Origin of the sequence: Streptomyces seoulensis (assembly GCF_004328625.1) — a bacterium.
Taxonomy (GTDB): domain Bacteria; phylum Actinomycetota; class Actinomycetes; order Streptomycetales; family Streptomycetaceae; genus Streptomyces; species Streptomyces seoulensis.
Window position 1 is genome coordinate 1692687 of sequence record NZ_CP032229.1, and the last position, 56005, is coordinate 1748691.

Annotated in this window: 50 protein-coding genes, 1 other RNA gene and 1 pseudogene (1 of these 52 running past the window's edge); 26 read left to right on the plus strand and 26 right to left on the minus strand. The window is 71.7% G+C overall.

All coding sequences use genetic code 11. The annotated features are described in order from the left end of the window. From pulA to D0Z67_RS07960, 6 genes are all read right to left on the minus strand, one after another. Positions 1-1280, minus strand: the beginning of a protein-coding gene (gene pulA / locus D0Z67_RS07935; protein ID WP_031179828.1) for a pullulanase-type alpha-1,6-glucosidase. 4117 nt of this gene lie to the left of the window's left edge; only the first 1280 of its 5397 coding nucleotides appear in the window; it begins with the start codon at positions 1278-1280; its stop codon lies beyond the left edge, outside the window. A 201-nt stretch (positions 1281-1481) separates the two neighbouring features. Then, complete coding sequence (locus D0Z67_RS07940) at positions 1482-2858, minus strand: alpha-amylase (protein WP_031179827.1); 1377 nt, start codon at positions 2856-2858, stop codon at positions 1482-1484. A gap of 158 nt (positions 2859-3016) precedes the next feature. Next, positions 3017-4750: a glycoside hydrolase family 13 protein gene (locus tag D0Z67_RS07945; protein ID WP_031179826.1), complete on the minus strand. Its 1734-nt coding sequence runs from the start codon at positions 4748-4750 to the stop codon at positions 3017-3019. 57 nt (positions 4751-4807) lie between these two features. Beyond that, positions 4808-5728 (minus strand): sugar ABC transporter permease, encoded by a 921-nt coding sequence (locus D0Z67_RS07950; protein ID WP_031179825.1) that lies wholly within the window; start codon positions 5726-5728, stop codon positions 4808-4810. Between the two features lie 19 nt (positions 5729-5747). Beyond that, complete coding sequence (locus D0Z67_RS07955) at positions 5748-6752, minus strand: carbohydrate ABC transporter permease (RefSeq protein ID WP_031179824.1); 1005 nt, start codon at positions 6750-6752, stop codon at positions 5748-5750. Between the two features lie 104 nt (positions 6753-6856). Further along, a complete protein-coding gene (locus D0Z67_RS07960) occupies positions 6857-8131 on the minus strand; it encodes an extracellular solute-binding protein (RefSeq protein WP_031179823.1) in 1275 nt (424 codons plus the stop codon). 469 nt (positions 8132-8600) lie between these two features. Between D0Z67_RS07960 and D0Z67_RS07965 the strand changes: the two genes are divergently transcribed. Further along, the gene (locus tag D0Z67_RS07965; protein WP_031179822.1) at positions 8601-9635 is read left to right on the plus strand and encodes a LacI family DNA-binding transcriptional regulator; all 1035 of its coding nucleotides are present in this window, start codon (positions 8601-8603) and stop codon (positions 9633-9635) included. Positions 9636-9733: 98 nt separating this feature from the next. Further along, positions 9734-10591 (plus strand): phosphatase PAP2 family protein, encoded by an 858-nt coding sequence (locus tag D0Z67_RS07970; protein WP_078873078.1) that lies wholly within the window; start codon positions 9734-9736, stop codon positions 10589-10591. On the opposite strand, the gene D0Z67_RS07975 is transcribed toward D0Z67_RS07970, so the two are convergent. Continuing rightward, positions 10579-13572, minus strand: a complete 2994-nt coding sequence (locus D0Z67_RS07975) for a bifunctional [glutamine synthetase] adenylyltransferase/[glutamine synthetase]-adenylyl-L-tyrosine phosphorylase (protein WP_031179820.1) — start codon at positions 13570-13572, stop codon at positions 10579-10581. The two genes, D0Z67_RS07970 and D0Z67_RS07975, sit on opposite strands and share 13 nt — an antisense overlap. Positions 13573-13834: 262 nt before the next feature. Between D0Z67_RS07975 and D0Z67_RS30115 the strand changes: the two are divergent. Then, positions 13835-14005: pseudogene (locus D0Z67_RS30115) on the plus strand (VOC family protein); the annotation flags it as partial. After that, entirely contained in the window at positions 14002-14415 is a 414-nt protein-coding gene (locus D0Z67_RS30120) for a VOC family protein (RefSeq protein WP_031179818.1), read from the plus strand. The pseudogene D0Z67_RS30115 and the gene D0Z67_RS30120, both read left to right, overlap by 4 nt. 7 nt (positions 14416-14422) lie before the next feature. Here D0Z67_RS30120 and D0Z67_RS07990 read toward each other — a convergent pair whose 3' ends face one another. Continuing rightward, complete coding sequence (locus D0Z67_RS07990; protein WP_031179817.1) at positions 14423-15784, minus strand: glutamine synthetase family protein; 1362 nt, start codon at positions 15782-15784, stop codon at positions 14423-14425. 324 nt (positions 15785-16108) lie between these two features. Here D0Z67_RS07990 and D0Z67_RS07995 point away from each other — a divergent pair, with 324 nt between their 5' ends. The 4 genes from D0Z67_RS07995 to D0Z67_RS08010 all read left to right on the plus strand — a co-directional run bounded on the left by D0Z67_RS07995 (position 16109) and on the right by D0Z67_RS08010 (position 21413). Beyond that, positions 16109-16783 (plus strand): DUF3105 domain-containing protein, encoded by a 675-nt coding sequence (locus D0Z67_RS07995; RefSeq protein WP_031179816.1) that lies wholly within the window; start codon positions 16109-16111, stop codon positions 16781-16783. After that, the gene (locus D0Z67_RS08000) at positions 16780-17412 is read left to right on the plus strand and encodes a DUF305 domain-containing protein (RefSeq protein ID WP_031179815.1); all 633 of its coding nucleotides are present in this window, start codon (positions 16780-16782) and stop codon (positions 17410-17412) included. Before D0Z67_RS07995 ends, D0Z67_RS08000 begins: the two co-directional genes overlap by 4 nt. Positions 17413-17610: 198 nt before the next feature. Beyond that, on the plus strand, positions 17611-19575 hold the full coding sequence (locus D0Z67_RS08005) for a S53 family peptidase (protein ID WP_031179814.1): 1965 nt from the start codon (positions 17611-17613) through the stop codon (positions 19573-19575). An 83-nt stretch (positions 19576-19658) separates the two neighbouring features. After that, on the plus strand, positions 19659-21413 hold the full coding sequence (locus D0Z67_RS08010) for an NAD+ synthase (protein WP_031179813.1): 1755 nt from the start codon (positions 19659-19661) through the stop codon (positions 21411-21413). Here D0Z67_RS08010 and D0Z67_RS08015 read toward each other — a convergent pair. The 3 genes from D0Z67_RS08015 to yczR are packed head-to-tail and all read right to left on the minus strand — an operon-like array spanning position 21410 to position 23588. Then, a complete protein-coding gene (locus D0Z67_RS08015) occupies positions 21410-21937 on the minus strand; it encodes a putative immunity protein (RefSeq protein WP_031179812.1) in 528 nt (175 codons plus the stop codon). The genes D0Z67_RS08010 and D0Z67_RS08015 overlap by 4 nt on opposite strands. Continuing rightward, positions 21934-22137: a hypothetical protein gene (locus D0Z67_RS08020; RefSeq protein WP_031179811.1), complete on the minus strand. Its 204-nt coding sequence runs from the start codon at positions 22135-22137 to the stop codon at positions 21934-21936. The genes D0Z67_RS08015 and D0Z67_RS08020 overlap by 4 nt, the downstream gene beginning before the upstream one ends. A gap of 59 nt (positions 22138-22196) precedes the next feature. Next, on the minus strand, positions 22197-23588 hold the full coding sequence (gene yczR, locus D0Z67_RS08025) for a MocR-like transcription factor YczR (RefSeq protein ID WP_031179810.1): 1392 nt from the start codon (positions 23586-23588) through the stop codon (positions 22197-22199). A gap of 129 nt (positions 23589-23717) precedes the next feature. Here yczR and yczE point away from each other — a divergent pair, with 129 nt between their 5' ends. Both yczE and D0Z67_RS08035 read left to right on the plus strand, forming a co-directional pair. Next, a complete protein-coding gene (yczE, locus tag D0Z67_RS08030) occupies positions 23718-24413 on the plus strand; it encodes a membrane protein YczE (protein WP_051887514.1) in 696 nt (231 codons plus the stop codon). Beyond that, positions 24385-25128, plus strand: a complete 744-nt coding sequence (locus tag D0Z67_RS08035) for a phosphodiesterase (RefSeq protein WP_031179808.1) — start codon at positions 24385-24387, stop codon at positions 25126-25128. Before yczE ends, D0Z67_RS08035 begins: the two co-directional genes overlap by 29 nt. 94 nt (positions 25129-25222) lie before the next feature. On the opposite strand, the gene panB is transcribed toward D0Z67_RS08035, so the two are convergent. Then, on the minus strand, positions 25223-26086 hold the full coding sequence (panB, locus tag D0Z67_RS08040; RefSeq protein ID WP_031179807.1) for a 3-methyl-2-oxobutanoate hydroxymethyltransferase: 864 nt from the start codon (positions 26084-26086) through the stop codon (positions 25223-25225). Positions 26087-26293: 207 nt separating this feature from the next. On the opposite strand from panB, the gene D0Z67_RS08045 reads away from it, so the two are divergent. The 4 genes from D0Z67_RS08045 to D0Z67_RS08060 all read left to right on the plus strand — a co-directional run bounded on the left by D0Z67_RS08045 (position 26294) and on the right by D0Z67_RS08060 (position 31135). Continuing rightward, a complete protein-coding gene (locus D0Z67_RS08045; RefSeq protein ID WP_199812134.1) occupies positions 26294-27877 on the plus strand; it encodes an MFS transporter in 1584 nt (527 codons plus the stop codon). 74 nt (positions 27878-27951) lie between these two features. Beyond that, on the plus strand, positions 27952-28581 hold the full coding sequence (locus D0Z67_RS08050) for a TetR/AcrR family transcriptional regulator (RefSeq protein ID WP_031179805.1): 630 nt from the start codon (positions 27952-27954) through the stop codon (positions 28579-28581). A 187-nt stretch (positions 28582-28768) separates the two neighbouring features. Next, complete coding sequence (locus tag D0Z67_RS08055; protein WP_031179804.1) at positions 28769-29821, plus strand: endonuclease/exonuclease/phosphatase family protein; 1053 nt, start codon at positions 28769-28771, stop codon at positions 29819-29821. 99 nt (positions 29822-29920) lie between these two features. Further along, positions 29921-31135, plus strand: coding sequence for an MFS transporter (locus D0Z67_RS08060; RefSeq protein WP_031179803.1), 1215 nt, complete (start codon positions 29921-29923; stop codon positions 31133-31135). 77 nt (positions 31136-31212) lie between these two features. On the opposite strand, the gene D0Z67_RS08065 is transcribed toward D0Z67_RS08060, so the two are convergent. Further along, positions 31213-31806, minus strand: a complete 594-nt coding sequence (locus tag D0Z67_RS08065) for a YdeI/OmpD-associated family protein (RefSeq protein ID WP_031179802.1) — start codon at positions 31804-31806, stop codon at positions 31213-31215. Between the two features lie 69 nt (positions 31807-31875). Here D0Z67_RS08065 and D0Z67_RS08070 point away from each other — a divergent pair, with 69 nt between their 5' ends. Next, the gene (locus D0Z67_RS08070) at positions 31876-32331 is read left to right on the plus strand and encodes a GNAT family N-acetyltransferase (RefSeq protein ID WP_031179801.1); all 456 of its coding nucleotides are present in this window, start codon (positions 31876-31878) and stop codon (positions 32329-32331) included. A gap of 13 nt (positions 32332-32344) precedes the next feature. Here the strand turns inward: D0Z67_RS08070 and D0Z67_RS08075 are convergent, their stop codons facing one another. Then, positions 32345-32905 (minus strand): GNAT family N-acetyltransferase, encoded by a 561-nt coding sequence (locus tag D0Z67_RS08075; RefSeq protein ID WP_031179800.1) that lies wholly within the window; start codon positions 32903-32905, stop codon positions 32345-32347. A 69-nt stretch (positions 32906-32974) separates the two neighbouring features. Here D0Z67_RS08075 and D0Z67_RS08080 point away from each other — a divergent pair, with 69 nt between their 5' ends. Then, positions 32975-34000 (plus strand): ATP-binding cassette domain-containing protein, encoded by a 1026-nt coding sequence (locus tag D0Z67_RS08080; RefSeq protein WP_031179799.1) that lies wholly within the window; start codon positions 32975-32977, stop codon positions 33998-34000. Further along, positions 33997-34818: an ABC transporter permease gene (locus tag D0Z67_RS08085; RefSeq protein ID WP_031179798.1), complete on the plus strand. Its 822-nt coding sequence runs from the start codon at positions 33997-33999 to the stop codon at positions 34816-34818. Before D0Z67_RS08080 ends, D0Z67_RS08085 begins: the two co-directional genes overlap by 4 nt. A 19-nt stretch (positions 34819-34837) precedes the next feature. Here D0Z67_RS08085 and D0Z67_RS08090 read toward each other — a convergent pair whose 3' ends face one another. After that, complete coding sequence (locus D0Z67_RS08090; RefSeq protein ID WP_031179797.1) at positions 34838-38122, minus strand: AfsR/SARP family transcriptional regulator; 3285 nt, start codon at positions 38120-38122, stop codon at positions 34838-34840. 175 nt (positions 38123-38297) lie between these two features. On the opposite strand from D0Z67_RS08090, the gene D0Z67_RS08095 reads away from it, so the two are divergent. Beyond that, complete coding sequence (locus D0Z67_RS08095; protein WP_031179796.1) at positions 38298-39098, plus strand: site-2 protease family protein; 801 nt, start codon at positions 38298-38300, stop codon at positions 39096-39098. Here D0Z67_RS08095 and D0Z67_RS08100 read toward each other — a convergent pair. Together D0Z67_RS08100 and npdG are read right to left on the minus strand one after the other, a co-directional pair. Next, a complete protein-coding gene (locus D0Z67_RS08100) occupies positions 39088-39276 on the minus strand; it encodes a hypothetical protein (protein ID WP_031179795.1) in 189 nt (62 codons plus the stop codon). The two genes, D0Z67_RS08095 and D0Z67_RS08100, sit on opposite strands and share 11 nt — an antisense overlap. A gap of 78 nt (positions 39277-39354) precedes the next feature. Then, the gene (gene npdG / locus D0Z67_RS08105) at positions 39355-40092 is read right to left on the minus strand and encodes an NADPH-dependent F420 reductase (RefSeq protein WP_031179794.1); all 738 of its coding nucleotides are present in this window, start codon (positions 40090-40092) and stop codon (positions 39355-39357) included. Between the two features lie 128 nt (positions 40093-40220). Here npdG and D0Z67_RS08110 point away from each other — a divergent pair, with 128 nt between their 5' ends. Then, positions 40221-40817: a hypothetical protein gene (locus D0Z67_RS08110; RefSeq protein WP_031179793.1), complete on the plus strand. Its 597-nt coding sequence runs from the start codon at positions 40221-40223 to the stop codon at positions 40815-40817. Positions 40818-40894: 77 nt separating this feature from the next. Here D0Z67_RS08110 and D0Z67_RS08115 read toward each other — a convergent pair whose 3' ends face one another. Further along, positions 40895-41125 carry a hypothetical protein gene (locus D0Z67_RS08115; protein ID WP_031179792.1) on the minus strand — a complete coding sequence of 77 codons (231 nt, stop codon included), beginning with the start codon at positions 41123-41125 and terminating at the stop codon, positions 40895-40897. Positions 41126-41183: 58 nt separating this feature from the next. On the opposite strand from D0Z67_RS08115, the gene map reads away from it, so the two are divergent. Further along, complete coding sequence (gene map, locus D0Z67_RS08120; RefSeq protein ID WP_031179791.1) at positions 41184-42041, plus strand: type I methionyl aminopeptidase; 858 nt, start codon at positions 41184-41186, stop codon at positions 42039-42041. Positions 42042-42047: 6 nt separating this feature from the next. Here map and D0Z67_RS08125 read toward each other — a convergent pair whose 3' ends face one another. Beyond that, entirely contained in the window at positions 42048-42692 is a 645-nt protein-coding gene (locus D0Z67_RS08125; protein ID WP_031179790.1) for a PhzF family phenazine biosynthesis protein, read from the minus strand. 214 nt (positions 42693-42906) lie between these two features. On the opposite strand from D0Z67_RS08125, the gene efeO reads away from it, so the two are divergent. From efeO to D0Z67_RS08145, 4 genes are all read left to right on the plus strand, one after another. Beyond that, the gene (gene efeO, locus D0Z67_RS08130) at positions 42907-44043 is read left to right on the plus strand and encodes an iron uptake system protein EfeO (RefSeq protein ID WP_031179789.1); all 1137 of its coding nucleotides are present in this window, start codon (positions 42907-42909) and stop codon (positions 44041-44043) included. A gap of 17 nt (positions 44044-44060) precedes the next feature. After that, positions 44061-45314 (plus strand): iron uptake transporter deferrochelatase/peroxidase subunit, encoded by a 1254-nt coding sequence (efeB, locus tag D0Z67_RS08135; protein WP_031179788.1) that lies wholly within the window; start codon positions 44061-44063, stop codon positions 45312-45314. 3 nt (positions 45315-45317) lie between these two features. Next, positions 45318-46160, plus strand: coding sequence for an iron uptake transporter permease EfeU (gene efeU / locus D0Z67_RS08140; RefSeq protein WP_031179787.1), 843 nt, complete (start codon positions 45318-45320; stop codon positions 46158-46160). A gap of 77 nt (positions 46161-46237) precedes the next feature. Next, a complete protein-coding gene (locus tag D0Z67_RS08145; protein ID WP_031179786.1) occupies positions 46238-47203 on the plus strand; it encodes an SCO2278 family lipoprotein in 966 nt (321 codons plus the stop codon). 382 nt (positions 47204-47585) lie between these two features. Here D0Z67_RS08145 and D0Z67_RS08150 read toward each other — a convergent pair whose 3' ends face one another. The 6 genes from D0Z67_RS08150 to D0Z67_RS08175 form a co-directional block, all read right to left on the minus strand. Next, a complete protein-coding gene (locus D0Z67_RS08150; RefSeq protein WP_031179785.1) occupies positions 47586-48329 on the minus strand; it encodes a bifunctional DNA primase/polymerase in 744 nt (247 codons plus the stop codon). Positions 48330-48511: 182 nt separating this feature from the next. Next, positions 48512-49504, minus strand: a complete 993-nt coding sequence (locus D0Z67_RS08155; protein ID WP_031179784.1) for a small ribosomal subunit Rsm22 family protein — start codon at positions 49502-49504, stop codon at positions 48512-48514. Between the two features lie 34 nt (positions 49505-49538). After that, the gene (locus tag D0Z67_RS08160) at positions 49539-50609 is read right to left on the minus strand and encodes a serine hydrolase domain-containing protein (protein WP_031179783.1); all 1071 of its coding nucleotides are present in this window, start codon (positions 50607-50609) and stop codon (positions 49539-49541) included. Positions 50610-50665: 56 nt separating this feature from the next. Beyond that, positions 50666-51961, minus strand: a complete 1296-nt coding sequence (locus D0Z67_RS08165; protein WP_051887505.1) for a multidrug effflux MFS transporter — start codon at positions 51959-51961, stop codon at positions 50666-50668. 121 nt (positions 51962-52082) lie between these two features. Beyond that, the gene (locus tag D0Z67_RS08170) at positions 52083-53405 is read right to left on the minus strand and encodes a serine hydrolase (protein WP_420824428.1); all 1323 of its coding nucleotides are present in this window, start codon (positions 53403-53405) and stop codon (positions 52083-52085) included. 230 nt (positions 53406-53635) lie between these two features. Further along, complete coding sequence (locus tag D0Z67_RS08175) at positions 53636-53962, minus strand: hypothetical protein (protein WP_031179780.1); 327 nt, start codon at positions 53960-53962, stop codon at positions 53636-53638. 152 nt (positions 53963-54114) lie between these two features. Here D0Z67_RS08175 and D0Z67_RS08180 point away from each other — a divergent pair, with 152 nt between their 5' ends. After that, the gene (locus tag D0Z67_RS08180; protein WP_031179779.1) at positions 54115-54660 is read left to right on the plus strand and encodes a DoxX family protein; all 546 of its coding nucleotides are present in this window, start codon (positions 54115-54117) and stop codon (positions 54658-54660) included. A 31-nt stretch (positions 54661-54691) separates the two neighbouring features. On the opposite strand, the gene rnpB is transcribed toward D0Z67_RS08180, so the two are convergent. Next, an RNA gene (gene rnpB, locus D0Z67_RS08185) (RNase P RNA component class A) lies at positions 54692-55093 on the minus strand. Positions 55094-55190: 97 nt separating this feature from the next. Here rnpB and yaaA point away from each other — a divergent pair. Continuing rightward, entirely contained in the window at positions 55191-55973 is a 783-nt protein-coding gene (yaaA, locus tag D0Z67_RS08190) for a peroxide stress protein YaaA (protein ID WP_031179778.1), read from the plus strand. The last annotated feature ends 32 nt before the right edge of the window (positions 55974-56005 follow it).

The window sequence follows — 56005 nt, forward strand, 5'->3', positions numbered from 1 at the left end:
TACCCGATGCGGCCCATGTCGTGGTTGCCGAGGAAGGTGACCTGCTCGTAGGCGTTGGCCTTGTCGGTCGTGTACTTGTAGTCGTCCCCGAAGACCCCGGCGAGCTTCCTGGCGCTGCCGCCCTGGGAGGCGTAGGCGCGGGCGGCGTCCTGGAAGGGGAAGTCGAGGGTGGCGTCAAGGCGGCCCTGGGTGACGTACGGGGAGGTCACCGAGGTGTCGGCGGAGTAGACCTCGCCGAACATGAAGAAGTTCTTCCGCCCGTGCCCGGCCGCGTACTTGTCCAGCGCGGTGGCCCACTGGGTCCAGAAGTCCATGTCCACGTGCTTGACGGTGTCGATGCGGAAGCCGTCGACGGCGAAGTCCCGCACCCAGCGCTGGTAGATCCGCTCCATGCCCTTGACCACCTCGGGACGCTCGGTCCACAGGTCGTCCAGGCCGGAGAAGTCGCCGTACTCGGCGGACTCGCCCGCGAAGGTGGAGTCGCCCCGGTTGTGGTACATCGACGGGTCGTTGAGCCAGGCCGGGACCTTGCTGCGGCTGCGCACGACCGGGGTGCGCGGGAAGGAGGAGGCGTCCACGGCCGGGAACTTCTTCCGGCCGTCGGCGTAGTCGGCGTCGTCGAAGGGGCGGCCGTCCTTGGTCAGGTACGGGAAGGCGCCCTTGGAGAGGTAGTCGTAGGACTTCTCCCGGTAGTCGACGAGGTCGGCGGTGTGGTTGGTGATGACGTCGAAGAAGACCTTCATGCCCTTGGCGTGCGCCTTGGCGATCAGGCCCTTCAGGTCGGCGTTGGTGCCGAAGTGCGGGTCGACCTGGGTGAAGTCGGTGATCCAGTAACCGTGGTAGCCGGCCGAGGCGTCGGCGCCGGTGCCCTGCACGGGACGGTTCTTGAAGATCGGGGCGAGCCAGATGGCGGTCGTGCCGAGGCCCTTGATGTAGTCCAGGCGCTGGGTGAGGCCCTTGAGGTCGCCGCCCTGGTAGAAGCCCTTGTCGGTGGGGTCGTAGCCGGTGCTCAGCCGCGAACCGGTCAGCCCGCCGCGGTCGTTGGAGCGGTCGCCGTTGGCGAAACGATCCGGCATGACGAAGTAGAACTGCTCCCGCGTGTCGTCGTGCCGGGCGGGCTCGGCGGCGAGGCGGGCGTCGGACGGCGGCGCGGGCGGGCTCGCCGCATGGGCGGACAGGGGTGTCACCAGGGTGGCGGCGAGGGCTGCGGCGACGAGGGCCGCCGCCCGGCGCCGGTAGGGGGTGCGGCGCGTGCCACGCGCCTGCCAGATCGGTCTCACGGCACAAACTCCTTGCGCTCACGGCTCGTTCGAGTCCGGCCAGAGGCACGGCTTCGCTGCCGGACGCGGCGTGACCGTACCGCCGTGGAAAGCCTTGCAGCAAGACTTGTGAAACATGAAGAAAGAAATTTCAGCGATGAACGAGGGACGAACCGCCCGTATACGACGGACGGTTCGTCGGAAGGTGCCTCAAGAGGGGCGTCAGCAGCTCGACTTGCCCGCGTACAGCGCGAGCGCGGTGTTGGCGCCCAGGGTCGCGGTGAACTGACCGCCGGCGTTCACCGACACCGTGGTGTTGTTCTGCACGTTGCAGTACGTGCCCGCCGCCAGCGAGGTCTGGTAGGTGCGAGAGAGGGAGGAGGACTCGTGGTTGATGGCCACGAACCCCTTGTTCCCGCGCCCGAAGGCGATGGCGTCGTTGCCGTTGTCCCACCAGTTGGAGACGGCCTGGCCGCGGGTGGCGTTGCGGAAGGCGACCATGGACTTGATCTCCGGCCAGGCGTGCTGGCACTTCCAGCCGTCCTGCCAGCAGGCGTTGACCTTGCCCCCGTTGGGCGGCCCGGCGTCCGCGTTCGACCACTCGTAGCCGGAGTTGATGTCCGGGGCGCCGTAGGGGTAGGCCAGCATGAAGACGTTGGCCAGCGTGTAGTTGGCGCCGTCCTTGTAGTTGAGGGTGCTGCCGTTGCGCTCGGTGTCGTGGTTGTCGACGAAGACCCCGGAGACCGAGCTGCTCATGTACCCCCAGCCCTCGCCGTAGTTCTTCAGGTAGGCGAGGTTCTCGTTGTTGAACACCCGCTTGAGGTCGTAGGCGTAGCGGAACTCCTGGACGTCGCCGTTGCCCGTGTACTCGGTGGGCTGGACGGCCTCGCCCGCGCCGTAGATGACCTCCTGCTTCCAGTACACCGACGGGTTGGTCAGCCGGGACTTGATGTTGGCCAGGTCCGCCGTGTCGATGTGCTTGGCCGCGTCGATGCGGAAGCCGTCGACGCCCAGCGAGAGCAGGTCGTTCAGGTACCCGGCGATGGTCTTGCGGACGTACTCCTCGCCGGTGTCCAGGTCGGCCAGGCCCACCAGTTCGCAGTGCTGGACGTTGTAGCGGTCCTGGTAGTTGCTGACCTGGGCGGTGCAGTCGTCGAAGTCGGGCGAGGAGTACAGGCCCGGGTAGTTGTACTTGGTGTACGACGAGCCGCCGGTACCGGTACCGCTGCCCGCGGACATGTGGTTGATCACCGTGTCGGCGACGACCTTGACGCCGGCCGAGTGACACGTGTCGACCATGCTCTTGAAGGCCGCGCGGTCACCGAGCCGGCCCGCGATCTTGTAGGAGACGGGCTGGTACGAGGTCCACCACTGGGAGCCCTGTATGTGCTCGGCGGGCGGGGAGACCTGCACATACCCGTATCCGGCCGGGCCGAGGGTGGTGGTGCACTCGCGGGCAACCGAGGCGAAGTTCCACTCGAAGAGGACGGCGGTGACGTCCTTGGTGCCGGGCGGCGACGCCTGTGCAGTAGTCGGGTACATGCCAACCGAGGCCGCTGCCGCGAGGGCGAGCGCCACGGTGAGGGTTCTGCGTGCCATGTGGGGGTTCCTTCGTCGTTGAAGGCTGTTGCCGCAGGACTGGGTGCCCTTGCTGAAATGTTTCAGCAAACTTGCGGTGACGCAGATGTTAAAGGCCCGCTGCCTGAAAAGGCAGCGGGCCGTGGGAAGTTGATGCAAGAACTTTCAGAAGGGGGCCGTCAGGCCGTGGTCCACCACACCGTGGTGTCGGCCGGGACCTCGGCCCCGGCGGCACTCTCGGTGATCTCCCCGCTGGCGAGCAGCACCCGCCCGTGCGCCGGGACGGTCACCGGCGCGCCGGTGGTGTTGGCGACACAGGTGAACTCCCCGCGCCGGAAGGCGAGTACGCCCTCGGGGGCGGGCAGCCACTCGACGCCGGAGCCCGCGCCGAGCGCCGGCTGTTCGCGCCGGGCGGCGAGCGCGGCCCGGTACAGCTCCAGCGTCGACCCGGCCACGCCGGTCTGCGCCTCGACGCTCAGCTCGCCCCAGCCCGCCGGCTGCGGCAGCCAGCTGCCCCCGCCGCCGAAGCCGTACGAGGAGCCCTCGCGGGTCCAGGGGATCGGCACCCGGCAGCCGTCGCGGAAGCCGTCCTGGCCCGCGCCCCGGAAGTAGGCGGGGTCCTGGCGCACCTCGTCGGGCAGGTCGACCACGTCGGGCAGGCCCAGTTCCTCGCCCTGGTAGAGGTAGGCGGAGCCGGGCAGGGCCAGCATCAGTAGGGTGGCGGCGCGGGCCCGGCGCAGGCCGAGGGCGCGGTCCCCGGCGGTGCGGATCTGGGTACCGAGGCCGGGCGGGTTGGCGAAGCGGGTGGCGTGCCGGGTGACGTCGTGGTTGGAGAGCACCCAGGTGGCCGGGGCGTCGACCGGGCGCATCGCGGCGAGCGTGCGGTCGATGACCTCGCGCAGCTGCTCCGCGTCCCAGTCGGTGCCCAGGTACTGGAAGTTGAACGCCTGGTGCAGCTCGTCGGGGCGGACGTAGTTGGCGGTCCGCTCGATGGTCGGCGTCCACGCCTCGGCGACGAAAATACGCCCGCCCGTCTCCCGCCCCCGCCCTTCCGCGGAAGGCCCTTCGGGCCCCTCCTTCTCCGCGTACTCGTCCAGCACCGTGCGCCACTGCCGGTAGACCTCGTGGACGCCCTCCTGGTCGAAGAACGGCATCACGTCGTTGCCCAGCAGCTTGAGCTGGTCGTGGGCGCCGAGGTCGGGCAGCCCGTCGGCCTTGATCAGGCCGTGGGCGACGTCGATGCGGAAGCCGTCGACGCCCATGTCCAGCCAGAACCGCAGGATGGACCGGAACTCGTCGCCGACCGCCGGGTGGTTCCAGTTGAAGTCGGGCTGCTCGGGCGCGAAGAGGTGCAGGTACCACTCCCCCGGCGTGCCGTCCGGCTCGGTGACCCGGGTCCAGGCCGGGCCGCCGAAGATGGACTCCCAGTCGTTGGGCGGGAGTTCGCCGGCCTTCCCCTTGCCGGGGCGGAAGTGGTACCGCTCGCGCAGCGGCGAGCCGGGGCCCTCCGCGAGCGCCCGCTTGAACCACTCGTGCTGGTCGGAGGAGTGGTTGGGCACCAGGTCCACGATGATCCGCAGGGACAGCTCGTGGGCGTCGCGGATCAGCGCGTCGGCGTCCAGCAGGTTGCCGAACATCGGGTCGACCGCGCGGTAGTCGGCCACGTCGTACCCGGCGTCCGCCTGCGGGGAGGCGTAGAACGGGCTGAGCCAGACGGCGTCCACGCCGAGGTCGCGCAGATAGGGCAGTCTGGCCCGCACGCCGGCCAGGTCGCCCATGCCGTCACCGTTGGAGTCGGCGAAGCTGCGCGGATAGACCTGGTAGATCACCGCGCCGCGCCACCAGTCGCGGTGCTGGGCGGCGGGGGCGACGGCGGTGTCGTCGGCCGGGGCTGCGAGATGCTGCTGGCTCATGGCGTCCTTGGTGCGTGACGAGGTTCGGTTCGTGTCTGGTGCGGGTGCGGCGGGGCGTCAGCCCTTGGTTCCGCCCGCGGTGAGGCCGGTGACGAGGTTCTTCTGCACGAGGTAGAAGAACACCGACACCGGTATCGCTATCAGCACCGCGGTCGCGGCCATGTAGTTCCACTGCGCGTCGTGCTCGCTGACGAAGGTCTGCAGGCCGACCGCGAAGGTGTACTTGGAGTCGTCCAGCATGAAGGTCGTGGCGAACGCGACCTCGCCGACCGCCGTGATGAAGTTGTAGAACGCGGCGACGGCCAGGCCCGGCCGGGCCAGCGGCAGGATCAGCCGGAAGAAGGTGCCGAACGGGGTGAGCCCGTCCACCCGGCCCGCCTCGTCGATCTCGAAGGGGATGGTGTCGAAGTACCCCTTGAGCAGCCACGCGCTGTACGGCACGGCGGTGGAGCAGTTGATGAGGATCAGCGCCCAGTAGGTGTCGATCAGGCCCAGCTCGCCGAAGATCTCGTACATCGGCACGATCAGGATGGCGATCGGGAACGCCTGGGTGAGCAGCAGGACCCACATCAGCGGCTTGTAGCCGGGAAAGCGCATCCGGGAGACGGCGTAGCCGGTGGTGGCGGCGACGAAGACGCCGATGAAGGTGGTGCCGAGCGCCACGATCATCGTGGACTTGAACCAGTCGAAGAAGCCGGTGTGCTGGAGCACGAAGGCGTAGTTGGCGAAGCCCATCCGGCCGAAGATGCGGCCGGGGTGCAGGTAGTCGTCCTTCTCCGGGCCGAGCGACAGGAAGAACAGCCAGGCCACCGGGACCAGCGCGATCAGGCTCGCCAGGACCAGGCCGACGTGCAGCAGGACGGTGCCCAGCGGGCCGCGCTCGCCGCGCCGGCGGGTCGCGCGGGGCCGGGCGGCGGCCGGCGCGGCGGCGGTGAGGCCGAGTCCGGGTGCGGTCTCGGGGGGTGTCGTGGTGCTCATGGCGGCGGCTCCTGCGGCGTCAGACGGCGAGCTGGTCATTGCGCTTCAGCCAGCGGAAGTAGAAGGAGGTGAACACGGTCAGGATCGACAGCAGCAGTACGCCGTACGCGGCGGACTGCGCGAAGTCGCGCGGCTGCTGTCCGAAGCCGAGGAAGTAGGCCCAGGTGACGAGGATCTGGGCGTCCGGGGCGCCGGTCGGGCCGAACAGCAGGAAGATGATGGCGAACTGGTTGAAGGTCCAGATCACACCGAGCAGGACGACGGTGGAGCTGACCGAGCGCAGTCCGGGCAGGGTGACGTGCCGGAAGCGCTGCCAGGTGCTCGCGCCGTCCATCTCGGCGGCCTCGTACAGCGAGGAGTCGATGGACTGGAGCCCGCCGAGCAGCGAGAGCATCATGAACGGCACACCGCACCATGTGTTGACCATGATGGCGGCGAACCGCTGCCAGAAGGTGTCCTCCAGCCACTGCGGCTGGGGCAGGTGCAGGGCGCCGAGGATCTGGTTGAGCACGCCGGAGTCGGCCAGCATGATCCGCCAGGAGAAGACGGTGACGAAGGTGGGCACCGCCCAGGGCAGCACCAGCAGCAGCCGGTAGACGGTGCGGCCGCGCAGCTTCTGGTCGAGCATCATCGCGAGGCCGAGTCCGATGACGTAGTGCAGGGTGACGCAGGCGGCGGTCCAGAACACGGTCCACAGGAAGTGCGACCAGAAGCGGTCGTAGGCCGTGGGGCCGAAGAGGATGTCCTGGTAGTTGTCCAGCCCGATGAACTTGTAGGTGGCGTCGATGTGGTTGACGCCGATGGTGCGCGCCGAGTTGAGGCTGTTGGCGTCGGTGAGGGTCAGGTAGAAGCCCCGCACCAGCGGGTAGCCCACGAGGACACCGAGCACGACGACCACGGGCGCGATCATCGCGTACGCGTACCAGTACCTCTGGTAGCCGTTCTTCAGGCGCTGACCGAGACCGGGCCGGGGCGGCCGCTCACCGCTGCGCCGGCCGGTCGCGCGGTCGATGGCGACTGTCATGGTGCGACACCTTCTACAAGTTCGGGGGCGGGCTGGTCACAGGCCGGTGGCCGCCGGGTTCCCCCCATCCCCCACGGCGGGGGGAACCCGGCGGCCACACGGGCTCACTTGCTGAAGTCGGGCACCAGCTTGGCGATGGCCAGCTCGGCGTTGCTCAGGCCCTTGTCCAGCGGCTCCTTGCCCCCGGCCACCTTGGGCAGCTCGGTGTCCAGCGGACCCCACAGGGAGCTGTACTCCGGCAGCGCCGGGCGGGGCTGGGCGGCGGAGAGCACGCCCTGGTAGCCGGCGATGCCGGGGTCGGCCTTCACCTGGGAGGTGTAGGCGTCGCCGCGGGTCGGCAGCGTGGAGTTCTTGAGCGCGACGGTCTCCTGGGACTTGGCCGAGGTCATGAACTTCACGAACTTCAGGGCCGCTTCCTGGTGGGCCTTGTCCGAGCCGGCGTAGACCGAGAGGTTGTGGCCGCCGGTCGGGGCGCCCGCCTTGCCGGACGAGCCGGCCGGGACGGTGGCGATGCCGAGGTTGGACTTGTCCTTGAAGGCCGAGCCCTTGTAGAAGTTCGTGATCTCCCAGGGGCCCTGGATGATCGAGGCGACCTTGCCGTTGACGAACGCGTCCTGGATGTGGGCGTAGGCGTCCGCGGTGGTGTCCGCCTTGTGCAGGCCCTTGCCGGAGAACGTGCTCTGCCAGGTGCCGTACGCCTTCTTCGCCGGGGCGGAGTCGACGGTGATCTTCTTGGCCGAGGCGTCGACGGTGTCGGTGCCCTCGCCGTAGAGGAAGCACTGGGCGTAGTACGCCTGGGTGGAGCCCCAGTAGCCGTCGACCTTCGCCTTGTCCTTGACCTTGGCGGCGTCGGCCTTCAGCTCGTCCCAGGTCTTGGGGGCCTCGGTGATGCCGGCCTTCTTGAACAGGGCCTTGTTGTAGACGAACGCGAGGGTGTCGGTGACCAGCGGCACGCCGTAGGTCTTGCCCTCGTACTGGGCCTGCTTGATCAGGTTGGGCTCGAACTTGTCCTGCTCGGCCAGGGCGTCGGTGCCGTCCAGCGGCAGGAAGAAGCCCTTCTTGGCGAAGGCCGGGGTCCAGCCGACCTCGGACCGCAGGATGTCCGGCGCGCCCTTGGAGCCGGCGGCGGTGTCGAACTTGTTCTGCGCCTGGTCGAAGGGCACGTTGACGTACTTGACCTTGATGTTCTTGTTGGCGGCCTGGAACTGCTCGACCAGGGCCTTGTACGTCGGCGCCTCATTGGTGGCGTTGGAGGTGTCCCACCAGGTGAGGGTCACCGGGCCGTCCGCTTTGCTGTCGCCGTCGTCGCTCCCGCCGCACGCCGTCGCCGTGAGGGCGAGGGACGCAACGAGCGCGGAGGCAGCTATGCCACGCCGCATGAGTTCTCCTTGAGGGTGAAAAGCCCGAGATTGCAGGGGCGGCCCCGTCTGCCGCCACCCGCGTCGTGCCGACTGCGCCATTGCCGCGGCCGGGCGACTCGGAACGTAACAGCGTTGTAAGCGCCGCGAAAGACCTTGCAGAAAAAAAGTGCAAGAAGACGGCCGGGTTACCGTGTCGTGACCTGCGCCAGACCTTGTCGAAATACTGGTCTACCGCCGGTAGGCGGGTTGACGGACACTTGTGCAAGACTCTGCAAGCTCTTGCCGCGGGGGGCCGCCGCCGGGATCATCCCCTTGCGGCCGTGCGCCGGGCGGACCGTCCGGCGGGCACGAGCGACGACATGGCCATGACGGGCCACGAGGGGCAAGGAGCGCGATGACGCGGCAATCCACGGCGGGCCGTTCGGCCGCCCGCGCACGGCGTCCCGCCGGTGCGCCGGGAGCGGTTCGGCCGGTACAGTCCACAGGCGTGACCACACGGCTTGCGGACATCGCTGCGCAGGCGGGGGTGAGCGAAGCGACCGTCAGCCGGGTCCTCAACGGGAAGCCGGGCGTCGCCGCCACCACCCGCCAGTCCGTCCTGGCCGCCCTGGACGTGCTCGGCTACGAGCGTCCGGTGCGGCTCCGCCAGCGCAGCGAGGGCCTGGTGGGCCTGATCATCCCCGAGCTGGAGAACCCCATCTTCCCGGCGCTGGCGCAGGTCATCGGCCAGGCGCTGACCGGGCAGGGGTACACCCCGGTGCTGGCCACCCAGACCCCGGGCGGCTCCACCGAGGACGAGCTGACCGAGATGCTGGTGGACCGGGGGGTGGCCGGGATCATCTACGTCTCCGGGCTGCACGCCGACACCACCGCCGACATGCAGCGCTACGAGCGACTGCGCGCCCAGGGCGTGCCGTTCGTGCTGGTGGACGGCTTCTCGCCGAAGGTGCAGGCACCTTTCATCTCCCCCGACGACCGGGCCGCGACCACGCTGGCGGTCACGCATCTGGTGTCGCTGGGGCACACCCGGATCGGTCTGGCGCTCGGTCCGAAGCGGTTCGTGCCGGTGCAGCGCAAGATCGAGGGCTTCGTCCGCGCGATGCAGGACCAGCTGGGGCTGGGCGCGGACATGGTCGCCGAGGAGCTGGTGCAGCACTCGCTGTACACCCTGGAGGGCGGCCAGGCGGCGGCCACCGCGCTCATCGAGCGCCGGTGCACGGCCGTCGTGTGCGCCAGCGACATGATGGCGCTCGGCGCGATACGGGCGGCCCGGCAGCTCGGCCTCGACGTGCCGCGCGACGTGTCGGTGGTCGGCTTCGACGACTCGCCGCTGATCGCGTTCACCGACCCGCCGCTGACCACCGTGCGCAAGCCCGTCCCGGCCATGGGCCAGGCCGCCGTGCGCACGCTGCTGGAGGAGATCGGCGGAACGCCCGCCCCGCACAGTGAGTTCGTCTTCATGCCGGAGCTGGTGGTGCGTGGGTCCACCGCCTCGGCGCCGGGCGAGCGTTCGCGCGGCTGAGCCCCCGCCCCGCCAGGCGTTTTCGCGCAGAACATGCGCGGGGGCACCGGCCTTGGGATGATCTGTCGAGCATCCCTTGTCTGGCAGACTTGGTAGCTATGAGTGACTCGACCGTGACAGGCCCGGACGGCCACCGCGACGAGGTGGCCGTACCGCGGACCGTCGCGGTCCGGGACGGTGGCGGGGTACGGACCCTGCGCGAGAGGTTCCGCCGTCCCCGGCGCCCCCGGCTGTGGTTCGAGATCCTGCTGATCGGGGCGAGTTACTGGACGTACTCGCTCATCCGCAACGCCGTCCCGGAGCAGAAGCGCGAGGCGCTGCGCAACGCCGACGCGGTGTGGTGGCTGGAGCACCAACTGGGCATCGCCGTCGAGGCGTCCGTCAACCACGCGGCCGACTCGGTCGGTTGGCTGATCATCGGCATGAACTACTACTACGCCACACTGCACTTCGTGATCACCATCGCGGTGCTGGTGTGGCTCTACCGATGGCATCCCGAGCGCTACGCCCCCATCAGACTGGTGCTGTTCGCCACCACGGGCGTGGCCCTCGCCGGGTACTACCTGTTCCCGCTCGCCCCGCCCCGGCTGATGCGCGGCGGCCACTTCATCGACACCGTGATGGTGCACCAGACCTGGGGCTCGATGGCCTCCGGCGACCTCAAGCACATGTCCAACCAGTACGCCGCGATGCCGTCCATGCACATCGGGTGGTCGCTGTGGTGCGGGCTGACGGTGTTCGCGCTGGCCTCGGTGCCGTGGGTACGGGTACTGGGGCTGGCGTACCCGGCGCTGACGCTGCTGGTCATCGTCTCCACCGCCAACCACTTCTGGCTGGACGCGGTCGGCGGGGTGCTGTGCCTCGCCTTCGGGGTGGGGGTGGCCCGGCTCTGGTACGGCCGGTGGCCGCAGGCGCCCGGAGCCGGGCTGGGTTCCGGCGCGGGTCAGCCCGCGTAGAACAGCTCGTCCACCACCGTCCGGGCCCGGCGGGCGGTACGGCGGTACGCGTCCAGCATGTCGCCGGCCCGGCCCTCGCCGTAGCCCAGGTAGCGGCCCACCGCCGCCAGCTCGCGCGGCTCGGTGGGGAAGGTGTCGCCCGCCCGGCCCCGGACCAGCATCACCGCGTTGCGGACCCGGCTTGCCAGCACCCACGCCTCGTCCAGCACGGCCGCGTCCTCCGCGCCGATCAGGCCGGCCTCGCGGGCCGCCGCCAGCGCCTCGCGCGTCCTCGGGGTGCGCAGGCCCGGCACCTCCCAGGCGTGCCGGAGCTGGAGCAGCTGGACCGTCCACTCCACGTCCGACAGGCCGCCGGGGCCCAGCTTGGTGTGCAGCTTGGGGTCCGCGCCGCGCGGCAGCCGCTCGGACTCCATCCGGGCCTTCAGCCGGCGGATCTCGCGCACCGCGTCGTCGTCCAGGCCGTGGGCCGGGTAGCGCAGCGGGTCGATCAGCGTCATGAAGCGGCGCCCCAGCTCCGCGTCCCCCGCGACCGGCTCGGCCCGCAGCAGCGCCTGCGACTCCCAGCCCAGCGACCACCTGCGGTAGTACGCCTCGTACGACTTCAGGGTGCGGACCAGGGGGCCGGACTTGCCCTCCGGGCGCAGGTCGGCGTCGATCAGCAGGGGCGGGTCGGCGCTGGGGAGCTGGAGCAGGCGGCGCATCTCGGCCACCACCTTGTTGGCGGCCTTCGCGGCCTCGTGCTCGTCCACGCCCTCCCTCGGCTCGTGCACGAACAGCACGTCCGCGTCCGAGCCGTAGCCGAGTTCGTGGCCGCCGAACCGGCCCATGCCGATGATCGCGAACTTGGTGGGGAGGGTGTCGCCCCAGGTCTCGCGGACCACCGCGCGGAGGGTGCCGGCGAGGGTGGCGGCGGTGAGGTCGGAGATCGCGTTGCCGGTGCGGTCGAGGAGGACGCCCTCGTCGGGCTCCGCCGGGGTGGTTTCCGTGCCGTACGAGCCGACGATGTCCGCCGCCGCGGTGCGGAAGAGCTCTCGGCGCCTGACGCCTCGGGCCGCTGTCACGCCCTGTTCCGCGTTCTCCGCGCGGTTCACCGCCGCGGTGATCTCCTGCTCCAGCTGGGCCCTGCCGCGTGGTTCCAAGCCGCCCGCGTCTCCGTCGCCGAGGAGGGCCACGGCTTCGGGGGCGCGGAGGAGGAGGTCGGGGGCGAGGCGGCCCGCCGAGAGGACCCTCGCCAGGTTCTCCGCCGCCGCGCCCTCGTCCCGGAGGAGGCGGAGGTACCAGGGGGTCTTGCCCAGGGCGTCGGAGACCTTGCGGAAGTTCAGGAGGCCGGCGTCCGGGTCCGCCGAGTCCGCGAACCAGCCGAGGAGGACGGGGAGCAGGGTGCGCTGGATGGCCGCCTTGCGGGTCACTCCGGAGGCGAGGGCCTCCAGGTGGCGGAGCGCTGCCGCCGGGTCCGCGTAGCCGAGGGCGACCAGGCGTGCCCTCGCCGCCTCCGCGCTCAGCCTTGTCTCGCCGGGGGCAAGCTGGGCCACGGCGTCCAGGAGGGGGCGGTAGAAGATCTTCTCGTGCAGGCGGCGGACCACGCCTGTGTGGCGTTTCCACTCGCGGCGCAGGCCGGCTACCGGGTCCGTGCGGAGGCCGAGGGAGCGGCCCAGGCGGCGGAGGTCCTCTTCTGCTTCGGGGACGAGGTGGGTGCGGCGGAGCTGGAACAGCTGGATGCGGTGTTCCAGTTCGCGGAGGAAGCGGTATGCCTCGTCGAGGCGGGCGGCGTCCTCCCGGCCCACGTAGCCGCCTGTCGCCAGGGCTTGGAGGGCCTTCAAGGTGGTGCCGCTGCGGAGGGTCTGGTCCGTGCGGCCGTGGACCAGCTGGAGCAGCTGGACCGCGAATTCGACGTCCCTCAGGCCGCCTGGACCCAGTTTCAGTTCCCTGTCGATCTCCGCCGGGGGGATGTTCTCCACGACCCTGCGGCGCATCTTCTGCACGTCGGGGACGAAGTTCTCGCGGTCGGCTGCCTGCCAGACCATGGGGGTGAGGGCGTCGGTGTATGCCTCGCCGAGTTCTTTGTCGCCCGCTACCGGGCGGGCCTTCAGGAGGGCCTGGAACTCCCAGGTCTTCGCCCAGCGCTGGTAGTAGGCGAGGTGGCTGCTCAGGGTCCGCACGAGGGGGCCGTTGCGGCCCTCCGGGCGCAGGTTCGCGTCCACCGGCCAGATCGAACCCTCGATCGTGGTCTCCGAGCAGATGCGCATCATGTGGGAGGCGAGCTTCGTGGCCGACCTCAGGGCCTTCGTCTCGTCCGTGCCCTGGGTGGGCTCCGCCACGAAGATCACGTCCACGTCGGAGACGTAGTTCAGCTCGTGGCCGCCGCACTTGCCCATGGCGATCACTGCGAGGCGGCAGGCTTGGGCGTCCTGGGGGGCTTCCTTTTCCGCCATGGCCAGGGCTGCGCGGAGGGTCGCCGTTGCCAGGTCTGCCAGTTCCGCCGCGGTCTGGGTGACGTCCGTGGTGCCGCACACGTCCCTCGCGGCGATGGAGAGCAGGCAGCGGCGGTACGCCACCCTGAGTTCCACCTGGTCCGTGGCTTCTGCCAGGCCGCGTTCGAACTCCGTCACTCCGGGATGCAGGTCCCTGGGTTCGTAGGTGACCAGTTCCTGCCAGTCGTGGGGGTGGCGGGCCAGGTGGTCCGCCAGGGCCGCCGACGCGCCCAGTACGCCCAGGAGGCGGTCGCGGAGGGGTTTCGCCGCGATCAGGGTGTCCAGGAGTTCCCGGTGGTCCGTCGGGGCCGGCTGGGCCTCCAGCAGTCGTACCAGGCCGCGCAGGGCCAGGTCCGGGTCGGCTGTCGCGCCCAGCGCCTCCAGGAGGACCGGGTCCGCCTTCACCAGGGCCAGCTCGGGGCTGTCCAGCAGGCGCTCGGCTCCCGAGGGGTCCGTGAAGCCGTGCCGAAGCAGTCTGGTGAACGTGCTGCTCCTGCGCCCCGGCGTCATCCGCGGCCTCCCCTCGGGATCAAGACGGTCCTGGCCAGAGCCTAACCGTGCGGGTGGCCTCCGGTCGTTGCCGCGCCCCGCGTCGTCGTGGGTCGGGGCCGCGCCGGGGGTGTCCGTCCCCGGTCCGGCGGCTTACGTTTCCACGATGCGTTCAGCCTGGTGTCTCGCCGGCCGCTGCGGGCGGACACCCCCCGACACGTCCCCTTGCCGCCGTTTGCGGGTGCGGTGCGGTGGCGGACTGTCGCGGTTTCGGGTTCCGTGGAAGGGGCTTGAGGTGAGTGAGCCTGTGCGGTGTTCGGAGCGCGATGGGGGGACTTCCATGTACTTCCGCGATCCTGACGGGAACGGGTGGGCCGTTCAGGAGTACCGGGTCCGGGCCGACCAGCCGCTTCACCGGGTGCTGGCTCGGCTTGCCGAAGGGACGGCGTCGTGAGCGGGGCGCTGGGGCGGGGGTCCGTTGCCACTCGGTTGCCTGCTCAGGATTTGGAGCGGGCTCGGCGGTTCTATTCCGAGAAGCTGGGGCTTGAGCCGTTTGACGAGCGGCCCGGGGGGTTGCTTTATCGGTGCGGGGACTCGTTTTTTGTGGTGTTTCGGTCCACTGGGGCTTCGCCTGGGACTTTTACTCAGATGGGGTGGGAGGTCGACGACCTCGAAGCCACCCTCGCCGAGTTGCGGGGGCGGGGGGTGGTGTTCGAGGACGTCGAGGCTCCTGGGTTCCGGACCGAGGGGGGCGTCGCCGAGGTGCAGGGGAATTATCCGAGCAAAGGGGCGACAGGGGAATGGGCTGCCTGGTTCCGGGACAGCGAGGGGAATCTGATCGGAATTGGGCAGCCCATTCGGTGAACTGCGGCTACAGCACCGGCAGGTTCTTCCGCAGCTCGAAGGCCGTGACCTCGCTGCGGTACTCCTCCCACTCCGACTTCTTGTTGCGGAGGAAGAAGTCGAAGACGTGTTCGCCCAGGGTTTCGGCCACCAGGTCGCTGCGTTCCATCAGGGTCAGGGCCTCGCCGAGGTTCTGGGGCAACGGTTCGATGCCCATCGCCCGGCGTTCCGCGTCGGAGAGGGCCCAGACGTCGTCCTCGGCGCCCGGGGGGAGTTCGTAGCCCTCCTCGATGCCCTTGAGGCCGGCGGCCAGGAGGACGGCGTAGGCGAGGTAGGGGTTGGCCCCTGAGTCGAGGGAGCGGACCTCCACGCGGGCCGAGCCGGTCTTGCCGGGCTTGTACATGGGGACGCGGACCAGGGCCGAGCGGTTGTTGTGACCCCAGCAGATGTACGAGGGGGCCTCGCCGCCCGCGCCCGCCGTGCGCTCCGAGCCGCCCCAGATGCGCTTGTAGGAGTTGACCCACTGGTTGGTCACCGCCGAGATCTCCGCCGCGTGCCGCAGCAGGCCCGCGATGAAGGAGCGGCCGACCTTGGAGAGCTGGTACTCCGAGCCGGACTCGTAGAACGCGTTGCGGTCGCCCTCGAAGAGGGAGAGGTGGGTGTGCATGCCCGAGCCGGGGAACTCCGAGAACGGCTTCGGCATGAAGGTCGCCTGGACCCCCTGCTCCAGCGCGACCTGCTTCATGACCAGCCGGAACGTCATGATGTTGTCCGCCGTGGACAGCGCGTCGGCGTAGCGGAGGTCGATCTCCTGCTGGCCGGGGCCGCCCTCGTGGTGGGAGAACTCCACCGAGATGCCCATCGACTCCAGCATGGTGATCGCCTGGCGGCGGAAGTCCATGCCGACGTTCTGCGGGGTGTGGTCGAAGTAGCCGGAGTTGTCCGCCGGGGTCGGCCGGCTGCCGTCCGTCGGCTTGTTCTTCAGCAGGAAGAACTCGATCTCCGGGTGGGTGTAGAAGGTGAACCCCAGGTCGGAGGTGCGGGCCAGCGCGCGCTTGAGGACGTAGCGGGGGTCGGCGAAGGACGGGGAGCCGTCCGGCATCAGGATGTCGCAGAACATCCGGGCGGTGCCGGGGGCCTCCGCGCGCCAGGGCAGGACCTGGAACGTGGACGGGTCCGGCTTGGCGATCATGTCGGACTCGTAGACGCGGGCGAAGCCCTCGATGGCCGAGCCGTCGAAGCCGATGCCCTCGTCGAACGCCTGCTCAAGCTCCGCGGGGGCCACGGCGACGGACTTGAGGAAGCCCAGCACGTCCGTGAACCACAGGCGTACGAACCGGATGTCGCGCTCCTCCAAGGTCCGGAGCACGAACTCCTGCTGCTTGTCCATCTTCCGCTTCCCCATCCTTGCTGGTCAGGCCGCCTGTCCGTGGTGCGACGGGAGGCGGTCGGCACCTGAGCATCCCACCACATCGGCGTTTCGCGCGCGTTGCGGACCTTGATCGGCCGGAGGTCTCCGGGCTGAACGTTCCGCCTGCTCGGGACATACCGTCCTGCCGACCATCTTGCATGTTCATCGGGCCGTACGTCATGGCCGCATCCGCCGGGGCCCACGGCTGCGAATCATCCGGTTGTCGCACATCGCTCCCGCGCGTCCCTCCCGCGCCATTACGATCAGCGGACCCCGAGACCGCTCCGCGGAAGGACACGCCCCATGGGTACCGACCAGCACAGCCCCGCCTCCGCGCGCGCCGCGCGCATGGAGGAGATGCGGCGCGCCGAGCGGGCCCGCGCCCGTCGCAACCGGGTGCTGGTGATCGCCGCGAGCGTGGTGGCCGTCGCCGGGCTGGTGGTGGGCGGGGTGGCGCTGGTGCACTCCCAGTCGGACTCGGACAGCGGGAAGGACACGGCCGCCGACGCCAAGGGCGGCTCCGGGCACTTCACGACCGGCGCGGACGGGGTGCGCACCTGGTCCGGCAAGCTGTCGCGCACCCACGTCAGCACCAAGGTGACGTACCCGATGCACCCGCCGGTCGGCGGGAACCACAACCCGGTGTGGCTCGACTGCAACGGGGACGTCTACAAGGAGCCGGTGCGGGACGAGAACGCGGTGCACGCGCTGGAGCACGGCGCGGTCTGGGTGACGTACACCGACAAGGCCGAAAAGGCGGACGTGGACGCGCTCGCGGCCAAGGTGAAGCGGACGCCGTACTCGCTGATGAGCCCGTACAAGGACCAGGACGCGCCGCTGATCCTGTCGGCGTGGGGGCATCAGGTGAGCGTGAAGAGCGCGTCCGACCCCGAGGTGGACAAGTTCTTCGCCGCCTATGTGCAGGGCAAGCAGACCCCGGAGCCGGGCGCCTCCTGCACCGGCGGGGTCATGAAGTGAGGCGCGGGTACGTCGGGTTGGCGGCCGGGGCAGCCGTGCTGGCCGTCGTCGCGGCGGGGGCAGGGGGGTACGCGGCCGGCGGGGAGCGTGATTCCGCTTCCGTACAGGTGCCGGGGGCGGAGTCCGCGGACGCCGGGTTCGCGCGGGACATGGCCGTGCACCATCAGCAGGCCGTGGAGATGTCGTATCTGGTGCGCGACCGCACCGGTGACGAGGAGGTGCGGCGGCTCGCGTACGACATCGCGCAGACCCAGGCCAACCAGCGCGGGATGCTGCTGGGCTGGCTGGATCTGTGGGGGCTGCCGAAGGTGTCCGCCGAGCCGCCGATGACCTGGATGGGCATGGGTGACATGCCGCCGGGGCAGGACGGCGCGCTGATGCCGGGCATGGCGACCAACTCCGAGCTGCGCGAGCTGGGTTCGCTGAAGGGGCGCGCGGCGGAGGTGTTCTACCTCCAGCTCATGACGGAGCACCACAAGGGCGGGGTGCACATGGCCGAGGGGTGTGTGGCCCGGTGTACCGCGGGGCCGGAACAGCGGCTCGCGCGCGGGATGGTGGACGCCCAGCGGTCCGAGATCCGGCTGATGGCGGACATGCTCAAGAAGCGGGGCGCACCCGCCCGTTCGTGACGGCTCCCGATTAAGTCCGCTCTTTTCATGGTTACTTGAGCTTCTCTTGACCTTTTGCTTCCCCTGACATGAACGGTTCATCGGCCAGAGTGGCCCCCATCGTGTGATCTCCACGCCGGTCGACACCGCCGCTTCACCGGCGCGCATCCGCGACGTACCGACCACGACATGCATGCGCAACGCATCGCAGGGGGTTCTATGAGATCCAACCGCGCCAAGACGCGCGCCGGTGTGAGCATGGCGGCGACGCTGCCGATGATCGCCGGGGCGCTGGCGCTCGGCATACCCGCGGCCCACGCGGACGGCCCGGCGCGCAACACGCTGACCGGCACCCGGCCGCTGTGGGCCACGGCGAAGGCGGACAAGGGCGCCGCCGCCGACAGCGCCCGCGTCGACGCCCACGTCTACCTGGCCGGGCGGGACGCGGCCGGACTGGCGGCCTACGCCAAGGCCGTCTCCGACCCGGCGTCGCCGCTGTACGGCAAGCACCTCAGTGCCAAGGAGGCGCAGGCCCGCTTCGGGGCCACCAAGGCCCAGGTGAGCGCCGTCAAGTCCTGGCTGAAGTCGGCCGGTCTGACGGTCACCGGGGTCACCGCGCACTACGTCTCCGTCTCCGGTGACGTGGCCGCCGCCGAGAAGGCGTTCGGCACCCAGCTGCACAACTACGCCAAGGGCGCCCGGACTTACCGCGCCCCGGCGAAGACCGCGTCCGCACCCGCGTCCCTCAAGGGCGCCGTGCTCACCGTGACCGGCCTGGACAACGCGCCGCACAAGGCCAAGCACGATAGCCAACTTCCGCCTCCGGAAGCGGTGTTCAAGAACGCCGGCCCGTTCTCGAGCTACTTCGGCTCGAACGTCGCGAGCAGCCTGCCGGACGCGTACGGCCACAAGATCCCGTACGCGGTCAAGGGTTACACCGGCAAGCAGCTCCGCGCGGCCTACGGCGCGGGCAAGTACACCGGCAAGCACGTGCGCGTCGCCATCACGGACGCGTACGCCTCGCCGACCATCGCCTTCGACGCCGGCTCCTACGCCAAGAAGCACGGCGACGCGGCGTGGAAGACCGGCCAGCTGCACCAGGTGCTGCCGAAGAAGTACACGCACACCGGGGCCGACGAGTGCGGGGCGGCCGGCTGGTACGGCGAGGAGACCCTCGACGTCGAGGCCGTGCACGCGGTCGCGCCGAACGCGGACGTCACCTACGTGGGCGCCGCGTCCTGCCTCGACGACGACCTGCTGGACTCGCTCAGCAAGGTCGTCGACAACCACCTGGCCGACATCGTCTCCAACTCCTGGGGCGACATCGAGGCCAACCAGACGCCGGACCTGGCCGCCGCGTACGACCAGGTGTTCCAGTTCGGCGCGGTGGAGGGCATCGGCTTCTACTTCTCCTCCGGCGACAACGGTGACGAGGTGGCCAACACCGCCACGGACACCAAGCCGGGCGTGAAGCAGGTCGACACCCCCGCCAACTCGGCCTGGGTGACGGCGGTCGGCGGTACCTCGCTGGCGGTCGGCAAGGGCGAGAAGTACCAGTGGGAGACCGGCTGGGGCACCGAGAAGGCGACCCTGTCGGCCGACGGCAAGAGCTGGGCCGGCTTCCCCGGCGCCTTCACCTCGGGCGCGGGCGGTGGCACCAGCAGGACCGTGCCGCAGCCGTACTACCAGCAGGGCATCGTCCCGAAGAAGCTGGCCACGGCCAACAACAAGGCCGGCAACCGCGTCGTCCCGGACATCGCGGCCATCGCCGACCCGAACACCGGCTTCCTGGTCGGCCAGACCCAGACCTTCGCGGACGGGACCCTGCGCTACAGCGAGTACCGCATCGGCGGCACCTCGCTGGCCGCGCCGGTGATCGCGGCCGTGCAGGCGCTGGCGCAGGAGGCGCGCGGCGGCAAGGCGATCGGCTTCGCCAACCCGTCGATCTACCAGCGGTACGGCAAGGCGGGCGTCTTCCACGACGTCACCGACAACCCGACCGGCTCCGGCCTGGCGGTGGCCCGTACCGACTTCGTGAACGGTACGGACGCCTCCGGCGGCCTGGCCGTCTCGGTCCGCAGCCTCGGCAAGGACAGCTCGCTGCACGCGGTCAAGGGCTACGACGACGTGACCGGCGTGGGCTCGCCCGCGAACGGCTACGTGCAGTCGTACAAGGGTCACTGATCCGCGGTAACCGGTGACGGGGGCGTGGGGTGTCGGACACCTCACGCCCCCCATCGCGTCGGAGTGACGATTACACTGGCGGGGTGCCTCAACTTCGTCTCGCCCTGAATCAGATCGATGCCCGGGTCGGCGACATCGCCGGCAACACCGAGTCCGTGGTCCGGCGGGCCCGCCGGTCGGCCGAGGCGGGAGCGCAGCTGGTCGCGTTCCCGGAGATGGTGCTGACCGGGTATCCCGTGGAGGACCTCGCCCTGCGCTCGTCCTTCGTCGAAGCCTCCCGCGCCGCCGTGCGCACGCTGGCCGCCAGGCTGGCCGAGGAGGGGGCCGGCGAGGTGCCGGTGGTGGTCGGGTACCTCGACCGCTCGGCGACCGCGCAGCCGAAGTACGGCCAGCCGGCCGGTGCCCCGCAGAACGCGGCGGCCGTGCTGTACCGGGGCGAGGTGGTCCTCACCTTCGCCAAGCACCACCTGCCGAACTACGGCGTCTTCGACGAGTTCCGCTACTTCGTGCCCGGCGACACCATGCCGGTGATCCGGGTGCGCGGGGTCGACGTCGCGCTCGCCATCTGCGAGGACCTCTGGCAGGACGGCGGCCGTGTCCCCGCCGCCCGTTCGGCCCACGCGGGCCTGCTGCTCTCGGTGAACGCCTCGCCGTACGAGCGGGACAAGGACGACACCCGCCTTGAGCTGGTCCGCAAGCGGGCCGAGGAGGCGGGCTGCACCACCGCCTACCTCGCCATGACCGGCGGCCAGGACGAGCTGGTCTTCGACGGCGACTCCATCGTGGTCGGCGCGGACGGCGAGGTGATCGCGCGGGCACCGCAGTTCGAGGAGACCTGCCTGCTGCTGGACCTGGACCTGCCCGCCGCCGACCCGGACGCGCCGACGGGTGTCGTGGACGACGGTCTGCGCATCGACCGCGTGATCCTCTCCCCCGACCCCGTGCCGTCGTACGAGCCGGAGCACCCCGGCGGCTGCGCGGAGCGCCTCGACGACGACGCGGAGATGTACGGCGCGCTGGTGACGGGCCTGCGGGCGTACGTCACCAAGAACGGCTTCCGCTCCGTGCTGATCGGGCTGTCCGGCGGCATCGACTCGGCGCTGGTGGCCGCGATCGCGTGCGACGCGGTGGGCGCGGAGAACGTGTACGGGATCTCGATGCCGTCCAAGTACTCCTCGGAGCACTCCCGGAGCGACGCGGCCGAACTGGCCCGGCGTACGGGGCTGAACTTCCGTACGGTGTCGATCGAGCCGATGTTCGACGCGTACATGGGCGCGCTGGACCTGAGCGGGCTCGCGGAGGAGAACCTGCAGTCCCGGCTGCGCGGCACGCTGCTGATGGCGGTGTCCAACCAGGAGGGCCAGCTCGTGCTGGCACCGGGCAACAAGTCCGAGCTGGCGGTGGGGTATTCGACCCTGTACGGCGACTCGGTGGGCGCGTACGGCCCGATCAAGGACGTCTACAAGTCCTCGGTGTTCCGGCTCGCCCACTACCGCAACCGGGCTGCCGAGGAGCGCGGTGAGACCCCGCCGATCCCGGAGAACTCCATCAGCAAGCCCCCCAGCGCCGAGCTGCGCCCCGGCCAGGTCGACACCGACTCCCTCCCGGACTACCCCGTCCTCGACGCGGTCCTCGACCGCTACGTCGACCACGACCAGGGCGCCGACGCGATCGTCGCGGCGGGCTTCGCCCCCGACCTCGTCGTCAGAATCCTCCGCATGGTCGACACGGCGGAGTACAAGCGGCGGCAGTATCCGCCGGGCACGAAGATCTCGCCGAAGGGGTTCGGGAAGGACCGTCGGTTGCCGATCACGAACGGGTGGCGGGAGCGGGCCTAGCCGCGGGGGCGGGTGCGCAGGGCTGTGTCCAGCAGGCGGGTCAGTTCGCCGACCCGTCCGCCGCCGTCGGGGGCGGACGGGTAGCGGTTCAGCACGTCGAGGACGCCGGGGGCCGCCCGCCGCGCCGTCCGCTCCAGGTGGCCGGGCGCGCTCCCGCCGGCGGCCAGCTCGGCCGCCCTCGCCGCATGCGCCCCGGCCCCGAGGATGTGCTTGACCTGCGTGGGCTTGGCCAGCGGGTGCAGATAGGCGGCCCCGGCCGCGGCCATCGCCGCCCGCGCGGCCTCCCCCGCGGCCTCCGTGTGGGCCGCCTGGGCCGCCTTGAGCGCCGCCCAGGCGGTGTCGCGCAACGCCTTCCCCCGCTTCCCGCCGCGCGCGAACGCCCAGGCGGCCGCGATGGCCTCCCGGGGCCGGGCGTCCTCGGGCCGATCGGCCTCGAAGACAGCGAGCACGGTCTCGGCGGAGCCCGCCGCGAACGCGGCGACCGCCCGCAGATCCTCCGTGCTCAGCGCGACCTCGGCGCTCATCGCCCCTCTTCCGGCGCGGACCGCCGGTCGGCGAGCCGGTCCTGATCGGCGGTGTTCCCGGTACGGGCCTCGGTGCGGCGGCCCCGTTCCAGGTAGTCCCGGACGATCAGCTCGACCGCGTCCTGCGGACTCTTCGTACCGGCCAGCAGCATGACCTCGATGGCCAGATCGGCGTCGAGACTGACGGTGACTCTCGCCATTCCCCTCCTCAGCAGGCTCCCCGGAGCAGCGTATCCAGATCGGGCCGCGTCGTCGGCGCTCATGCGACAGGTGCGGGGGTGTGGGTGCCGGTGGCGCCCCGGGCGAGGGCCCGCCGTGCCCGTGCCAGCCGGTCGACCGCCTCGGTCAGCCGGCCGGGCGGGAGGGTGTAGGGCAGCCGGATGTTGCGTTCGAACGCGCCGCCGATGCCGAAGCGTGGGCCGGCGGCGACGGTCACTCCGTGGTCCGGCGCGATCGCCGCCAGCCGTGAGCTGATGGGCTCGGGGAAGGTCGCCCACAGGGTGAAGCCGCCGTCGGGCCGGCGGGTGCGGACCTCGGGCAGGTGCTCGGCGAGCGCTTCGCAGAGTGCGTCGCGTTGGGATCGCAGTCGGCGGAGCGTGCCGGGGCGCCGGGTCCGGTGCTCGTTCAGGAGCACGGCGGTGGCCAGCTGTTCGACGACCGGGGTGCCGAGGTCCGTGGCGTGCCGGGTCTGCTGGACGCGTTCGAGGAGGGACGGGGTCGCCCTGATCCAGCCGATGCGCAGGCCGCCCCAGATGCTCTTGGAGACCGAACCGACGCTGATCGCGGTCGGCATGTGCAGCGCGAAGGGTTCCGGGGCCGCCCCCTCCAGGGCCAGGTCGGTCATGGTCTCGTCGACGATCGTGGGGCAGGCGAGCCGGAGTCCGGCGCGGGTGCTCGTGGGCATGCACAGCCCTGTCGGGTTGTGGAAGTCCGGGATCAGGTAGGCGAGGTTCGCATCGCGGGCCGCTTCCTGGAGCTGTGCCGTGTCCCAGCCCGAAGGCGTCAGGGCGACCGCCAGCAGCCGGGCACGGGCCTCGGTGAACGTACTGATCGCGTGCGGATAGGTCGGATGGTCGATCAGCACCCGGTCGCGCGGGGACAGCAGGGTGCGCGCGAGGAGGGCGAGCGCGTGCTGCGCGCCGTTGGTGATGAGGATGTGGTCGGGGGCCGTGGGCAGGGAGCGCCGCCGGTACCAGCCGGCCACCGCTTCGCGCAGTTCCGCGATGCCGTACCGGTCGTAGCCGTGCCGCTCGAAGTGGCGTGGCAGTTGTTCGAGCGCGGTCGCGAAGGCGGAGTGCAGGATCTCGACCGGCGCGGGCGGAGCGGCGAAGGACAGGTCGATGGCCGACGGGCCCGCGACGCTCTTGCGTGCGGGCGGTGGTTCGTCGGGCAGCCGTACCGTGGCCCTGGCCCGTGCCCGGGTGGCGAGGTACCCCTGCTCGACCAGCGTGCGGTAGGCGGCACCGACGGTGGTCCGGCTGGTGGAGAGCGCGGCGGCGAGGTCGCGCTCGCCCGGCAGGGCCGAGCCGAGCGGGAGGCGTCCGTCCAGGACCAGGAGCCGCAGCCGGTCGGAGAGGCGCTGATGCGCCGGGCCGGGGCCCTCCTGCCAGGTCCCGAGCATGCGTGCCACCGCGTGCGCGCTCACTTTCACCGCGCCAGCATAAGCGATCTGGCTATGGAATCGAGGTCCAGATGCCCGCAGGCTCACCGCATGGCATCTCCCGCTCCTGCTCCGCCCGTTGCCGCCCGGGCGCGTCAAGGCCCGCCTGTGCTGGCCCGGTTGAACGCGCTCGCTCAGTTCAGAGCGGGCCGTACGACGCGTCGCGTTCTCCAACTGCTGGTCGGTCTGGTGGGGTACGGGGCCGCCGTGATGACGCTCGTCCGGTCCGGGCTGGGAGCGGCGAGCTGGAACGTGCTCACCGAGGGCACCGCCGGGGCCCTCGGTGTCTCGTTCGGGTGGGCGACGAACCTCATCTCCCTGACGGTGCTTCTGGCGTGGATTCCGCTGCGGGAACTGCCCGGCCTCGGCACGCTTCTCAACGTCGCCGTCGTCGGCTTCGCCGCGGATGCCACCGCGGCCGTGCTCCCCCGCCCGCAGGGGACTCCCGCCGCGATCGCGTACCTCGTACTCGGCATCGTCGCGCTGGCCTTCTTCGACGCGCTCTACCTCGGTGCGCAGTTCGGGTCCGGTCCGCGCGACGGCATCATGACCGGACTCGTCCGGCTCACCCGCCTGCCCGTCGCCGTGGTGCGCACCGGCATCGACATCGCCGTCGCCGGGACCGGCTGGCTCATGGGCGGAACCGTCGGTGCCGGGACCGTGCTCGTCGCCCTGTGCATGGGCCCCCTCGTCGGCCTCTTCCTCCCCCGGGTGGCGGTCCGCCTCCCCGTCGTCGAGGCGGACGGCCGGCCCACCCTTGGAACGCTCCCCCTACGAGAGGACGAAGATGACGCTGCTGCTCGCCCACATCAGTGACCTGCACCTGGACGGCGGTGAACGGGCCACCCGGCGCGCCGAGCGCGTCATGGACCACCTGCGGGCGCTGCCGCATCCGGTGGACGCGGTTCTGGTCACCGGTGACATCGCCGATCACGGCACGGAGGCCGAGTACGAGCAGGCGGCCCGCATACTGGCGGCGCCCTTCCCGGTGCTCACCCTCCCCGGCAACCATGACGTGCGCGCGGCCTACCGCAAGGCGCTGCTCGGCGAGGAGCCCGGCGACGCCCCCGTCAACCGGCTGCACGACATCTCCGGGACCGCCGTGCTGATGTGCGACTCCAGCATCCCCGGCCGCGACGAGGGGCGGCTCGACGCGGCGACGCTCGACTGGCTGGACACCACCCTCACCGGCCTGCCGGAGGACACCCCGGCGCTGGTCGCCTTCCACCACCCGCCGGTCGAACTCCACCACCCGTACCTCGACTCCATCATGCTGGAGCAGCCCGGAGACCTGGCCACCCTGCTGAACGCCCACCCCCAGGTCGTCGCCGTCCTGACCGGCCACGCCCACACGGCAGCCGCCTCCACCTTCGCCGCCCGCCCCCTGCTCGTCGCCCCCGCCACCACCTGGACCCTCCGCCTCCCCTGGGAGGGCCCCGACCTCGCAGACCGCACCCAGCCACCGGGCATCGCGTTCCATGTCCTGGACGAGGACAGGCGTCTGACGAGTCATTACCGGGTTGTGGTCTGAGAGACGCCGAGGCACAGAAACCACAGGGCAGCCCGCCGGAAGGGGGAAGGCCGGCGGGCTGCCCGTTGGTGGTGCGGCAGTGGTCAGGGGGTGTCTAGTGGACGGAGTGTTCGTCGAGGGGGAACGTTCCGCCGACGACGTCCTCCGCGAAGGACTTGGCCGCGTCGCCCATGACCTCGCGGAGCGCCGCGTACTTCTTGACGAACTTCGGGACGCGGCCCGAGGTCAGGCCGAGCATGTCGGTCCAGACGAGGACCTGCGCGTCGGTGTCCGGGCCCGCGCCGATGCCGACCGTCGGGATGTGCAGGACGCGCGTGACCTCGGCGGCGAGTTCCGCCGGGACCAGCTCCAGCACGACGGCGAACGCGCCCGCGTCCTGTACCGCCTTCGCGTCGCGGAGCAGCTGCTGGGCCGCCTCCTCACCGCGCCCCTGGACCCGGTAGCCCATGGCGTTGACCGACTGCGGGGTGAGGCCGATGTGGGCCATCACCGGGATGCCGGACTCGACCAGCAGCCGGATCTGTTCGTGCGACCGCTCGCCGCCCTCCAGCTTGACCGCGCCCACCCCGGCCTCCTTGACCAGCCGGGTCGCCGAGCGCAGCGCCTGCACCGGACCCTCCTGGTAGGAGCCGAAGGGGAGGTCGCCGACGATGAGGGCGCGGCTGGTGCCGCGTACGACGGCGGCGGAGAGCATGGTCATCTCGTCGAGCGTGACCGGCACGGTCGTCTCGTAGCCGAGGTGGCAGTTGCCCGCCGAGTCGCCGACGAGGAGGACCGGGATGCCGGACTCGTCGAAGACGGAGGCGGTCATCGCGTCGTAGGCGGTGAGCATGGGCCACTTCTCGCCCCGCTCCTTGGCGAGGGCGATGTCGCGGACCGTGATGCGGCGGGTGCCCTTTCCTCCGTACAGCGTCTTGCCGTCGGAGGGCTTCGTCTGGGCAGCCGAGAGCTGCGTCATGGCAACGGCTCCTTCAGTTCATCTCGAGGCGCCCTTTCGGCGTCCCCGGATCGTCTCCATGGTGGCACTTCGTGCCGGAGGTGGCCAGGGGACCCCCACCCAGGACGCCCGCCCGCCCCGCACACCGGCGCCCGGCCGCGCAATGCCTCGGCAAAGGAATTCAGATACGAGACGGTGCCGTATTGAAATGCCACTACGATCGGGCACATGACAACCTCCCCTGCCCCCCGGATACCGGAAGCCGTGCACCGGCGCCGCTGGGCGATCCTCGGCGTGCTGATGCTGAGCCTGCTCATCGTGGTGCTCGACAACTCGATCCTGAACGTCGCCATCAAGACCATCGCCACCCCGGCGCCCACCGGTCTGGGCGCCACGCAGAGCGAGATCGAGTGGGCGATCAACTCGTACACCCTGGTCTTCGCCGGTCTGCTGTTCACCGCCGGGCTCATCGGTGACCGGCTCGGCCGCAAGAAGGTGCTGCTCGGCGGGCTGGTGGTGTTCGGCATCGGCTCCGCGCTGGCCGCCGAGTCCGGCTCCCCGGGCCAGCTGATCACCTACCGCGCCGTGATGGCCCTCGGTGCCGCCTTCGTCATGCCCGCCACCCTGGCCGTGCTGATGAACGTCTTCGAGCGCTCCGAGCAGCCCAAGGCCATCGGCATCTGGGCGGGCGGGGTGGGTCTGGCCATCGCCATCGGCCCGATCACCGGCGGCGCGCTGCTGGACCACTTCTGGTGGGGCTCGGTCTTCCTGATCAACGTGCCCATCGTGCTGATCGCCCTCGCCCTGATGGTCTGGCTGGTCCCCGACTCCCGCGACCCGAAGCCCGGCCGGCTGGACCCCGTCGGCGTGGTGCTCTCCGTGCTCGGCCTGGTCCTGCTGGTCTACGGCATCATCAAGGGCGGCGAGCTGGCCGACTTCACCGACGCCAAGGTGCTGGCCACGATCATCGCCGGTGTAGTCGTCCTGATCGGCTTCGTGGTCTACGAGAAGCGCAGCGACCACCCCTCGCTGGACGTGACCTACTTCCGCAACAAGGTCTTCTCGGCCGCCATGGCCGCCATCGCGCTGGTCTTCTTCGCGCTGATGGGCGTCACGTTCTTCGGCGTCTTCTACACCCAGAGCGTGCGCGGCTACTCCCCGCTGGAGTCCGGCCTGCTGATGCTGCCGCTGGCCGCCGCCCAGATGATCTTCGCGCCCCGCGCCCGGCTGCTGGTCGACCGCTTCGGCAACCGGGCCACCACCACCGCGGGCATGCTGCTGATCGCCGGGACCCTGGCCGCGTTCGCCGGCTTCGAGGCCGACACGCCCATCTGGCTGCTGGAGGTCGTCTTCTTCCTCATGGGCACCGGCATGGCGCACATCATGACCCCGACCTCGGTCGTCATCATGCAGGCGCTGCCCCGCGAGAAGGCCGGCTCCGCCTCCGCGCTCAGCAACACCTTCCGCCAGGTCGGCGGCGCCCTCGGTATCGCCGTACTCGGCTCGGTGCTCGCCACCTCCTACCGCAACGGCATCGACGGCAGGCTCGGCGCGCTGCCGCCCGGCCTGCGCGACACCGCGGGCGAGTCCATCGAGGCCACCCTCGGCATCGCGGAGAAGCTCGGCCCGCGCGGCCAGGCCCTGGTCACGCCCGCCTACGACGCCTTCCTGCACGCCATGCACGTCACCGCGCTGTGGGGTACGGGTGTGGCGCTGATCGGCGCCGTCGTCGTCGCCGTCTTCCTGCCGGGCAAGGCCCCGGCGGCCGAGGCCGGCGAGCGCGAGCCGGAACTGATCAGCACCGGCGACTGAGTATCGGTACCCGGCGGGGGGAGGCTGCCGCTGCGGGAGAATCCTCCGCAGCACACCGAGAGGACGACACAGACGTGAGCCTTGCCGCAGACCGGTCAGCGCAGCCCGCCCCCGCCCGGGGCAGGCCCCGCAGCGAGGCCGTGGAGCGCGCCATCATCGAGGGCGTGATGAAGCTCCTGGAGGACGGCGTACCGCTGGCCGACCTGTCCATCGAGCGGGTCGCCCGGACCGCCGGGGTCGGCAAGGCCACGATCTACCGCCGGTGGAGCGGCAAGGAGGAGCTGTTCGTCGACGTCATGCGCGCCGCCGAGCCCCCCGACCCGCAGCTCCCCGGCACCTCCATGCGCGACGACCTCGTCGTCATGCTGGAGACCCTGCGCCGCCGGGGACTGGCCAGCCGGTCCTCGGCGATCATGCACAACGTCTACGTCCAGGCGAAGTGCAGCCCCCGCATCTGGGCCGCTTACGAGGCGAACGTCATAGCGCCCCGGCGCGCCCTCACCCTCGACGTGCTGCGCCGGGGCCAGCGCGACGGGGAGCTGCGTACCGACATCGACGTGGAACTGGCCAACGACATGTTCGTCGGCGCCATGCTGGTGCGCACCGTCCTGCGCCCCGACGCCGGCCTCCCCGAGGGGCTCGCGGAGGAGATCGTCGACACACTGCTCGCCGGCCTACGGCCCGTCAGGCCCCCGGCGCAGTAGCCCGGATGTGCGGGTTTCGTCACAGAAACCCCGCGTGGCGGGGCTCCACGGAACTGCCGGCCCCGCTTCGTACGTCATCGACTTCCGAACGGCCGTCATGGGACGGCGGAACGGAGCCCGGCATCCCCTAGGGTCGTACAGACACACGGGGGGATGACGGAGTGCACGGCAGGCAGTGAGGCACGGTATGGCGCAGCAGGCGTACATGACGGAGACGGACAACGGCGGCTCGGGGCCCGAGCGACCAGTGTCCCGGCTTCGGCGCCTGGCGCACCGCCTGTTCGGCGGCTGGCGCGGTGACCCCGGTATCTGGCGGCGCGGGCTGGTCACCGCCGCGCTCGCGCTGCTGCTGGCGCTGGTGATGGTGGTGCACTCGCGCATCCCGAACCGGCTCGGCAACCTGGGCAGCCTGATCGAGACGTTCCTGCCCTGGCTGGGTCTGGCGATCCTGGCGCTGCTGGTGCTCGGCGTCGTCCGCCGCTCCGCCACCGCGCTGATCGCGCTGCTGCTCCCGGCGATCGTCTGGCTGAACCTGTTCGGCGGGCTGCTGCTCTCCGACAAGTCGGGCACCGGCGGTGATCTGGTGGTGGCCACCCACAACGTGAACGCCGACAACCCGGACCCGGCCGCCACCGCCCACGACGTCTCCGCCTCCGGCGCCGACATGGTCGCCCTGGAGGAGCTGCCCGCCTCGGCGGTGCCGGTGTACGCGTCCGCGCTGAAGGCCACGTACCCCTACCACGCGGTGGAGGGCACGGTCGGGCTGTGGAGCAAGTACCCGATGAGCCAGGTGCAGGCGGTCGACATCAAGCTCGGCTGGAAGCGGGCGATGCGCGCCACCGTCTCCACGCCGGACGGGCTGGTCGCGGTGTACGTGGCGCACCTGCCGTCGGTGCGGGTGAAGCTGGAGGCCGGGTTCACCGCCCGGCAGCGCGACAAGAGCGCCGACGCGCTCGGCGAGGCCATCGCGGACGAGACGCTCACCCGGGTCGTGCTGCTCGGCGATCTGAACGGCACGATGAACGACCGCTCGCTCAACGCCGTGACCTCCCAGCTCCGCTCCACGCAGGGCGCGGCGGGCAGCGGCTTCGGGTTCAGCTGGCCGGCCGCGTTCCCGATGGCGCGGATCGACCAGATCATGGTCAAGGGCGTCGAGCCGGAGAGTTCCTGGACCCTGCCGCGCACCAACAGCGACCATCTTCCGGTGGCCGCTCGTGTGAAGCTCGACATGCCGTCGTAACCCGCAGGAATACTGGCCTTGAAAGACTTTGTTCCGTACGGGAACATAGAAGATTCCCCCTGAGCCCTGTACGGCACATTCGTTCTGAGAGGTCCCCTCATGCCCCTGGCCCTGCTCGCCCTTGCCGTGGGCGCCTTCGGCATCGGTACCACCGAGTTCGTGATGATGGGCCTGCTGCCCGACGTCGCGGACGACCTGCACATATCCATCCCGACCGCCGGGCACCTGGTCTCGGCGTACGCGCTGGGCGTGGTCATCGGCGCACCGCTGCTGGCCGCGGTCACCGCCCGGATGTCCCGGCGCACGGTGCTGATCGGCCTGATGGCCGTGTTCGTCCTGGGCAACGCGCTCTCCGCGTTCGCCCCCGGTTACGAGTCCCTGCTCGCCGCCCGCTTCCTGAGCGGCCTGCCGCACGGCGCCTTCTTCGGCGTCGGCGCGGTCGTCGCCACCGGCATGGTCGCGCCGGAGCGCAAGGCCCGCTCGGTCTCCCTGATGTTCCTGGGGCTGACCGTCGCCAACGTCGCGGGCGTGCCCGTGGCCACGCTCATGGGCCAGCACATGGGCTGGCGGGCAACCTTCCTCGGGGTCAGCGCCATCGGCCTGGCCGCGATAGCCGCGCTGGCCCTGCTCATCCCGCGCGACCACACCCACGCCACGGCGGCGGGGCTGCGGCACGAGCTGGCCGCGCTGAAGTCCCTGCCGGTCTGGCTGGCGCTCGGTACGACGGTCGCGGGCTTCGGCGCGCTGTTCGCCGCGTACAGCTACGTCACCCCGATGCTGACCGACTCCGCCGGGTTCGCCCCGGCCAGCGTGACGCTGCTGCTCGCGCTGTTCGGCGTCGGCGCGACCGCGGGCAACCTGCTGGGCGGCCGCCTGGCCGACCACGCGATGCGGGGCACGCTGTTCGGCGGGCTCGCCGCGCTCGGCGTCGTCCTCGCGCTGTTCCCGGTGCTGATGCGTGCCGAGTGGAGCGCGGCGCTCGGGGTGACCCTGCTCGGCATGGCCGCGTTCGTCACGGGCTCGCCCCTCCAGCTCATGGTCATGGAGAAGGCCGCCGCGGCCCCCTCCCTCGCCTCCTCCGCCAACCAGGCCGCCTTCAACCTGGCGAACGCCGGCGGCGCCTGGATCGGCGGCCTCGCCCTGGCCGCGGGCTTCGGCGCGACGTCGCCGGCACTGGCGGGAGCGGTACTGGCCGTCCTCGGCCTGGGTGTCGCGGGGGTCGCGTACGGGGTGGACCGCCGACGGGCGTCCTCGCCCACGGGCCGCCTCGTCGCGGCACACGTCCCGGAGCCGCAGGAGCGGGTACACCGCTGAGCCCTCCGCCCGACCGAGGCCCCGTTCATCCACTTCCGCAGTGGATGGGTGGGGCCTTCGGAGTATCACTCCCATGACTACGGATGCGGCTTCTCGCCCCTCGCCAGCATCGACACGTACTTCTCGATCCGGCGGGCCCGCGTCTCGGACCTCTTGGCTTCCTGGATGCGGTAGAGGATCGCGTAGCGGTTCTGGCGGTCCAGTTGCTCGAAGGACTCCGCCGCGGCCGGGGCGGCGGTCAGGGCTGCGGCGAGGTCGGCCGGGACCGTGGCGGTCCTCGCGCTGTCGTAGGCCGCCTCCCAGCGGCCGTCCGACTTCGCGCGGTCGATCTCGGACTGGCCCGGGGGGCGCATGCGGCCCTGTTCGGCCAGGGTGACGGCCTTGGCGCGGTTGATCTTGGACCACTTGCTGCGCGGGGTGCGCGGGGTGAATCGCTGGAGCCACCACTGGTCGTCGAGCTTGGCCTTCTGGCCGTCGATCCAGCCGTAGCAGAGGGCCACGTCGAGCGCCTGGGCGTAGTTCAGCGCGACGGTTCCGGGGCCCTTCTTGCGCAGCTTGAGCCAGATGCCGGGCGAGACGGCGTGGTGCTCGCCGAGCCATGCCTCGAACGCCTCGGCGGATTCGAACGCGACGGTCTCCAGGTGCTGGGTCACCCCCGCAGCGAACCACATCCGTCCGACAGGCGGGAGGTATTCGCCGGTGGCCCGTCAGCGCTGGAGGCGCCTGCCATCATCGCCGTCATGGACATACGCATCGCACCGGCCGGGGTGGACGACTTCCACCGGGTCCTGGCGGATCACCCCCGTTACTGGGGCGAGCGCGATCTCCGGTCGCTGCATCTTCTGGCGCTGGTGCAGGAGTTCGGTCACACCTGCCTGGTCGCCCGTGCCGAGGACGGAATCCGTGGGTACGTCTTCGGGTTCGTCACCCCGGACGGCACCGGGTACGTGCATCTGATCGCCACCCGGGAGGACGCCCGTGGCGCCGGTCTCGGGCGCCGTCTCTACACGGCGTTCGCGAAAGCGGCGGAACGCCATGGCGCACGGCGGTTGAAGGCGATCACATCGGTCGGGAACAGCGGCTCGATCGCCTTCCATCGCAGCCTCGGCTTCGAGGCGGAGGTCGTCGACGACTACAACGGCCCCGGCCTGGCCATGGCCGTCTTCCACCGGGGTCTGCCGCTCGACGTCTCGTGATCCTCACGCAGACTCACCTAGAACGGCCGCCGTCAACGGGCGGCGCGACGTACCGGTCCGACCGCAGCTCGAACACCCGCACCCGCCGACCGCAGGTGGGATGGACGGTCTCACGGACCGGCCGCATCCCCAGTTTGGTCATGACCCGTTCGGAGGCGTCGTTGCCCACCTGAGCGATGCTGACGATCCGCTCCAGCCCCCGCTCCTCGAACCCGAACCGTACGGCGGCCGTGGCGGCCTCGGTGGCCAGCCCCTGCCCCCAGTGGGAGCGTCCCAGCCGCCAGCCGACCTCGACCGCCGGCAGTACCTCCGGCAGGAAGCGGGGCACCGAGAGGCCGGTGAACCCGGCCAGCTCGCCGGTGGACCGGATCTCCACGGCGAACAGACCGAAGCCCTCCGACTCCCACTCGCTCTCCCAGGCCCGGACCCCACGGCGGGTCTGCTCCTCGTCACGGACGCCGCCGTCACGGATCCACCGCATGACCACGGGATCGGCGTGGACGGCAGCCATCGGCGCGATGTCTTCCTCGCGCCAGCGACGCAGGATCAGGCGGGGAGTCTCAAGCGTGACCATCCCGTCATCCTGCCCTGCTGTCGGCCGTCTGTCGGTGGATTGTCGGTGGCCCCTGGCACAGTCCTCCTCATGACGCGAATCGATGAGAACCCCGGCGGCGGCCGTTCCGCCGTGTCCGTGCGGGGGATGGTCAAGCACTACGGCGAGACCAAGGCGCTGGACGGGGTGGACCTGGAGGTCCGGGAGGGGACCGTGATGGGGGTGCTGGGGCCGAACGGCGCCGGCAAGACCACCCTGGTGCGGATTCTGTCGACCCTGATCACCCCGGACGCCGGCGAGGCGCTCGTGGCCGGGTACGACGTGGTGCGGCAGCCCCGGCAGCTGCGCCGGGTGATCGGGCTGACCGGGCAGTACGCCTCGGTGGACGAGAAGCTGCCCGGCTGGGAGAACCTGTACATGATCGGGCGGCTGCTGGACCTGTCCCGCAAGGACGCGCGCCGCCGCGCGGACGAGCTGCTGGAGCGTTTCTCCCTGACGGAGGCGGCCAAGCGCCCCGCCTCCACCTACTCCGGCGGCATGCGGCGGCGCCTGGACCTGGCCGCCTCCATGATCGGCCGCCCGCAGGTGCTGTTCCTGGACGAGCCCACCACCGGCCTCGACCCCCGCACCCGCAACGAGGTCTGGGACGAGGTGAAGGCGATGGTCGGCGAGGGCGTGACCGTGCTGCTCACCACCCAGTACATGGAGGAGGCCGAGCAGCTCGCCTCCGAGCTGACCGTGGTGGACCGGGGCAAGGTGATCGCGGGCGGCCGCATCGAGGAGCTGAAGGCGAAGGTCGGCGGCCGCACCCTGCGCGTACGCCCCATCGACCCGCTCCAGCTGGAGCCGCTCGCCACCACGCTGGACGAGCTGGGCATCACCGGCCTGGCCACCACCACCGTGGACCGCCAGACCGGCACCCTGCTGGTGCCGATCCTCAGCGACGAGCAGCTCACCGCAGTCGTCGGCGCGGTCACCGCGCGCGGCATCACCATTTCCTCCATCGTCACCGAACTCCCCAGCCTGGACGAGGTGTTCCTCTCGCTCACCGGCCACCGCGCCAGTGCCCCGCAGGACGCCACGCCCGCCGATTCCCGCGAAGAGGTCGCCGTATGAGCGCCACCACGACCGTCCCGCCCGTACCGCTCGCGGACTCCCGCATCACCCTGCGCGGCCACCTGCGGCACACCGGCGCCCTCGTCCGCCGCAACCTGCTGTGGATCAAGCAGGACCCGGAGTCGATGTTCGACGCGCTGCTGATGCCCGTCGTCTTCACCCTGCTGTTCGTGTTCGTCTTCGGCGGCTCCATCGGCCAGGCCCTCGGCGGCGGCCAGGAGCAGTACGTGCAGTACGTCATCCCCGGCATGCTGGCGATGATGAGCATGACGATGTCGCAGGGCGTCGGCACCGGCTTCAGCCAGGACTTCAACAGCGGGGTCATGGACCGGTTCCGCTCGCTGCCGATCGGCCGGGGCTCGGTGCTGTTCGCCAAGCTCGCGGTGGAGCTGGGCCGCATGCTGTTCGCCACGGCCGTGCTGATGGTCGTCGCCGTGCTGGTCGGCTTCCACATCACGAGCTGGCCGGGGCTGTTCGCCACCGTCGGCCTGGCCACGCTGTTCGCGTCCTCGATCATGTGGGTCTTCCTCACCCTGGGCGTGGTGATGAAGAGCGCGCAGTCCGTTCAGGCGATGGGCTTCCTGGTGCTGTTCCCGCTCCAGTTCGGCTCGTCCATCTTCGCGCCGACCAAGTCGATGCCGGGCTGGCTCCAGGCGTTCACCGACTACAACCCGCTGTCCACGCTCGCCGACGCGGCGCGCGGTCTGATGGTCGGCGGCCCGGTCGCCCACGACCTGTGGGTCACGGTCGCCTGGTCGGTGGCGATCACCGCGGTGATGGCACCGGTCGCCATCCACAAGTTCCGTACCAAGACCTGACGTTCGGCGAACGCACGGTTCACACGAGGGCGGTGGCCTCCACGAGGGAGAGGCCACCGCCTTCGGCGTACGCGGCGGCGAACGCCGTCTCGCCGAGCACCTCACGGACCCGGGCCTCGGTACGGTCGTACGCCCGCTGCTCCACCTTCGGCCGCAGATGCCCCTCCGGCAGCAGGGCCGAGGAGGCGCCCAGGCAGCGGACGGCGTCCAGGACGCGCGAACGGTCGGGGACGAGCGCCAGGGCGAGCGCGGCGACGGTGAGGCAGACGCTCGGCATCTGCGGGACGACCACCTCGCACAGCGGGTCCCCGGCCAGCTCCAGCGCCCGGCGGACACCCTCCAGCGCACGCTCGGAGTGCCCTTCCTCGGCGTCCAGCCAGGCTTCCTGGGCCAGGATCATGGCGTCGAAGACGATGAACCGGGCAAGCACGAACTCCTCGCGCAACAGGGTGAGTTGAACCCGGGCTTCGGCGGTGCGCCCGGTGACCAGGAGCCAGGAGGCCAGATGCAGCCGGGCGACCGGCATGGCCTCGCTGTGTCTGCCGTCCAGCTCGTGCACGACCTCGCGCAGCAGCCGTTCGCCGCGCTCCTCGTCGCCCGCCTCCAGCAGGACGTTGCCGAGGCGGGCGCCGAGGACGGCCATCTGTGCGCGGGCGCCGAGGTGTTCGGCGTGCGCCATGGCGCCCTCGTAGTCGGCGGCGGCCTCGCGGTACCGCCCTTGGCGCTCATGGGCCTCGCCGCGCGCGGACAGCGCCTCGGCCAGGCCCCAGTCGTCGCCGAGGCGCCGGTAGATCTCCAGCGCCTCGTCCGCGTCACGGGTGGCGTCGCCCGCCCAGGTGGCGCGGTTGGCCAGCAGGTTGGCGCGGGTCTGGAGGGCGCCGGCCAGCTCCCACTCGTAGCCGGGGGTCTCCCGGCAGGTGCGTACGGTGGCGTCGGTGATCTCGGGCAGCCGGCCCACGCCGTTGACGAGCATCTCGGCGAACCACCAGAGCATGCCGGGTGAGCGGCAGGTCTGGGGCAGGCCGGGGCGGTAGACCTCGGTGACGACGGTCAGCTTGTCCCGCGCCGCCGGGCTCTGCCATGCCTCCATGTCGGTGTCCATGCAGGCCAGATGGGCCAGGTGCAGTCCGCGCCGGGCCTCGGCGAGGTCCTCACCGGCGAGCGGGGGCGGGTTCTCGGTGCTGCGCGTCCACACCGGCTCGGCGTGCGCGGCCGGCTCCTCGAACGGGTCGGGGCCGAGCGCCATGACCTCCTCGCACCAGGCCCGGACCTCCAGGCGCTGGTCGCGCATCTGCCAGTACCAGAGCAGGGAGAGCACCATGCACAGGCCCTCCTGCTCGTCGCGCAGGGCGACGGCGTGCCTGAGGGCGGTGCGCAGGTTCTCGTACTCCACCTGGATGCGCTCGATCGCCTCGCGCTGGTGGTGGCCGCGCAGCAACGGGTCCGTGGTGCGGGCGAGTTCGCGGTAGTAGGTGAGGTGGGCGCGCTCGGCGGCGGCCCGCTCGCCGCTCTCGTCCAGCCGTTCGGCGGCGTACTCGGCGACGGTCTCCAGCAGCCGGTAGCGCATCCCGGAGCCGGCCGAAGGAGCGGCCACCACCAGGGACTTGTCGACCAGCGAGCCGAGCGCGTCCAGCGCGACGGGCCCGCAGACGGCCTCGGCCGCGGCGAGGTCGCAGCCGCCGGCGAACACCGACAGCTTGCCCAGGACCTCGCGTTCGGCGGCGTCGAGCAGGTCCCACGACCAGTCGACCACCGCGCGCAGGGTCTGCTGGCGGGGCAGCACGGTGCGGCTGCCGGAGGTGAGCAGCCGGAACCGGTTGTCCAGCCGGTCCGCGATCTGACGAGGCGTCAGCATACGGAGCCGGGCGGCCGCCAGCTCGATGGCCAGCGGCAGGCCGTCCAGGCGGTGGCAGATCTCGGCGCACGCCTCGGGGTCGTCGGCCACCGTGAAGCCGGGCCGGGCGGCCGCGCCGCGATGACCGAGCAGCCGCAGCGCGACCGGCTCGGGCAGCGGCTCCACCGGCCGCAGCAACTCCCCCGGTACGCCGAGGGGTTCACGGCTGGTGGCGAGGACGGTGAGGTACGGGCAGTCGGCCAGCAGGCGCTCGGCGAGCCGGGCGGCGGCGTCCACCACGTGCTCGCAGTTGTCCAGGATGATCAGCATCCGGCGCCGTCCGCAGTGCTCCACCAGCCGCTCGACCGGGTCGCCCCAGCGGTCGGAGGCGGCGCGCACACTCTCGACGCCCGCGCCGTGCAGCACGGTCTCGCGGGCGCCGATGGCGGTGAGCACGGCCTGCGGTACGGCGTCGGGGTCGTCCACGGGCGCGAGTTCGGCGAGCCAGGCCCCGTCGGGCACGGAGTCCCGGACCGCCTCGGCGGCCTCCATGGAGAGCCGGGTCTTGCCCGCGCCGCCCGGCCCGAGCAGCGTGACAAGGCGGGAGCCGGCGAGGTCGGCGCCGATGGCATCGATGTCGGACTCCCGCCCGACGAACGAGGTCAGCCGGGCGGGCAGGTTGCCCGGCGCGGGCCGGGGCCCGGCAGCGGCGGCCGGGGTGGGCGCCACCGGCTCGGGCCCGGTGTCCGCCAGCAGCTCGGCGTGCAGCGCGCGCAGCTCGGCGCCGGGGTCGGAGCCCAGCCGGTCGGCGAGGAGCCGCCGTACCTCCTCGTAGGCGGCCAGTGCCTGGGCGGTGCGGCCGGTGTCGCGCAGGGCGCGCAGCCGCAGGGCCTGCAGGGGCTCGTCCAGGGGATGCTCGTCGCACAGGGCGGCCAGCTCGGGCAGGGACGACTCGGCGTGACGGAGGGCGAGGGCGGCGGTGTGCCGGGCGCGCAGGGCGTCCAGCCGGCGGGTCTGCCAGCGGGCGGCGTCGGCGGTGCGGTCGGGCAGGTCGGCGAGGACGGGCCCGCGCCACAGGGCGAGGGCGTCGTCCAGCAGGACGGCGGCCTTGGCCGGGTCGGCGTCGTCGAGGGCGCGGCGGCCGTCGCCGGTGAGCCGGTCGAAGCGGGCGAGGTCCACGTCGTCCGGGGCGGCGGTGAGCCGGTACCCCCCGTCGACGGAGGCGATCGCGTCGGACCCGAGGGCTCGGCGCAGCCGCCCGACCAGCGCCTGGAGGGCGCCGGGCGCGTCGGCGGGCGGGTCGGCCCCCCAGACCTCGTCGACCAGCACCCCGGCCGGTACGGTCCGACCGGCGCGCAGCGCGAGCACCGTCAGCAGGGCGCGCAGCCGCGCGCCGCCGACGGGGACGGGGGTGCCGTCCGGACGGAGAGCCTGGGTGGTGCCGAGAAGCCGATAGCGCACGGGGTCCATTGTCCTTGGGGACGCACCCGCGGCGCCTCCGGGTTTCACCGACGCGCGAACCGACGGGGGAACCGGCGCTCATGCGGACACCGCGGCGGCCCGGAACCCCGGGGCGGGGCCGGGACGTTCCCCCGACATCACCGGTACGGTCGACCCTCAGCACTTATCCGTAGGCAGGAGCCCCATGACCACCGCCCTCTCGCGTGCCGGCGACCGCCGGATCAGTCCCGTGTTCGCCGGAATCGTGGCCATCGCGGCGGTGACGGGCTGGGCGACCTGGACGGGGTTCGCGGCGCAGCCGGGGCTCGCGGTGTTCCTGTTCGTGACGGCCGCGTGGATCGTCTCGCTGTGTCTGCACGAGTACGCGCACGCCCGTACCGCCCTGCACAGCGGGGACATCTCGATCGGCGCCAAGGGCTATCTGACGCTGAACCCGCTGAAGTACACGCACGCCCTGCTGAGCGTGGTGCTGCCGGTGCTGTTCGTGATCATGGGCGGGATCGGCCTGCCGGGCGGCGCGGTCTTCATCGAGCGGGGCCGGATCAGGGGCCGGTGGCGGCACAGCCTGATCTCGGCGGCCGGTCCGCTGACCAACGTGCTGTTCGCGGCGGTGTGCACGGCGCCGTTCTGGCTGCACGCGCTGGACGGCGTCCCGCGCGACTTCCGGTACGCGCTGGCGTTCCTGGCGCTGCTCCAGGTCACGGCGGCGATCCTGAACTTCCTGCCGGTGCCGGGCCTGGACGGCTACGGCGTGATCGAGCCGTGGCTGTCGAACGGGATCAAGCGGCAGGTGGAGCCGATCGCGCCGTTCGGCCTGCTGATCGTGTTCGCGCTGCTGTGGGTGCCCTCGGTCAACCGGGCGTTCTTCGACGTGATCTACACCCTGCTGAGCGCGCTGGGCGTGGACGGCGCCTTCTCGGACTGCGGCTACTACCTGTACCGCTTCTGGACCGAGACCCCGCAGGTGTGCTCGGTCATCCCGTAGCGGAGCCGCCGCCGGACCTGGCCCGCTCGCGCCGGATCGCGAGGAACGCCATGTTGGACGTCAGGCCCGCCAGCAGCACCCAGACGATCCCCAGCCAGCTGCCCTGGACGAAGGACACGACGGCCGCGGCCACGGCGAGCACGCAGACGGCGAGGGTGACGAGGGCGATGCGGGGCATGGGGTCGGCTCCTGTCGGGGGACACTGCTACGCCGACCAGTGTCCCCCATCGGGCCCGTACGTCCCGCCCGGGTGCCGTCAGACGTCGGTGACGCGGAGCCCGGCGTGCGCCTTGTAGCGGCGGTTGGTGGAGATCAGGTTGGCGACCAGACCCTCCACCTGGTGGGCGTTGCGCAGCCGCCCGGCGAAGACGCCGCGCATGCCGGGGATGCGCCCGGCCAGGGCCTGCACGATGTCGGTGTCGGCCCGCTTGTCGCCGAGGACCATCACGTCGGTGTCGATCTCGTCGATCTCCGGGTCCTCCAGGAGGACGGCGGAGAGGTGGTGGAAGGCGGCGGTGACCCGGGAGTCCGGGAGCAGCGCCTCGGCCTGCTGGGCGGCGCTGCCCTCCTCGACGGTGAGCGCGTAGGCGCCCTGCTTGTCGAAGCCGAGCGGGTTGACGCAGTCCACGACGAGCTTGCCCGCGAGGTCCTCGCGGAGCGACTTCAGGGTGTCGGCGTGGCCGTCCCACGGCACGGCGACGATCACGACGTCACTGCGGCGCGCGGTCTCGGCGTTGTCGGCGCCCTCGACGCCGTGGCCCAGCTCCTCGGCGGCCGCGTGCGCGCGCTCGGCGGAGCGGGAGCCGACGATCACCTTCTGGCCGGCCTTGGCGAGCCGGTGGGCGAGGCCCTTGCCCTGCGGCCCGGTGCCGCCGATCACGCCGACGGTCAGCCCGGAGACGTCGGGCAGGTCCCAGGGGTCCTTGGCGGGGGCCTTCGCGGGGTCCTTGGCAGCACCGGTACCGGTCTGCTGTGCGCTGTCGCTGGAGGTCATGGGCCGACTCTACGTCCGCGCGGGCGCCGTCACCCGGCGAGGGTGGGCCGCGTCACGCGGCACCCGCAGGGGTGAACCGCGCGTGAACTGCGGTGCGGGAGTGACCGGTTGCGGCAGGATGCGGCCGCATGGACGCCGTACGGGTCGCGCTGCTGCGCGAAGTGCTCACCGGGACCGAGTGGTTGGGCGCCACCCGGCGGTTCGCGGGGGTGCTGCGCGGCTCGGTGACGGCCCACGGCGGCGGCCTGCTGCTGGCGGGCACCGAGGAGTACGAGCCCTGGCACCTGGCCGCGCATCTGGTGGACGAGGCGGCCTGGTCCGGCACGCCCGAGCTGGCCCCCACCCTGGTCCGGCACCACGCCCGCCCCGGTGACCCGGCGCATCTGGCGGTGGGCCCCAACCGGATCGCGGAGGCCCGGCGCGGCGAGACCCTGCTGGTGGTGGCGCCGGAGGAGCCGGCCGAGCTGCTGGAGCGGGTGCACAGCGCCCGGCGGGCCGGGGTGACGGTGCTGGCCCTCGGGGCGGGCGGGGCCGAGCTGGCGGCGATGGCGCACGAGACGCTGGCGGTGCCGGACGGCGCGGAGCTGGACCTGGACAGCGTGCAGCACCTGGTGAGCGCGGCGGCCGGGGAGAACGCGGGACCGCCCAGGGCCCGCCGGGGCTTCAGGGACCGCCTCTCCCGGCTGGCGGAGACCCTGACGGCACCCCCGGCGGCGCCCTGGTGAGCAAGCCCCGGTGAAGAACGTGAAGCCGCCCCCACCAGCGGTGAGGGCGGCTGAAGATCATGTCTGAGAAAGCTGCCTCAGTCCTTGTCGGACTCGTCGGCCGGGGTGTCGTGCCAGCGCGGGTCCGTCTCCCAGTCGGCGTTGCGCTCACGGGCGGTCTCCATCGCGTGGCGCGCCTCGTCCGGGGAGGCGTAGGGACCGAAACGGTCCTTTCCGGGACAGTCGGGGCCCTCCTCGACCTTCTTGTGCTCCAGGCAGTAGTACCACTCGCCCGGCTTGCCCTGGGTGCGCTTCTTGAACACGGACATCAACGGCTCCTCTCGCCACCCACATGTTCCCCCATGCCCGCTGGTTAGACTCGCTGGCATGTCTGGCCAGTCGCTGCTCGTACCAGGGGAGCTCTCCCCCACCCGCCCGGTGCCCGGGAACATCCGCCGCCCGGAGTACGTCGGAAAGCCCGCGCCCGCGCCGTACACCGGTCCGGAGGTGCAGACGCCCGAGACGGTCGAGGCGATGCGGACCGCCGGCCGGATCGCCGCGCGGGCCATGGCGGAGGCGGCGAAGATCATCGCCCCCGGTGTCACCACGGACCAGCTCGACAAGGTCGCGCACGACTACATGTGCGACTACGGCGCCTACCCGTCGACGCTGGGTTACCGGGGCTTCCCCAAGTCGCTGTGCACCTCGGTCAACGAGGTCATCTGCCACGGCATCCCGGACTCGACGGTGCTCCGGGACGGCGACATCGTCAACCTGGACGTCACCGCGTACATCGGCGGGGTGCACGGCGACAACAACGCCACGTATCTGGTAGGCGAGGTGGACGAGGAGTCGCGGCTGCTGGTGGATCGCACCCGCGAGGCGCTGAACCGGGCGATCAAGGCGGTCAAGCCCGGCCGGCAGATCAACATCATCGGCCGGGTCATCGAGTCCTACGCCAAGCGCTTCGGCTACGGCGTGGTGCGGGACTTCACCGGCCACGGCATCAACTCGTCGTTCCACTCCGGGCTGATCGTGCCGCACTACGACTCCCCGCACGCCACCACGGTCATCCAGCCCGGCATGACCTTCACCATCGAGCCGATGCTGACGCTGGGCACCCACGAGTACGACATGTGGGACGACGGCTGGACCGTGGTGACCAAGGACCGCAAGCGCACGGCCCAGTTCGAGCACACCCTCGTGGTGACGGACACCGGCGCGGACATCCTGACGCTGCCCTAGGGCAGCTCAGCGCTCCAGTACGACCCGGCCGCCGACCTCCACCCAGCCGTACGGCTGGGGGGCGGTGAGGAGCTGGGAGCCTCGGCCCTGGGTGATGTTGAGGGCACGGCCGAGGCGGTCGGTGAGCAGCAGTGCTGCCGCGCCGGTCGCCTCGTCCTCGTCGATGCCGTCGCCCCGGCCGGGGAAGGCGCGGGCGCGCACGCGGCCCGCCGCCTCGTCCTCCCAGGCCCAGGCGTAGATCCACTCGCCGGGCGGCGGCACCTGAAGGGCGTCCACCTCGGCGGCGCTCGCGTACTGGCGCAGGGTGCGCGGCGGGGCCCACTCCGCGCGGGCCTCGATCCAGGTGAACTCGCCGTCCAGCCGGGTGCCGACCTCCCCGGCGGGCGTGACCAGTTCGGGCACGTCGAGCAGCCAGGCGGTGCCGACGCAGGGGTGGCCCGCGAAGGCCAGCCGGGAGGCGGGGGTGTAGATGTCGATCACTCCGCGCTCGGGATCGTCCACGAACACGGTCTCGCTGAAGCCGAGTTTGGCGGCGAGCGCCTGCCGGTCGTCCCGGCCGGGCAGCAGCGAGCCCTCGCGGACGACGCCCAGTTCGTTTCCATAGCCGCCCGAGGGGCCGCAGAAGACCCGGAGCACGTCGTAGTCAGTCACCGGTGCATTGAAGCATCGCGGGCGCTTGGGCTGCTCTTTGCCGATGCTTGAGATCGTTTTTTGGAATCCGACATCAAGTCGTGTCTGTGATCTTTTCGTGCCGTTCGAATCCGGTATCAGGCGGGGACGGGCGGACTAAGGGTCGGGTAAGTTAGGCAAGCCTCACCAAACCGAATGGGCGGATTCATGCCGTCCTGACCGCATGGAGCCCGTTATGCGAGCCGTCCGTCCGATCGCGATCGCCGCCACCGCGGCTGCCGCGCTGACCGCCCTGTCGGCGTGCACCGCCAAGAGCGACGCCAAGGACGGCGACGCCATCCAGGTCACCGCAGCCGACACCAAGTGCGACACCTCGGCCAAGTCGGTCCCGGCCGGTCAGGTCACCCTGAAGATCGAGAACAAGGGCTCGCGCGCCACCGAGGTCGAGATCGTCTTCCCCGACGACCGGATCGTCTCCGAGAAGGAGAACATCGGCCCCGGCACCAAGTACACGCTGACCGCCGAGGTGAAGGCGGGCTCGTACGAGATCGCCTGCCGTCCCGGCATGAAGGGCCACGGTGTGCGGCAGAAGCTCGACGTGACCGGCTCCGGCGCGTCCGCCAAGCGGAACCCCGCGCTGGACGCGGCGGTCGCCGGATACCGCCAGTACGCCCAGGACCAGGCCGACGAGACGGTCCCGCTCGCCGAGACCTTCGCCAAGGCGGTCCAGGCCGGCGACCTGGCCGCCGCGAAGAAGGCGTACGCGCCCTCGCGGCTCGGCTGGGAGCGCACCGAGCCGGTGGCCGAGTCCTTCGGCGACATCGACCCCAAGGTCGACACCCGCGCGGACGGCCTGGAGGACGGCCAGAAGTGGACCGGCTGGCACCGGCTGGAGAAGTCCCTCTGGCAGGACAAGAAGATCGGCGCAGGGGACAAGAAGCTCGCCGCCGAGCTGGTCACCGACCTGAGGGACTGGCAGCACCGGGTCGGCAAGGCCGAGATCACCCCGACCTCCATGGCCAACGGCGCCAAGGAGCTGCTGGACGAGGTCGCGACCGGCAAGGTCACCGGCGAGGAGGACCGCTACGCGCACACCGACCTGGTCGACTTCAAGGGCAACGTCGAGGGCGCGCAGAAGGCGTACGAGCTGCTGAAGCCGGTCGCCGCCAAGAACGACTCCGCGCTCACCGGTGAACTGGACAAGCAGTTCGCGGCGTTGGACAAGCTGCTGGACAAGTACCGCCCCGCGAAGGACTCCTACGACTTCGTCTCCTACGACAAGGTCGGCAAGGACCAGCGCAAGGAACTGTCCGACGCGGTGAACGCCCTGGCCGAGCCGCTGTCCAAGCTCGCGGCCGCGGTCGTCAAGTAGGTACGGGAGCACGAGCGATGACCGAGAACGAGCGCAGTGGACCCTCGCGGCGCGCGCTGATCGGCTGGGGCGGTGCCGGGCTCGCGCTCGGCGCCGCCGCGGCGGGCGGCGGTGTGGCGCTGTCGGACGGCGGGCTGGGCCTGGCGTCGGCGGCCCCGGACCACGCCGTCCCCTTCCACGGCACCCACCAGGCGGGCATCGCCACCCCGGTGCAGGACCGGCTGCACTTCGCCGCGTTCGACGTGAAGACCGAGGACCGCGCGGAGTTCGTCCAGCTGCTCAAGGACTGGACGGCGGCGGCCCGGCTGATGACCGCCGGGAAGCCGGTCGGCGAGGGCGCGTACGGCGGGCTCGCCGAGGCCCCGCCGGACGACACCGGCGAGGCGCTGGGGCTGAGCCCCTCGCGGCTGACCCTCACGGTGGGCTTCGGGCCCTCCCTCTTCGAGCGGTTCGGGCTGGCCGACCGGCGTCCGGCCGGGCTGGCGGACCTGCCGAAGTTCCCCGGCGACAACCTGGACGCCGCCCGCACCGGGGGCGACCTCTGTGTGCAGGCGTGCGCGGACGATCCGCAGGTGGCGGTGCACGCCATCCGCAATCTGGCCCGCGTCGGCTTCGGCAAGGTCGCGGTGCGCTGGTCCCAGCTGGGCTTCGGCAAGACCTCCTCGACCACGCCGGACGCCCAGACCCCGCGCAACCTGATGGGCTTCAAGGACGGCACCCGCAACATCGCCGGCACCGAGACCGCCCGGCTGGACAAGCACGTCTGGGTGTCCGCCTCCGACGGGGACGCCAAGTCGGCCTGGATGACCGGGGGTTCGTATCTGGTGGCCCGGCGCATCCGGATGAACATCGAGACCTGGGACCGGACGTCGCTCCAGGAGCAGGAGGACGTGTTCGGCCGGGACAAGGGCGAGGGGGCACCGGTCGGGAAGGCGAAGGAGCACGACGCGCCGTTCCTGAAGGCGATGAAGCCGGACGCCCATGTGCGCCTGGCCCACCCGGACTCCAACGGCGGGATCACCATCCTGCGCCGGGGCTACTCCTTCACCGACGGCACGGACGGGCTCGGCCGCCTGGACGCGGGCCTGTTCTTCCTGGCCTACCAGCGTGACGTGCGGGAGGGGTTCATCCCGCTCCAGCGGCGGCTCTCCGCGCACGACGCGCTCAACGAGTACATCCAGCACGTGGGTTCGGCGGTCTTCGCGGTCCCGCCCGGTGTCCGTGACCCCCATGACTGGTGGGGCCGGACGCTGTTCTCCAAGGAGGCGTAGTCCGTGTTCTCCAACTACCTGATCGGTCTGCGCGAGGGCCTGGAGGCGTCGCTCGTCGTCTGCATCCTGATCGCCTATCTGGTCAAGACCGGGCGCCGCGAGGCGCTGAAGCCGATCTGGACCGGCATCGCCATCGCGGTCGCGCTCGCCCTGGGCTTCGGCTGCGCGCTCGAATTCGGCTCGCAGGAGCTGACGTTCCAGGCGCAGGAGACGCTGGGCGGCTCGCTGTCCATCGTCGCGGTGGGCCTGGTGACGTGGATGGTGTTCTGGATGCGGCGCACCGCCCGGCACCTCAAGTCCGAGCTGCACGGCCGGCTCGACGCGGCCCTCGCCATGGGGACCGGCGCGCTGGTCGCCACCGCGTTCCTCGCCGTGGGCCGGGAGGGGCTGGAGACCGCGCTGTTCGTGTGGGCGTCGGTGCACGCGGCGAGCGACGGCACGCCGCGCCCGCTGATCGGCGTCGCGCTCGGTATCGCCACGGCGGTGCTGCTGGGGTGGCTGTTCTACCGGGGCGCGCTGCGCATCAACCTGGCGAAGTTCTTCACCTGGACCGGCGGGATGCTGGTCGTGGTCGCGGCGGGGGTCCTCGCGTACGGCGTCCACGACCTCCAGGAGGCGGGCTGGGTGCCGGGGCTGACACACCTGGCCTTCGACATCAGCGACACGATCCCGCCGGACAGCTGGTACGGGACGCTGCTGAAGGGCGTGTTCAACTTCCAGCCCGACCCCACGGTGGTCCAGCTCGTGGTGTGGCTGCTGTACCTGGTGCCGGTGCTGACGCTGTTCCTGCTGCCCTTCCGTGTCTCCGGTCAAACGGGCGAGCCGGTCGCCACCGGCGCGAAGTAGGCGGCACCTCGGGGGGCCGCCCGTTCCTCCCCTCCCGGTAGGGTTCGCCTCCGGGAAGGGGAAGGTGACGTCGCCTGATGAGCAGGGATCGCAGCGGTCGTGGGCCTCGCGGCCGGAACCGGAGGGCACGCACAGCGGCCTCGCTGGCCGTCTGCGCGGTGATGACCAGCGGGTGTGTCGTGGTGCACGGCGAGCGTGAGGTGCTGCCGGCGGCGAGCCGTCCGGAGGCCGCTCGCGCGCTGGCCCGCTTCACGGACGCGTACAACAGGGCCGACCGGGCCTACGACTCCTCCCTCGACGCCGGGTATGTCACCGGTGCGTTCGGGGCGATCGACTCCGCGCGGCTGAGGGCGGGGCACGCCAACAATCCCGGCGGCAACTCCCGGCACACTCCGCTGACCCTGACCGACGCGAAGTACACCATCCCGGCCAAGGCCGGCTGGCCCCGGTGGTTCGTCGTGAACGCCAAGGGCAACAAGGGGGGTTCCGCGCGGTGGTTGATGGTGTTCGTGCGGGATGATCTCGGCGAGGCTTGGCGGGTGGCGTATCTGACCCTCGTCCCGGCCGGGCAGGTGCCCGATTTCCGGGTGGGGGCGGACGGCTGGGCCGAGGCGGTACCGGGCGAGGATCTGAGTGCGCGGTACGCGGCGTATCTGCGGGACGGGGGCAAGACCTTCGCCGACGGGCCGAGTACGAGCAACTGGCGGGCGGTCCGCGCCCAACAGGCCCGCAAGCCGGGGCTGGTACGGCAGTACATCGACGAGCCCCTCACCCGCGACGCCTTCGCCCCCCTCGCCCTCCGCACCGCCGACGGCGGCGCCCTCGTCTTCTTCGCCTCCCACCACTACGAAAAACGCACAGCCGCCGCCGGGACCTCGGTGACCGTCCCCAACCGCGACGTCCAAGCCCTCACCAAGGGCGAGGTCAAACAGTCCCTCACCCTGGAATTCATCTCCAACCAGGCCGCGCTGGACCCTCCGGGCGGGGGGCCGGTGTCGATACTGGGCCGCGTCCAGGGACTGACTGCTGCGCAGGGCGAATAGGCGAGTCTTCCCACCCGCAGCCACCCGTACAACTCTCGTCGTCGGGTGCGGGTGGCCCTGGTGGGGCGAAAGCAACGTCGGCGTCTGCGGGGTCCCGGCCTTGCGGATATCGGCTCAACTTCGTTGCCAGGTAAGGCCACAAATCCGCTTCCCCGCCAGCCCGCAGGCGCCGACGACGAGTCCACCCGGGGCCACCCGCACCCGAGGACGCGAGTTGTACGGGTGGTGCGGGTGGGAGCCCAATCCGGCCGAAGGCCGGACGCCTGCCGCCCCACCCGCAGCCGCCGACGGCGAGTCCGACCGCAGGGGCCACCCGCACCCGACCTCGAAAGCTGCACGGGTGGGGCGGGTGGGAACACAATCCGGCCGGAGGCCGGAGCGGTCAGTGGCGGGAGGGCCAGGCTGTCGCCGGGTGGGGGTCCGGGTCTGTGCCGGCGTGGCGGGCGCAGGCGTCCGTCAGGGACTCCAGCAGGGTGAGGGGCTCGGGGAACGCGTGTTCCGGGCCCCGGACCCAGCGGACGCCGCGCGTCGGGGCGCCGGGTAGGCGGGCCGGGGGGACCAGGACGTAGGAGCCCCGGCAGTGCCAGCGCAGCCCCGGGTGTTCGTCCATCGTCTCGGGGTGACAGTCCAGCTCACACGGCCACCACTCGTCCTCGTCCTCGGGCGTACCCCGCGTCAGAGTGAAGAAGAGCATCCGCCCGTCGTCGCTCTCGGCGACCGGACCGACCTCCACCCCCTCCCCGAGCAGCCGGTCGAGAGCAGCGCGCCCCGCCTCCAGCGGCACGTCCAGCACATCGTGCGTCATCCCCGTCGCGGTGATGAAGTTGGCCTCGGGCTGCTCCCGTACCCACCGCTCGACCTGCGCACGATCGGTCGTGGACTGGGTCTGCCAGGCGAAGGACACCGGATGCCGCGCGGGAGTGGGACAGCCGACGCGGTCGCAGGAACAGCCGTACCCCGGCGCGGGATACGCGGCGGGCGCCAGCGACAGCCCCGCCCCGGCGGCGGCGAGCAGCATCGCCTCACGGCCACCGTCGTCGGCGGCCTCGTCCTTGGGACGCCGTCCACGCAGCCACTGGGAGATCCTGCCCTGCCGGCCGGACCGGCCGCCGAACGTCGCGCTCATCTGTCCCCTCGCCTCGCTGTGGTGCGGACAGCATGCCTCATCGTCCCATCATCCTGCGCCACGGGGAGCCCGAGCACGGATATGAAGGAGACTGGCGAGACATACCTCACAATGGAGGGGTATGCACGATTTTCCCCTTTCTTTGCCAGGGAAAGCCCGTGCGGTGACGCGTAACCCGCGTGCTAGTCGTCCCCCAGCGGCGGCCACGCATCGCCCCACTCCACGTCCCGGGCCGCCTTGTACAGATCACCGTGCCGCTTGGTCACCGTCGTCCGCCGCAACTGCTCGTCCGCCTCGCAGAGATCGAGCAGCACCTGCCCCTTGCGGATCTGCGGCCGCCGTACGATCCGCGCGGGGGCGGGCTCGGCGGGCAGCCGGGTCGCCGCGACGTAGCTGAACTTCTCGTCCTCGTACGCCAGCGACCCGCCCTTGACCTGCCGGTGCAGCGAGGACCGGCTGACCCGCGCCGCGAAGTGGCACCAGTCGGTGCCCGGCACGATCGGGCACGGCGCGCTGTGCGGACAGGGCGCCGCGACCCGGAACCCGGCCGCGATCAGCCGGTCGCGGGCCTCGATGATCCGCTCGTACCCCGCCGGCGTCCCGGCCTCCACGATGACGACGGACCGCGCGGCAGCGGCGGCGGCCTCGACGAGGGCGGCACGGTCGGGCTCGGACAGCTCGTTGAGGACGTACGACACGGTGACCAGATCGGTCTCCGGCAGCTCCAGCGCCGCCCCGATCCGGGCCCGCCGCCACTCGGCGCCGCGCAGCGCGGGGTGCGAACCGGCGATCTCCCGCCCGAGGGCGAGCGCGGGCTCTGCCCAGTCCAGCACGGTCACCGGGCGTTCCCCGTCCCAGGTCGCGGCCACCGCCCAGGTCGCCGCGCCGGTCCCGCCCCCGATGTCCACATGGCTGCCCGGCACCCACGCGGGCACCGCGTCCGCGAACGCCTCCAGCGCCGCCCGCACCGCCTCGAACGTCGCGGGCATCCGGTACGCCGCGTACGCCGCCACATCGGCGCGGTCCCGCAGGATCGGCGCGTTCGTCGGGGTGTCCCCCCGGTAATTGGCGATGAGCCGCTCGACGGCGGAGGCCGCCTGCCGGGGCGGCAACCCGTCCAGCACCCCGGCGAGGGTCGAGCGGAGCGTATCGGCGGCGGAGGCGGGGGCGTTCACCCGACGATTCTCTCAGGTGCGCGAAGCCACTCTTCTAAGCGTCCCGGACCGCCTTCGCCAGGCGGGAGGCGAGGGCCGCTCGGGGGTGGCTGTCGGGGGGACGGCGGACCGGGTGGACCGTGTTGGCCAGGAGGACCAGGAACGTGTCCGTCGAGGGGTCGATGACCAGCGACGTACCGGTGAAGCCCGTGTGGCCGGCCGCGCCGTGGCCCGAGAGGGTGCCCATGAACCAGGGCTCGTCCAGGGCGAAGCCGAGGCCGGGCGGGGTGAGGAGGAGTTCGACGAAGTCGGGGCCGAGGATGCGGGCGGGCCCGTACGCGCCGCCCGCGAGCAGCGCGCGGCAGAAGACGGCGAGGTCGGGGCCGGTGGAGAAGAGGCCCGCGTGGCCCGCGACCCCGCCGAGCGCCCAGGCGTTCTCGTCATGGACGACGCCCCGCAGCATCCCCCGGTCCGCCTTGGCCCAGGGCCGCCGCTGGTCCTCGGTGGCCGCCGCGTCGGGGCGTGGCCCGTACGAGGTCGCCGTCATGCCCAGCGGGCGGGTGATGCCGTCGGCGATCAGCACGTCCAGGGTCCGCCCGGTGATCCGCTCCAGCACGAACTGCAGGAGCAGCATGCCGAGGTCGGAGTACAGGTACTCCCCCGGCTTCGACGTCGGCGGCTCCGCGCGCAGCCGCGCCAGCCGGGCGGTGAGGTCGGGGTAGTCGTACAGCGGGAGTTCGGGCGCGAGCCCTGCGGTGTGGGTGAGCAACTGCCGTACGGTGACGCCGTGTTCGGACGCACCCGTGAACTCGGGCAAATACGCGCCCACGCGGGCGTCGATCCCGAGGGTGCCCCGCTCTATCTGCTGGAGCGCCGCGACGGAGGTGAACAGCTTGGTGAGCGAGGCGAGGTCGAAGGGGGTGTCCAGGGTGACCGGCACCCGCCGGGCCGGCGGCAGTTCGACGCCGGTAGCGGCCTTGGGGTCCCAGGACGCGTACCGTACGGCCCACCCCGACGCCTCGGCGACCGCGATCACCGGCCCGCGCCCGGCCACCGCGACGGCCCCGGCCGCCCAGGGGTGCGCCCCGGCGGTCAGGGCGTGCAGGTCGTCGGTGAGGCGGGCCATCCCCGCCGGGTCGAGCCCGGCCCGCTCGGGGGTGCCGGGACGGAGTCTGGGTGCGCTCAGTGGTCTCCTCCTTCTGGTCCTTCCAGGCCCGTGCCCGTCCGCCAGGGACGGCACAGTCCCATGAAGCAGACACCCGCGACCAGCGCGGCCGCCAACTGGACGACGGCCATCGGGACGGCGGTGCGCTCCCCGGCGATCCCGACGAGCGGTGAGGCGACCGCGCCGATGAGGAAGGAGGTCGTACCGAGCAGCGCGGAGGCGGAACCGGCGGCGTGCCGGGTGCGCAGCAGGGCGAGCGCCTGGGTGTTGGGCATCGTGAAGCCCATCGCCGACATCAGCACGAACAGCGCGGCGGCGACGGGCGCGAGCCCGACCTCGCCGAACACCCCGGTCGCCATCAGCAGCAGCGCGGTCGCGGCCAGCACGATCACCGCGAGGCCGCAGGCGAGCACCCGGTCCAGCCGGACCCGGCCCACCAGCAGCTTGCCGTTGATCTGTCCGGCGACGACCAGGCCGACCGAGTTGAGCCCGAACAGCAGGCTGAACGTCTGCGGGGAGGCACCGTAGACCTCCTGGACGACGAACGGGGACGCCGAGACGTACGCGAACAGCGCGGCGAAGGCGAAGCCGCCCGCGAGGAGGTAGCCGGTGAAGGGCAGGTCGGCGAGGAGGCCGCGCATGGTGCGCAGGGACTCCTTCACCCCGCCCCGGTGCCGTTCGGCGGGCGGCAGTGTCTCGGGCAGCCGCAGCCAGACCAGCGCGGTGAGCACGGCCCCGATGCCGGTGAGGACGACGAACACGCCCCGCCAGTCGGTCACCCGGAGGATCTGCCCGCCGATCAGCGGGGCGACGATCGGGGCGACCCCGGATATCAGCATCAGGGTGGAGAAGAAGCGGGCCATGGCGACGCCGTCGTACAGGTCGCGTACGACGGCCCGCGCGATGACGATCCCGGCCGCGCCCGCGAGTCCCTGCGCCAGCCGGAAGGCGACCAGCGTCTCGACGGTGGGAGCGAACGCGCACAGGGCGGTGGCGACGAGGTACACCGCGAGCCCGGTCAGCAGCGGGCGGCGCCGCCCCCACCGGTCGCTCATCGGGCCGACGACCAGCTGCCCGAGCGCCATCCCGGCGAGGCAGGCGGTGAGGGTGAGCTGCACGGTGGCGGCGGGGGCGTGCAGGGTGCGGGTGACCTCCGGCAGGGAGGGCAGGTACATGTCCATCGCCAGCGGTGTGGTGGCGGTGAGCGCCCCGAGCATGAAGGTGACGAGCACCCCGCGCGGGCGCTCCACGACTCCGGCCGCCCCCGTACCGGCCTCCACCCCCGGAGCCGTCACGACATCCCGCTCACCCATACGACCCCTCCCAGCCAGAACCCCGGACAACGCCCACCATGGTCTCAGCTCCGGGGTGGTGTGGGGGACGTGTGTACGAAGGTCGCCGACGGTGGGAGGGAGGTCACGCCTGCGGTGGGGGTCAGCGGCGGTGGCGGCCGCTCTGTTGGGAGGCGTCCTCGGCAGGGGTCTCCGGCCCGCGGGCCCGGCGTCGGCCGCCCTGCTGGGGGGCGCCTTCGGCAGGAGCTTCCCGCGCCCGGCGACGGCCGCCGCCCTGCTGGGGCGCTGTCTCGGCAGCGGTGTCCGCCGCCCGGGGCCGGCGCCGGTCTCCCTGCGGGGGCACCGTCTCGGCCGGGGTGTACGCCGCGCGGGCCCGGCGGCGGCCGGTCGGTGCCGCCTCAGCCTGCGCCCCCGCCGTAGCCGCGCGGCGGCGGCGCAGGAGTGCCCAGGCGCCCGCGCCCAGCAGGGCCGCCGTGCCCGCCGCACCCTCGGCGAGGCGGAGGGTGGAGGGGCCGGGCGGGGTGGTGGAGGCGTGGGCGGAGTGTTCCGTCGGCAGCGGGCTGACGGTCGGCCGGGTGCCCTTCGTACCGCCGGGAGCGGCGAGCAGGCCGACCGGCTGGGCGGCGCGGCCTGCGCCGAAGCCCCAGTCGAGGAGGGCGGCGGTCTGCTCGTACACCGCGTTGCTCCCCTCGGCGGGGTGCATCACGGTGACCAGCAGGGTGCGGCCGTCCCGGGTGGCGGCGCCGGTGAAGGTGTTGCCCGCGTGACTGGTGTAGCCGTTCTTCACGCCGAGCATCCCCGGGTACGGCCGCAGCCCCCACGCGCCGGTGAGCAGACGGTCGGTGTTCTGGATCTGGAAGGTCTTCTTGCCGCCCGCCGGGAAGTCGGCGGTACGCGTCGCGCAGTGCCGCCGGAAGTCGGCGTTCGTGAGCCCGGCGCGGGCGAACAGCGTGAGGTCGTACGCCGAGGAGATCTGGCCCTTGTGGTCGAAGCCGTCCGGGCTGACCACATGGGTGTCGAGCGCGTGCAGGTACTCCGCCCTGGCCTGCATCTCGGCGACCGTGCGGGCGATCCCGCCGTTCATGTGGGCCAGCACGTGCACCGCGTCGTTGCCCGAGCGCAGGAACACGCCCTGCCAGAGCTGCTCGACGGTGTACGTGGTCCCGGCCTGGACGCCGACGAGGCTGGACCCGGACGGTATGTCGGCGAGGTCGGCGTCGGTGACCCGGTACCGCTGCTCCGGCGCGAACTTGGGCAGCACGGTGTCCGCGAACAGCATCTTCAGCGTGGACGCGGGCGCGAGCCGCCGGTGCGCGTTGTACGACGCGAGCACCTCGCCGGTGTCCCGGTCGGCGACCAGCCACGCCTGCGCGGTGAGCTTCTTCGGCAGCCCGGCCGCCCGGACCTGGACCCCGCCGAGGCCGAGCCGCTCCCCGCCGACGACGCCCGCGGCTCTCGTCCCCACGGATCTCGCTCCGGCGGCGGAGGCGGGAGCGGTTGCGGTCAGGGGCACGGCGGCCGCCGTGAGACCGAGGAGGGCACGTCGGCTGAGCGGGGAACTTTCACGCACCCGGGGACCGTACACCGGCTCCGAACGGCCCTTACCCGGGGGAGGTGTATCCCCGGCCAGGACTTTGCCCTCTTATGAAAGTCCGATGGCCCGATCGTGTGGCCGCCCTTTTCCCCTTACGCCTGTTACGCCTGACCCGTCTCGAACCGGGAGATCCGCCCGTCGTCGGCCACGGTGAAGGTCCACCGGGTGCGCATCTCGCCCCAGGTGTCGTTGCGGTACCGGGCGACGAGGGCGCGGCCGCCCCGGGACTCGTTGTCGACCTCCAGATGACCGTGGCTGGAGAAGATCTCCTGGTCGATCCAGACGGCGAGGTCGCGGTCGGAGCCGTCGTCGGCCATGGTCGCTCCGGGCGCGAGAAGGGACATGAAGCCTTCGCGGTCATGGGAGTTGACGGCGTGCACGAAGGCCCTCACGGCCGGGTCGCGCAGCTTGGCGGGCTGAATCGTCATGGCGTCAGGCTCACACCGCTCCCCGCGCCCTGCCACCGGACGCCCCTCGCCGTGCCCCCGCCCGCGCCACCCGGACGCCCGGCCCGGGAGGCCGGACGGGGGACCCGGTGCGACGGTGGAGCCAAGGGAAAGCCAAGGGACAGGGGGTCACCATGACCTGTTACGACCGACGCGACGTGGGCCTGCTGCTGCTCCGGCTGAGCACCGGCGGCGTACTGGCCGCGCACGGCGCGCAGAAGCTGTTCGGCTGGTTCGGCGGCCACGGGCTGGTGGGCACCGGCCAGTTCATGGAGTCCGTGGGCTTCGCCCCGGGCAAGGCGAGCGCGACGGCGGCGGGCGTCGCGGAGGCGGGCGGCGGCGTCCTGCTGGCCCTGGGCCTCGCCACGCCCGTCGCGGGCGCCTCCGCCGCCGGCGCGATGGCGGGCGCCGCGGCCCTCCACGTCTCCAACGGCTTCTTCGCCCAGGAGGGCGGCTACGAATACGCCGCCAGCCTCGGCCTCGCCGCCGCCGGCCTCGCCGTCACCGGCCCCGGCCGCCTCTCCCTCGACCACCTCCTCGGCCACATCTTCGACCGAAACTGGATGGTCCCAGCGGCCCTGGGCGTCACAGCGGCGGCCACAGCCGCGGTCATCGGCGCCCGAAGCCGCCGCCTGCGCGAGACGGTGGTGACGGAGCAGGAGGTGCTGTTCGAGGAGTAGAGCCTCAGGGGCTCTCAGGAGGGGGGTACGACAGACGAGTCGGGCTGTACGCCGGGTTCTGTTCCGGGGGCCCTCGCGGGCGTCCCGGTGACGGCCATCCATCTAGGGCCGGTGTTGCCACCGGCCTCGTGCGGTCTACCCGCGGACTCGGGCGGGCAGCCCTCGGTCGTCCGCGCAGAAACACCGGGGTGTTTCCTTTTGACCTTGCTCCGGGTGGGGTTTACCTAGCTGCCCAGGTCACCCTGGGCACTGGTGGTCTCTTACACCACCGTTTCACCCTTACCCCGCGCCGAGGCGCGAGGCGGTCTGTTCTCTGTGGCACTGTCCCGCGAGTCGCCTCGGGTGGCCGTTAGCCACCACCCTGCCCTGTGGAGCCCGGACGTTCCTCGGGAAGCCCCCTCAAGGGACTCCACGCGGCCGTCCGCCCGGCTCGTCTGCCGTGCCGACCATGGTACCGGGCCGGACGGGCGGCACGGACCGCCGCGCGGGGCCCGTACGCTGGCGCGGAGGCCGAGAGAAGGAGTCTGTCCGTGCTGGTCCTGCTGCCCCCGTCGGAGGGTAAGGCGTCCTCGGGCCGGGGTGCCCCGCTGAAGCCCGAGTCGCTGTCCCTGCCCGGTCTCGCCGCCGCCCGGCAGGCCGTGCTCGCCGAACTGGCCGAGCTGTGCGCCGGGGACGAGGAGAAGGCCCGCGAGGTGCTGGGGCTCAGCGAGGGGCTGCGCGGCGAGGTCGCCAAGAACGCCGGGCTGCTCACGGCCGGCGCCCGCCCGGCGGGCGAGATCTACACCGGGGTCCTCTACGACGCCCTCGGCCTCGCCACCCTGGACCCCGCCGCCAAGCGCCGCGCCGCCCGCTCGCTGCTGGTGTTCTCCGGCCTCTGGGGCGCGATCGGCGTCACCGACCGCATCCCCTCCTACCGCTGCTCCATGGGCGTCAAGCTGCCCGGTCTCGGCGCGCTGGCCGGGCACTGGCGGGGGCCGATGGCCGAGGTGCTGCCCGGGGCGGCCGGGGACGGGCTCGTACTGGACCTGCGCTCCGCCGCGTACGCCGCCGCCTGGAAGCCCAAGGGCGACGTCGCGGGCCGCACCGCGACGGTACGGGTGCTGCACGCGCCCACCCGCAAGGTGGTCAGCCACTTCAACAAGGCGACCAAGGGCCGCATCGTCCGCGCCCTGCTCACCGGGGGTGCCGCGCCGAAGGACCCCGCCGAGCTGGTCACCGCGCTGCGGGATCTCGGGTACGAGGTGGAGGCGGCGGCGCCGGAGAAGGCCGGGAAGCCATGGGCGCTGGACGTGCTGGTGGACGAGGTCCACTGAGCCTTCACCGAGCAGGCATTGCAGCATGTGCA

Bases quoted from the DNA above. Each gene is read 5' to 3' on its own strand.
- D0Z67_RS08015 (WP_031179812.1), bottom strand. From the start codon at position 21,937: ATGAGCGCCGAGGTCGCGCTGAGCACGGAGGATCTGCGGGCGGTCGCC.
- efeO (WP_031179789.1), top strand. From the start codon at position 42,907: ATGCGAGCCGTCCGTCCGATCGCGATCGCCGCCACCGCGGCTGCCGCG.
- D0Z67_RS08075 (WP_031179800.1), bottom strand. From the start codon at position 32,905: ATGGTCACGCTTGAGACTCCCCGCCTGATCCTGCGTCGCTGGCGCGAG.
- D0Z67_RS08110 (WP_031179793.1), top strand. From the start codon at position 40,221: ATGGACGCCGTACGGGTCGCGCTGCTGCGCGAAGTGCTCACCGGGACC.
- D0Z67_RS08150 (WP_031179785.1), bottom strand. From the start codon at position 48,329: ATGAGCGCGACGTTCGGCGGCCGGTCCGGCCGGCAGGGCAGGATCTCC.
- D0Z67_RS08035 (WP_031179808.1), top strand. From the start codon at position 24,385: ATGACGCTGCTGCTCGCCCACATCAGTGACCTGCACCTGGACGGCGGT.
- D0Z67_RS07975 (WP_031179820.1), bottom strand. From the start codon at position 13,572: ATGACGCCGGGGCGCAGGAGCAGCACGTTCACCAGACTGCTTCGGCAC.
- D0Z67_RS07945 (WP_031179826.1), bottom strand. From the start codon at position 4,750: ATGAGCCAGCAGCATCTCGCAGCCCCGGCCGACGACACCGCCGTCGCC.
- D0Z67_RS08100 (WP_031179795.1), bottom strand. From the start codon at position 39,276: ATGCCCCGCATCGCCCTCGTCACCCTCGCCGTCTGCGTGCTCGCCGTG.
- map (WP_031179791.1), top strand. From the start codon at position 41,184: ATGTCTGGCCAGTCGCTGCTCGTACCAGGGGAGCTCTCCCCCACCCGC.
- D0Z67_RS07995 (WP_031179816.1), top strand. From the start codon at position 16,109: ATGGGTACCGACCAGCACAGCCCCGCCTCCGCGCGCGCCGCGCGCATG.
- D0Z67_RS07950 (WP_031179825.1), bottom strand. From the start codon at position 5,728: ATGAGCACCACGACACCCCCCGAGACCGCACCCGGACTCGGCCTCACC.
- D0Z67_RS08175 (WP_031179780.1), bottom strand. From the start codon at position 53,962: ATGACGATTCAGCCCGCCAAGCTGCGCGACCCGGCCGTGAGGGCCTTC.
- D0Z67_RS08045 (WP_199812134.1), top strand. From the start codon at position 26,294: ATGACAACCTCCCCTGCCCCCCGGATACCGGAAGCCGTGCACCGGCGC.
- D0Z67_RS08090 (WP_031179797.1), bottom strand. From the start codon at position 38,122: ATGGACCCCGTGCGCTATCGGCTTCTCGGCACCACCCAGGCTCTCCGT.
- panB (WP_031179807.1), bottom strand. From the start codon at position 26,086: ATGACGCAGCTCTCGGCTGCCCAGACGAAGCCCTCCGACGGCAAGACG.
- D0Z67_RS07960 (WP_031179823.1), bottom strand. From the start codon at position 8,131: ATGCGGCGTGGCATAGCTGCCTCCGCGCTCGTTGCGTCCCTCGCCCTC.
- D0Z67_RS08055 (WP_031179804.1), top strand. From the start codon at position 28,769: ATGGCGCAGCAGGCGTACATGACGGAGACGGACAACGGCGGCTCGGGG.
- D0Z67_RS08180 (WP_031179779.1), top strand. From the start codon at position 54,115: ATGACCTGTTACGACCGACGCGACGTGGGCCTGCTGCTGCTCCGGCTG.
- D0Z67_RS08165 (WP_051887505.1), bottom strand. From the start codon at position 51,961: ATGGGTGAGCGGGATGTCGTGACGGCTCCGGGGGTGGAGGCCGGTACG.
- D0Z67_RS08070 (WP_031179801.1), top strand. From the start codon at position 31,876: ATGGACATACGCATCGCACCGGCCGGGGTGGACGACTTCCACCGGGTC.
- D0Z67_RS08060 (WP_031179803.1), top strand. From the start codon at position 29,921: ATGCCCCTGGCCCTGCTCGCCCTTGCCGTGGGCGCCTTCGGCATCGGT.
- D0Z67_RS08115 (WP_031179792.1), bottom strand. From the start codon at position 41,125: ATGTCCGTGTTCAAGAAGCGCACCCAGGGCAAGCCGGGCGAGTGGTAC.
- D0Z67_RS07970 (WP_078873078.1), top strand. From the start codon at position 9,734: ATGAGTGACTCGACCGTGACAGGCCCGGACGGCCACCGCGACGAGGTG.
- D0Z67_RS08095 (WP_031179796.1), top strand. From the start codon at position 38,298: ATGACCACCGCCCTCTCGCGTGCCGGCGACCGCCGGATCAGTCCCGTG.
- D0Z67_RS08020 (WP_031179811.1), bottom strand. From the start codon at position 22,137: ATGGCGAGAGTCACCGTCAGTCTCGACGCCGATCTGGCCATCGAGGTC.
- efeB (WP_031179788.1), top strand. From the start codon at position 44,061: ATGACCGAGAACGAGCGCAGTGGACCCTCGCGGCGCGCGCTGATCGGC.
- D0Z67_RS07990 (WP_031179817.1), bottom strand. From the start codon at position 15,784: ATGGACAAGCAGCAGGAGTTCGTGCTCCGGACCTTGGAGGAGCGCGAC.
- D0Z67_RS08005 (WP_031179814.1), top strand. From the start codon at position 17,611: ATGAGATCCAACCGCGCCAAGACGCGCGCCGGTGTGAGCATGGCGGCG.
- D0Z67_RS07955 (WP_031179824.1), bottom strand. From the start codon at position 6,752: ATGACAGTCGCCATCGACCGCGCGACCGGCCGGCGCAGCGGTGAGCGG.
- D0Z67_RS07940 (WP_031179827.1), bottom strand. From the start codon at position 2,858: ATGGCACGCAGAACCCTCACCGTGGCGCTCGCCCTCGCGGCAGCGGCC.
- D0Z67_RS08080 (WP_031179799.1), top strand. From the start codon at position 32,975: ATGACGCGAATCGATGAGAACCCCGGCGGCGGCCGTTCCGCCGTGTCC.
- D0Z67_RS08065 (WP_031179802.1), bottom strand. From the start codon at position 31,806: ATGTGGTTCGCTGCGGGGGTGACCCAGCACCTGGAGACCGTCGCGTTC.
- D0Z67_RS08145 (WP_031179786.1), top strand. From the start codon at position 46,238: ATGAGCAGGGATCGCAGCGGTCGTGGGCCTCGCGGCCGGAACCGGAGG.
- D0Z67_RS08085 (WP_031179798.1), top strand. From the start codon at position 33,997: ATGAGCGCCACCACGACCGTCCCGCCCGTACCGCTCGCGGACTCCCGC.
- D0Z67_RS08160 (WP_031179783.1), bottom strand. From the start codon at position 50,609: ATGGCCCGCCTCACCGACGACCTGCACGCCCTGACCGCCGGGGCGCAC.
- npdG (WP_031179794.1), bottom strand. From the start codon at position 40,092: ATGACCTCCAGCGACAGCGCACAGCAGACCGGTACCGGTGCTGCCAAG.